We start from the raw sequence: 54,257 nt of genomic DNA, 5'->3' as shown, positions 1-54,257 counted from the left end.
CGAAAGAGGCCAAGACCATGACCCTGACTGCTACCTCCACCACCCTGACCGTGGGCGCCACTGCACAGCTGACCGCCAACGACGCATCCACCTACGCCTCCAGCGACAGCACCGTTCTGACCGTGGATGCCAGCGGCCTGGTTACCGCCATCGCTGCAGGCAGTGCAACCATCACCGCAACCTCGACTGCCGACGCCACCAGCACCTCGAGCCTGGACTTCACCGTAACCGCCGCCGCGGTCATCGAGCCGGTTGTTGTTCAGCCAACCGCCCTCGAGAAGTTGGAAGACCTCATCGAGAAGTTGGAGCTCGAAACCGTCAAGGAAGTGAAAGCGGCCATCGCCTTCATCAAGGCCCTGGCCTGATTTACCGCCCGGCTCCGCGCCGGGCGTTTCTTTTCTGCATAGGACTCAAGCAATGAAGGTCGGTGTAGGCGTCATCACCATGGGCGTAAGGCCCATCCGAGACTATCTGCTGGCCCCGAGCTCATTCCTGCACGTCTACACCGACATCGACCGCAAGGGCCCAGCCCATGCGCGTAATCAGGTGCTCAAGGCTCTGAGCGATGACGGGTGCGACGTTTTTTTTGTGTTCGACGATGACTGCTATCCCACCCGACCTGGCTGGGAGGCGTATTTCCTCGAGCAGCATCAGAGGACTGGAATCCACCTCTTCGGCCTGCCGGACATCTTCAACGCCGGCATGAATGGCGCTGACGGGGAAGTGATCTACTGGAACGGCATGCTGGTCCAGTTCGCCATGTACACCCGCAAGCTGCTGGAAGAGGTGGGCTTCTACAACACCCGCTACGCCCGGTACGGCCACGAGGACACCGGCTACACGTTCCGAGCGCTGCGCTCTGGCCTTGCCGGGAACAAGTCTGGGTTCCCCTCCCCGATCAGGACGCTGGGGTTCATCCACTCCCAGGACGTCTACGGGGAGAGCTCTCTGCAGAACCTGACCCAGGAAGAGAAGGGCACCTACATCAAGATCAATGAGCCAATCCTTCGGGCAGAGCTTGACGGTGAGCAGATTTACTACCCCTTTGATCAGGATGGCCAATGAACGCTTCGATCAACCCGGTGGCGCGCCGCGGCAACCTAATGCTGGACATCCGCCCGCACACCTCATGCGATTTTCACCGGATCATCATGCCCTACGGCCAGCTCAAGGCAGAGCCCAAGGCCCCCGTATTCGTGTTCAACCGCCAACCATCCCACGGCATCCACTCGCTGATGGCGATGAAGAACGCGGGGATCAAGATCATCTGCGACATCGATGACCACTTCGAGGTCGGCCCGAAGCACGTCATGTACGAGCTGTTCAAGCGACACAACGTAGCCGAGATCATCAAGCAGTCGTTGCAACTGGCCGACCTGGTCACCTGCACCAACGAAGTGCTGGCCAAGGCGGTAAAGCCGTATGCGAAGCGGGTAGAGATCCTCCCCAACGCGCTCCCATTCGACAGCGGCCAGTTCACGCTTTCCCAGGATACCACCAGCGACCGACCAATGGTGTATGTGGCCGGCACGACCCACCGGCACGACATGAAACTGTTCGCCGGCCGGGTGGATGAATCGGCCCTCACCATCGCCGGCCACAACCCGGAGCGCGAGGAGTGGCGCAAGATCGAGGCCTTATTCGGTCCGGAAGTGCGCTACAAGCCCGAGACCCCCATCGACAGCTACATGAGCCTGTACGACGGTCATTCCATCGCCCTGGCACCACTGGTGGATACCGAGTTCAACCGGTGCAAGTCCAACCTCAAGGTGCTTGAGGCCGGTGCCAAAGGCATCCCCATCGTGGTGTCGGATGTGCACCCGTACTTGAACCCCAAGGACTTCGGCGCCGTTGACTTCGCCGCTGATGGCTACGACTGGGCTGATTGTACCGCTCGCCTGATGGACGACGAGGGTTACCGCGCGGGCCGCGGGCAAGAACTGGCTGCACACGTGCGCGAGCATTACCACCTTGACAAAATCAACGAGGTCCGCCGGCAGATTGTCGAGGGGATCGTGTAGGAGGGTGTCATGCACAGGCCTATGCCTCCCAACCGGCTGGTTGATCTGGCTGAGCTGAGCACGCTAGGGACTCGCCTCCAACCCGCACCGGAAGTCTTGGAATGGGTTCAATCCCAAGTCCTAAGCGAGGGAGGTGAGCTCCACAACCCTGACCACGCGCACCTGGTCGATGGGCCTATCCGTTTCATGTGGGCATCCGCCTGTTTCGAGAAGCAGGGGCGCACCGTGCTTGGCCAAGCTGAGCAGGTCGCCTTCCGCGCCGGAGGGTGGCAGAAAGCCCGACAAGAGCAACAGATGCTCGACTGGTTCGGCGAGATACCGGACTTCCTGATTACCCTCGCTGCCGATTACTGCTCCCAGTGCACGGACGCTGAGTTCTGCGCCCTGGTCGAGCATGAGCTCTACCACATCGCGCAGAAGGTCGATCAGTACGGGCAACCCAAGTTCACCCAGGATGGCTTACCCAGTCTCACCCTGCGAGGCCACGACGTTGAAGAGTTCGTCGGCGTGGTACGACGCTATGGCGCTGGGGAGGGTGTGCAGCAGCTGATAGATGCTGCGAGCAAGAGGCCTGAGGTGGCACATATCAACATCGCGAGGGCCTGCGGCACCTGTTTGCTCAAGTCGGCCTGACATTGACTGCGCATTGACGCTGTGAGGCCCTATGGCTGTATTACGTGACGAGGTCAAAGCATTCATCGTGCAGGCGCTTGCCTGCTTCGACACGCCAAGCCAAGTTGTCTCGGCGGTCAAGGAGCAATTCGGCATCGAGACAACCCGCCAACAGTGCGAGCTGTACAACCCAACCAAGCACGCTGGTCGGTCGTTGGCCGCCAAATGGGTGACGCTGTTCGAGGATACCCGCAAGCGATTCCGCGAGGAGACGGCGGATATCCCGATAGCAAACCGTGCATACCGCCTGCGCATGCTAGACCGAATGGCTTCGCGCGCCGAGACCGTGAAGAACATGGCCCTTGCGGCCCAGTTGCTCGAGCAGGCCGCCAAGGAAGTTGGCAATGCCTACACCAACAAGCAGCAGCTTGAGCACACTGGCAAGGACGGCGCACCTATCCAGGTGGCTTACACCTCGGAAGACTACGCCGCAGCCCGGCAGGCCCTGCAGGAGCGAATGAACCAGAAGGCCTGAGCATGAGCGCGATCCTCGAATGGGAAGACCTTGAGTTCCCAGAGCGCGTGGCGATTGCCGATATGTCGCTCGATTCGTTTCTCTCGTTCACCCGCATCTGGTTCGAGCTGATCCAAGGCGACCGGCTGCTGGTCAACTGGCATCACGAGTACATGGCCCAGGCTATTGATGACTTGATTGCCGGAACGCTGCAGCCACGCAACCTGATCATCAACATCCCGCCTGGCGGCACTAAGACTGAGTTCTTCTCGGTTCACCTGCCTGTATACGTGAACACCCTTGTGCGGGATGGCAAGCTCAAGCGCTTCCGCAACCTGAACGTGTCCTATGCCGACACGTTGGTGAAGCGCAACTCCCGCCGGACCCGCGACATCATCGCCAGCGAGCCTTATCAGGCCCTGTGGCCCTGTTCGTTCGGGGTCAACCAGGCTGAAGAGTGGGAGATTGTCGACGACCGCGGCCGCTCAATAGGCCAGACCGTGTCGAAGTCGGCCGGCGGCCAGATCACCGGCGGCCGGGGTGGCTACTTCGGGCCGCTGTTCTCCGGCTGCATCCTGCTGGACGACTTCAACAAGCCAGTGGACATGTTCAGCGAGACGAAGCGCAACAGCGCCAATCTCATGCTGACCAACACCATACGCTCTCGGCGCGGCGACAAGTCCAAGGACAACGCTACGCCTGTGGTGAGCATCCAGCAGCGCCTGCACACTGATGACGCCACCGGCTTCATGATGTCCGGTGGGATGGGCCTCAGTTTCTCGCACATCTGGATTCCGGCCCTGGTTGATCAGTCCTATCTCGATAGCCTGCCGGAGCCTTGGCGGACCAAGTGCTGGGAAACGATCAAGGACACCGATTCGGTCGAGGTAGGCGGTGTGCGCTACTGGTCGTACTGGCCAGAGATGGAGCACGTCAGCGACCTGGTGGCGCTGTGGGAGCGTGACAACTACACGTTCACCTCCCAGTATCAGCAGAAGCCCGCTCTGCTCACCGGCGGCATCTTCAACACGGACTGGTTCGGCACCTACACCCGGGCTCCGCACCTGCAATACCGCGCGATCTACGTCGACACCAACAGTGGCAAGGTCAACGATTACAACGACTACACCGTGTTCACCCTGGTGGGTATGGGGGTGGACGGCAATCTGTACATCCTCGACGTCGAGCGTGGCAAGTGGGACCCTGAGGACCTTCTTCAGAAGGCAATCGAACTATGGGACCGCTGGAAGCCATACGACCGGCGGCGCCCGATGCCGATCAGGCACATGGGCATCGAGGACAAGCAGGCCGGCCAGGGTCTGATCACCACGCTCAAGAAGCGTAAGGAGATCCCTATCCAAGAGATCCCACGCGGCGAGGGCCAGAACAAGCTGGTCCGGGCGCTCAATGTGGTGCCGCAGATCAAGACTGGCAAAGTGTTCATCCCGGCAACCTACGACGAGGCAGGCGAGCGAATCTCTCACGCCCTGTACGCCGACGGGTCCATAGCCGGGCCAACCACCTGGGTGCCACCTCTGCTTGCCGAGTTCGCAGCCTTCAGCGCCGACGACAGCCACGACAACGACGACATCGTCGATACCTGCATGGACGCCATCAGTGATAACCTCATTGAGGGCGGAAATCTGGACTATCAATCATGGCTGTGAAACCGAAGAGCTTCAGGATCACCATCGAGCTGTACGAGGATGCGAACCCGGACGTGGCGCTGCATACCACGCAGTGGAGCTACCCGTGTCATGGCCTGTTCGGGTCTGACGACTTCCCGCGCAAGATGGCGGCAGATCGGATGGCCGAGTTCAAGCAAGAGTGCTTCCTCGGTGGTCACCTCGACGATTTCAACCGGCGCCCCAAGCCCGACTGGAAGCCAGATTCATAGCCCGAAAGGGCTTTTTTTTCGTCCGGAGGAAACATGACCAACGGCTGGGACTGGAAAGGCCAGGACAACTGGTACATCTACTGGGCACCCACTGAAGAGTTTCTGACCGGTAAGCGCCGCAGGCTATCGGCCGTGGCCACCACGCTTGAGGCGGCCATCAAGTCTTACGACGCCTTCAACATGTACGGTGAGGGCTACAAGATCCTCGTCGAGCAGATCCAGCCCACGATGGTCTCCGATATCACTGTGGTGTTCTGTGCCTCCGGCACCTGGGACGCCGCCTATGAAGAATTCCTGAGCGCCTCTGGCGTCACCCAGTAACCAGCAGGCAGCCCATGAAAGCTCAAAAACCCCGGTACAAGCTGGATAACTCCGGCGGTATCAGCATGGTCACGCGTGACGGCCTGGTGAATCTTTACACGGGACTGGGCACTGGCCGGGATAGTCGCACCGGTGCCAGCTTCCAGTTCGGTACCTACCAGGACTTCGTCCAGTACGAGGCGGCCTACTCGGAAAACTGGATAGCCCGCGACATCATCGATATCCCTGTGGATGACGCGACCCGCGAGTGGCGCGAGTTCCAGCACGAAGGTGCAGACCTGATCATGGCCGAGGAGAAGCGGCTGGGCATCCAGCAGCGTTTCCAAGAGGGCATGAAGTGGGCCCGCCTCTACGGCGGCGCCGTGATGGTGCTGATCACCGACCAGGACCTTGCCAAACCGCTCAACCTCAAGCGTATCAAGAAGGGCTCGCTCAAAGCTGTGCGCGTCATCGACCGCATGTACATCAGCGGGCAGGACTGGAACTACACGGACATCCTGGCCGAGAACTACATGCTGCCGAACTACTACCTGCTCTATGGTGGTGCGCAGCGTATTCACTACTCCCACGTCGTCCGTATGCCGGGTGCCATGCTGCCCATGCGGCTGCGTCAGCTCAACGGCATGTGGGATGACAGCGAGATGCGCCGCTGCCTTGAGGATCTCAAGGATGTCGTAGAGTCGAAGGGTGGCATCGCCAAGCTGATCCAAACGGCCAACGTCGACGTGGTAACCCGCAAGGGCCTGGCTGCGGCGCTGGGGGCTGGAGACACCGAAAGCGCCACCATCGACCGGTTCAAGCTTTTCAACCTGTTGAAGTCGGTCCATTCGTTGGCTCTGCTTGACGAATCAGAGACGTTCGACCGCAAGGGCGTCTCATTCAGCGGCCTTGGCGACATCCTCACCGTCCTGATGACCTGGATCTCCGGCGCTGCTCACATCCCAATGACCCGGCTGTGGGGTGTGCAGGCGAAAGGCCTGGGCGATTCCGGCGCCGGCGACATGAACAACTACTACAACGGCCTGCGTGGCAAGCAGGAAGGCCCGTACCGCCAGGTGATGGAAAAGGTCGACCAGGTGCTGGTCAGGTCCGCGCTCGGCGTATACCCCGACGACTACGAGTTTCAATGGAAGCCGCTCGACCAGCCTGACGGTCTGGAGCTGGCCCAGACTCGCAACACCAACGCCCAGGCCGACGATCTACGTATCCAGCAAGGCGTGCCTGCCTATCTGGTCATGCAGAAGCTCAACGCCTCGGGCGAGTTCGATATCCCGGACGGCGTGATCAACCAGATGAAGGCCAACCACGATGCCCAAGCAGCTGGCGAAGCAGCCGACCGAGAGCCCGTATCAATCGCGGGCGGTGATCCGGCCGACGAGAAAGGCTGAAGCGGCGTACCGGCGAAGCCTGCTTGATCTGGTCGATGCAATGGCCCTGGCCGTGCGTGACCGGATCGTGCCGAAGCTCAGGCTGACGTGGGAAGCCCACAGCCTTGAGCCGAAGCTGATCACTGAGGATGCGAGCTATTCCGATCTTCTGGTCGAATTGATTGCCTCGACGGCCAACATGTTCCTGACCATCGACCTGCGCGGCAGTGCGTACCGCCCCAAGAGCAAGCCGGCCCCCAGCAAGAAGCGCAGACAGCCCCGGGTGATCGACTCCCCCGCAGAGGAGATCGCCCTGCATGCCGTGCAGATGGCTGCCGATGAAGCCGACGAGCATGTGGTCAAGGAGTTGCGCCGCACGGTCAAGATCGACGCTGAGAAGCTGATGACCAGTGAGGGCGTCAACGACTACATCGACGCCATGGTCACCAGCAACGTGGCTCTGATCAAGACCATCCCTCAGGAGTTCTTCAGCGACGTCGAGCGCACCATCCTTGATGGATATGCCCAGGGCATCGCGCTGAAGCCGATGATGGAGCAGCTGCAGGAGAAAGTCGGCGTCAGCGCCCGCCGGGCCAAGCTCATCGCCGCGGACCAGATGAACAAGGTCAACAGCGACGTCGAGCGCCGGCGGATGCTGAATATCGGCATCACCAGGTTCAAGTGGTCCACATCCAAGGATGAACGTGTAAGCGGAAACCCGGCAGGCCTGTACCCCAATGCCAAGGTGAAGTGCTTCGGCATTGCCTTGCAGGATATCGGCATGGGCCCGGGCGTCTACCTGCTCAAGGATGGTGCGACCTGGGATGACGAAAAAGAGCTGTTCCCAGGCCGCGCCCACGTCAAGTGTCGATGCACCTTCACCCCTCAAATCGAGGGATTCGATTACTGAGCCCCGCTGACGCGGGGTTTTTTCTGCCTGGAATTCAAGCATGAAACTCAGGGTTCAAGACAAGAACGCCTCACTGGGCAGCCGCCGCGAGTTCACCGACAACGGCTATCTCAAGGTGCCCGGCCGTGTAGCCCGGGTCGGCGTGCAGGACTACCGCGCTGTTGAGTTCGACTACCAGGCCATCAACAAACAGTTCGGCCTGCAGCTTAAGCCCATGGACGTCATGCGCGTCTACCGCCCCCCCGAGTCGGTATTCGATCCGATATCGCTGGCCAGTTACGACAATGCCGACATCACGGTCGAGCATCCGGGCGACTTCGTCGGCGCCGAGAACTACATGGGCACCTCGGTTGGCCATGTGATGAGCGAAGGTCGCCAAGACCCTGATGACCCGTCCTGGGTAGCGGTTGATCTGCTGATCAAGGACGGCTTCGCCATCAAGGCGATCGACTCCGGCAAGGCCGAGCTCAGCGCTGGCTACGAAGCCGAGTACGACTACCAGCCCGGCACCACCCCCTCCGGCGAGGCCTACGACTTCATCCAGTCGGGCATCGGCGTGAACCACGTCGCGATCTGCGACAAAGCCCGCGCAGGCCATGGCGCCCGCATCTTTGACTCACAGAAGGAACACGAAATGCCGAAGGTAAAACTCTTCGACGGCGCCACGGTAGAGGTCCCGGACGAAAACACCCAGACCATCATCCAGAAGGCTATCGATTCGCTCGTTGGCACCCTGGACGCTGAAAAGACCCGTGCCGACAAGGCTGAAGCAACCCGCGACTCGCTCGACGGTGAGCTCACCACCCTGAAGGCCAAGGCCAGCGACTCTGCCCTGTCCGAGCGCGTGACCCTTGTGCTGGCGGCGCGCGACTCCGCAGTACGCCTGGCAGGCAAGGAGTTCACCACCGACAGCTGCGATCCGATCGCTATCAAGGCTCAGGCCTTGGAAGCGGCCGGCGTGAAGTGCCGTAAGGCCGAAAAATGGGCTGATGCCTCCCCTGCGTACATCGAGGCGTTCTTCGATGCCGAGATGGAGCGCAAGGAAGACGACGAGGACGAGGAAGACGCCAATAAGCAGAAGGCGAACGACTCGCTGAATGGTCTGGCCAAGGATCTTGCGGGCGCCAAGCCCAAAGGCGCGACCACCGCTCAGCAAACCCGTGACGCCGACTATCAGGCGTTCCTCGATAAGCGCTACGGCGTACAGGAGGCCAAGTAATGGCTATTGCACAAGACCAGTTCGACTACTACCGCGGCGATGCCTACGAAGGCCAGATCGGTACCATCGAGATCAACCGCGTCTCCAGCGGTGTGGCAGGCGCGGATATTGCGTTCGGCCGTGCCGTGGTGCGCGACCCAGCCACTGGCGACATCGTGCCATGGGCTACCGACTCCAATGCCTGGGACCTGCTGGGTATCTCGGTCCGCTCCCTGACCGGCAACAGCGTTCAAACCCCGCAGTACGGCAGCGTGTACCCAGTCACCACCGCCGGCTACCTGGCTGGCCAGAACCTGTCCTTCATGACCAATGGTGCTATTCGCGTCATGTGCGTGGACGGCGCGCTGGCTGGTGATGTCGTCAGTGTCGTGAGCGCGGCCGGCGACAACCTGGGCCGCTTCTCCACCGGTGACGGCGTCCAGATCCCATTCCTCCGCTGGAAGGACGACGTGACCGCCGGTGCTATCGGCTGGATCGAACTCAACGGCATCTTCAGCGCCTCTGGCGTGTAACAAGGACCCGAGCACATGAAAAACACCGCACGCATGAGCACCTTCGACACCGATCCGACCGCTGCTCTGTCGTTCCTGACTCAGCAAGCGGCCTACATCGAGGCCGAGGTGTACCGCCAGGAATACCCGCAGTACAAGTACACCCAGCTGGTGCCGCTGGATAACAGCGCTCCAGACTGGGCCCAGGTTGTCGGCTTCCGCTCGGTCAACAGCCGCGGCGAGATGAAGCTGTTCGGTCCAAAGTCCACTGACGTGCCCACCGTTGAAATCGCGGCCACCATGGGCTTCCACGAAATCCAAACCGGTGCCCTGGGTTACGAGTACAGCATCGAGGAACTGGGCTTTGCGCAGCTGAACGGCATCAACGTGGACAACGAGCGCGCCATCGCTGTGCGCGAGGGTGTCGAGAAAGGCCTGAACCAGATCTACCTGCAGGGTGGCCTGGTCGCCGGCGCGAACGGCAAGACCCAGGCGGTGGGCGAAGGCCTGTACACCGGCGGAAACGTGCCGCGCCTGGACACCACTGGCACCATCGCTTCGCTGGTAGCTGCAGGCAATGCCCAGGGCGTTCTGGACATCTTCTCCAACGCCTACAACCAGGTGTTCCTGACCAACACCAACACCGTGCATGTGCCGAACATGTTCGTAATGCCTGCAAGCATCTACCAGCTGCTGCAACGCACCCTGATCAACACCGGCAACGCCAGCAACTACACCTTCCTGATGTTCCTGCAGCAGAACTTCCCGAACATGATGTTCGACTGGGACGTGCTGCTCGAGAAGGCCGGCAAGAACGGTTCGAAGCGCCTGGTCGTATACAAGAAGGACATCCGCGTCGTGAAAGGTCACGACGTGATGCCTCTGCGCTTCCTGGCGCCGGCCACCGCCGACAACATCAACTTCAAGGTGCCAGCCATCTGCCGTACTGGTGGCGTGGAGTGGCGCATTCCCAAGGCCGCCGCGTACTTCGACGGCCTGTAATGCCCGGGGCTTCGGCCCCTTTCACGAGGATCCCTCATGGACATCACTTCTGATGTGATGGATGCCTTTCGCGCGGCCTATCCCGAATTCAGCGACGTCAGTGCCTGGTCAGCCGGCCAGGTGCTGATCGCCCTGCAGGACGCAGACAACGAGACCGGACCGCGCTGGGGCAGCTACAGCAAGCCGGTTCGGTCGATCAAGCAGCGCGGCATGTTTGCCTACGCAGCCCACGCGCTGGCCAAGCGCAGGATGCAGAGTCAGCAGATGCAGGCCGGCTCTATCCCCACTCCCGGCGCTCAAGTGGCCAGCAAGTCGGTTGGCGATGAGTCGACCAGCTACGCGGTCAGTGTCCCTGGCTACGACCAGGCGACTGCCGACGGCGATCTCTACCTGACCGCCTACGGCAAGGAATTCCTGCGCTTGCGTTCGCGCATCATCGGCCCAGCAATGGTGTAGCCATGGATATCAAGGTTGAGGTGAGCGGCCAGACCAAGGCCCAGTTGCGCGAGACCCTGAAGAAGATTCAGGCGCGCGTGCGCGACCGTGCTGTATTCATCGGCATCCCAGAAGGATCTGGCGAGCAGGACGGCATGACCATCGCCAGGCTGGGCGCCATTCACGAGTTCGGGGCGACCATCAATCACCCTGGCGGCACGCAGTACGGATACAACAGCGTGGATGACGCCCATGACGGTAAGGTGCGGTTCCAGCCTACAGGCAAGGGCGTCATGGCTCTTGGTGTGACTGGGCCGCACCAAATCATCATCCCTGAACGTTCTTTCCTGCGGGTGCCGTTGCGGGCGCACACGGAAGACATCAAGAAGGCCTGGCGGGCGATCATCCCAAAGGTGATTTCGGGCGAACTGACGCTACTCAACGGGCTACATCAACTCGGCAGCCGGGCCTCAGCCTTTTGCCGGGACGCAATCAAGGAAGGGATCAACCCGCCCAACGCCGAGTCGACGATCCGGCAGAAGGGGTCGAGCAAGCCTCTCATCGATCACGGGATTTTGGTCAGCAAGATTACCTATCGAGTGGAGGTGTAGTCATGCTCACGATGGAAGGGCATATCGACTCGGACTTCGTATCCACCCCAGATGGGGGTGTATGGCTCGTTCGCGCAGGCGCAGGCGACTACACCGGGCCAGGCGGGGTATGGCAGGACGCCGGAGAATCCACACGCACCCGGTTGACCCTGGTGAACATCCAGCAGGCCTCACCCAAGAGCGTGGAGGCCATGGTCGGCACTTCCGGTGCATTCAACCCCCAGGACTGGAAGATCGTGCACATCAACCAGGGCATTTACCTGTACCCGGACGACAGCGGCCAGTTTGCTGACCTGCTGGAGTTCTCGGACGGCCTGGCGATGCGCCAATGGCGGGTCAGGCAATGCGACAACCGGCCATGGCGCAGCTACTGCCGGGCGATGGTGGAGCGGTACCGAGGTGACGGATGAAGGACATCAACGACCTCAACCCGATCTGGCAGCAGATCATCTGCTCGCTGACCGGCGCGGCGGCCAACCGCGTCATTCTCGCCAATCAGGGTCGGCCAATGCCTGGTGGGACTGATCTTTCAGCCTCCTACTTGCTCGTGCCGCTGCGCGCCTATGGCTGGCCCACATTCGACTATGTCGACGTGCCCGCCGTGGAGCCGGCAGACCCGTCGCTGGGAACCTGGACGGACTGGGACGTCACCATGAAGACCACGATGGTGTTCCAGCTCTCGGTGAACCTGTTCAACGATGGCGCCGGCACTGCGGTGATGAACCTGCCCAATGGAAACTTCAGGCCCGATATCGCTTCGCTGCTGCGCCAGAACAAGGCCGGATGGTTCAAGTCGAGCCAGCCGCGGAACCTGACCGCATTGCAGAACGCCGGTATGCAACCCCGTTACCAATGCGACCTGACGCTTTATGCCGAGGTCGAGACCACCTATGCCGTCCTGCGCGCCGCCGGCTTCCGCTACGAAGTGACCGACGCCCTGACCCTCCGCAAACTTCAATCAGGACAATACAATGCCAGTTGACATCTCCAACATCGTTCCCATTTCGGTGTCGATCTCGTCGTCGGGCCTCGCAGATGCTGACTTCACCAGTTCGGTGGCGTTTGCGGACTTGACGGACCTGGTGACCGCCGGAACCTTCCCGATCAACACCTATCAGGATTTCACCAGTCTTGATGACATCATCGCCTTGTTCGGCACCACGTCCGAGATCTACTACCTGGCGTCAACCTATTTCTCCAACAAGACACGCTCGCCGACGTTCACCATCTTCATGAAAGAAAACTCCTCGGTCGACCCGACTGTGGCCGCCTCGCAGATTGCTGCGTCCGGCGTGTGGCGCTACAACCAATTTTTCAAAAATGGAGACGTGAAGGTCGGCAACGTGTCTGCCTTGGCTTCATGGGCGGATGCGTCGAATCGCGCGGTGTGGGTCAGCGTTAGCGATGCCGCGGCTGTCACTGCGGACTCGACCACCGATCTCGCATCGGTGATTGCTGGCTTGGGTGCCCGTCACGTGTTCCAGGGGTTCCGCGCCCCATCCACCCTGGCTGCCGATCCAACCCAGGGCTACCCGATGAATGCACTTGCCGGGAAGTTCACCAAATGGAACCCGGCCGGGGCAAATACCGCCATCACTGGTGAGTATCAAACCCTGACCAGCGTCACAGCGGACTCTCTGTCCTCGACCGCTATCGGGATCCTGAAGAACAAAAACTGCGCCTACTTCTCGAAGGTTATTTCGAGCGGCAGCACCACCGGCTGCATGTCGATGAACACCAAGTCGCCCTCTGCCAATGGCGAATGGATCGACGATGTGATCGGTGTGGACATGCTCGTGAACGCTCTGCAGGTGGGATTGTTCAACTGGCTTGTCCAGCCGCAGACCAAGCGTGGGCTGGATGCCAAAAACTTCGCTGGAGCTATCACTGAGGCCGGCAACGTCTGCAAATCGTACTTCGACAACGGCTTCCTGGGGGCTGGCTACATCACCGACCCGGACACCGGCAAGGACCTGTATCTGGCCAACGGGTACTACATCGACAACGACCCAACCGAAGTCGAAAGTCTGACCACTGCTGAGCGGCAACAGCGCCAATATCCAGTGCTCAACGTCTACGTGCTGCGCGACGGCGCCGCCCACTTCATCCCCGTCAGCCTCTACGTGGAGTGATAACACATGTCAATGACCAACTACGGGGCCGCGGGCGCCAACCTTTCCATCAACGGCATCACGATCAGCTCGTTCGGCGACACCGACCCTCCTATCGTGATCGAGGACATCGAACCGCGTGCGGCGCTCAAGCGCGGTACCGGCGGCGGCTCGGTGCGTCTCGACAACGTCACTCGGGCAAAGCGAGTGACGGTGCACTTGCTGCCCGGGTCTGATGAGGCGCGCCAGATCATCGCCCTGGACAAAACACGGGTCGATTTCTACGGCGCTTTCAGCCAGTCCGGATCGGGTGAGTCGCTGGTGTTCTACAGCGGGATCCTCGCAAACCGTGGGCAGCTCGGCCGCGGTGGCAAGACCAACGTCTCCGATGATCAGTTCATCTTCGAGTTCAACGACTCCGAAGAGGTATAACCAGCCAAATGGCCGCTTCGGCGGCCTTACACTCGAGGAATGACATGGCTCGTCAACTCAAGATTCAAATTGGTGGTGTTGAATACGGCGGCACTACTGCGCCGGCCAAGGCCCAAGAAGAGATGCTGCACCTGGCTGTGAATGTCGGTTTGATCTCGTTCCTCAGCGAGAAGAATCCATCAGGTGACGCTGAGCTGGTTATGGCGCTGCTGCGCGCCCCGTTCGATGCCGTGCAGCGTCTGACCGCGCTGGCTCTGCGCAACGGCGCAGGCGACCTGGTGCTGCGTGACGACGGTCAAGGCAATGTTGTGCTTCCTATCGGTCCCAACCTGTTCCAGGACAACATCCAGTTTTACTACCTACTGGTCGCCTACGTCCTACGGGAAAATCTGAAGGGTTTTTTCGCGCTGCTCCCTCAAAGCGCCGACGAGCAGGCGGGGGCAGCGTAAGCAAGACGAACTGGTTCCTTTGGCGCCCCTGTGTGGCTTCCACCGCGTGCCCGGCGCCATTGGCCCGTTATGAGCAAATGCTTGACGGGACTCTTGACCTGGGAGAGGTCATCGAGATGCACAATGTGCTTGATGAGATGGAGGCGATGTACGAGCGCGCTATGAGTGCCGCGCGCCGGCGGTGATGCTCAATGGGGGCTGATGAAAACGCAATGGTCAGCCATCAAATTCATCAGCATCTTGTCAATTGTGCACTCGACCGAGACTGTATCCCCTTTTGATAGGTTGCCTACTAGGCGCCTCTGATCCTCATCAAAAAGGCCCTGAAAGTCTGTCTTGGCCTCATGCGCACCGTCGTTTAATACCACGTATGGCTGGCCCATCAGGACACCGACGTTCTTGACGGCCCCCCAGGTCCTGACTCTCTCGCCGCCATATTGACCGTCTGCCGCGACCTCATTCGCGTCGTAGGCATTAATCAGTTCAATAATTGGAACAACTCGGCCTGGTGCAACTGCTTCCTTGCTTGTATCTGACCCCGGGGCGGCATAAATCGCAATTGCAGCTATCGCAATCCCGATAGCTATAAAAATTTGGCGCTTCTTCCTAAGGCTGGCTTCCAGCTTGTTCGCGCTTCCACAGTTCTGGCAGACGATGGCCGACGCTGAAAAGCTTGTCCCGCAATCTGGGCACACCTTGTTGTCCTTCATAGCTAGCCCTGCGCTCAAAAAATCGCAGCATAGCATTTCTCTTGGAGCTACCAATGTCAGAAGAAGTCATCGACGCGCTGCTGGTAAAGCTAGGCGTAACGGTAGACCAGGCCAGCTTCGAAGAAAGCACTCAGGCAGTGAACGGCCTGGACAATGCAATCAACAAAGCAGCGCGCGATCGGGGCAAGACTGGCCTCGATCGGATCGGAAAGAACATGGCCGACACTGGGGCTGGCGCGCGGGCAGTTGAACAGGGTATCGACAAGTTCGGAAAGGCCGTTGATCGCGTGCCTCGCTCGGTTAATGTGCTCCAGACGCGCCTGGGCTCAGCGACGCAGCAGATGGCAAGTTTCCGCAAGGAGACTCAGGCAGCAGTTGCTTTGCTATCGAGGGGGGCTGGCGCTGCTGGCCTTGGCCCTCTTTCTGGCAGCCTGTTCTCCATGTTGGCGGGAGGGGGGCCAATAGCCTTGGCGGCCGCCGGAATTGGCGGTCTAGCGGCAAACTCTTTTTCTTATGCAAATGGAGCATTGAGTACTGAGGTAAGTGCCAGTACCTATGGCGTGTCCAAGTCTGACTTTCAGAACTTCAACCGATTCGGGAAAAAGATCACGGGCGAGGACGATGTAGGTACACAGATATTACAGGCTGCCCAGCGAATAAAGGTTGGCTCACAGGTCGGCAATATCCCAATCGACATTGCACGCTATGGCGGCGTTCCAGCTGATTTCGCAGATGCGTTCAGGCGTCCAACTATGGATGTTGTCGACACGATCAAGCGGCAGCTTGGACGAGTCCAAGACCCAGTGCAGCGACAAGGAATAGCCAGTTCATTGGGTCTCAACCAACCAGCCATCATGACGCTGGAGCAAGATTACCGAACCGGCATCAAACAATCTGACAAGCCAGGATCAACCTATACCGATCAAGATGTGGCGAACGCCCGGGCTTTCGAAAACTCACTGGTAGACCTCACTGCCGATTTCGACAGGCTACGGAACAAACTCGGAGCAGACTTCCTTCCTTCGCTGGACAACTTCGTCAAGCGGGTAGATGGAATGTTTGCCCAGGGCGGTATTGCCGATCGCATCACCCAGTTTGCAGATCATGTTGGCAAGGGAGACATGAAGGGCGCCGTTGACGTCCTGAAAGACAAAAATGTCCAGAGCGCTGTATCAGGCTTTGTGCAGGGCCACGTGCCAATTTTGGATATCGCCAAGGGCGCGTACAAGGGGGGCGCTGAGGGCTGGGATAAGGGCGGCGCCGTCGGGGCCTACAAGGGTGCCGTCACAGGGTATTTTCGCGCGATAGGAGACCAGTTCCCTGCAGCACGCAACCTGGTCGCTCAAGGCTATGATTCCGCCCAGCGTGCCGTGTACGACAAAATGCCGAGCGCCCACGTAGATGACGACGTGAGCAAACCGCTCAGGCCTGAGTTCCAGGCCAGGCTCCAGCAGGCACCCGCTATGGATCAGCCGGCCCCGCTGGCGCAGGGCAGCCAAAGCGATGCTCAGCAACGCGCTTTGAAGTTTTTCATGGATAACGGCTACACCCGTGAACAGTCCTCTGGAATGGTGGCAAACCTTGTCGCAGAGAGCGGACTGAAGACAGATGCGGTCGGGGACAATGGGCAGGCGTACGGGTTGGCCCAGTGGCACCCAGAGAGACAAAAGGAATTCAAGGACTTCTTCGGCAAGGATATCAAGGGCTCTAGCGAGCAGGACCAGCTCAATTTCATCCTGTACGAACTGCAGAATAAGGAGAAGTCTGCTGGTGAAGCGCTGCTGAAAACCAAAAGTCCTTCCCAGTCGGCCAGCGTCATGCGGGAGATGTATGAGCGCCCTGCAGACAACCCTGCTGACGCAAACTTGCGCATGCAAATTGCCGAGCAGCTGAATAGCGGCCAGGTACCAAATGCCGAATCCAGCCCCAAGGGTCAGGTCCAAGCCATCGAAAGCAAGGTCCCGGCTCTCGCTGGATCTTCGAAGCGGCCAGTGATTTCCTACGAAATGCTTCCTCAGGATGATGCTCGGCTGCCATCTCCTCCCGCGTTGCCCGGCCAGCTAGGATCACCGCAATATCGGCCACGACAATTCCAGGGGCTTGGAAATGCACAGTTGCCTGGCGACATCCCTGACACCTACAACATGGTTGCCAACCCACCTGCGCCGCCGAGCATCGACCTTACCCAATCTCAACCGCAAGCGAGTGAGGGAAACACGGTGCACATCGACGCTCGCGGTTCGACAGACGTCCACAAGATCACCAGCGAGGCGTTGCGTGCGGCCAGCGATCACTTCCAGGGGCAGATGACCGTAGCTATGTCCCACTTGAGTACGGACCTTGACCAATGAGCCTTGCAGCGATCTTTCTAAACAAGGTGCCTACCCTCGGCGGGAATGGATTCACGCCGATCATCTTCGATGCCATTCTGTCCGAGATGCAGTACGTCTCTTCCAGGATGTCGCAATACCCGCTGGAGAGCGGAGCTATTGCCTCTGACCATGCAATCCAGCTGCCGAACGTCCTCACAGTGACGGTAGGGGTGAGCGACAACCCCTTCAAGGTGCTGACGGCCTCCAGCTCTAGCGCGGCATCAACCGTCGGGTCGAACCTGATCGGCGCGGCTGCTGGGGCGGTTGTATCAAAGCTCAGCCCAACAGTCTTGGCAGTTCTTGGTCTGGGTATGGGCGCAACCCTATCCAGCTCCTCTTCAACGCGGTCCACGACTGTGAAGAACGCCTTGCACTACCTGAAGGTGAGCGGCGCGCTAATCAACTTCGTGGGCACAAAGGAAACCTACAAGAATGTGGTGGTGGTTGGGGTGCGATCGGTAGTGGATAAGCGTTCCGAGTTGGGGGGCATCTTTCAGATCGATCTGGCCCAGCCCACCATCATATCCAACACCGGGACCGGTACAGTTACCACCGTCCTCGGCGGAGGTACTGAGTCGACTCAAGGGCAAAGCTCGGTGAATGCCGGCACGGTGGTTCCTTCATGACGACAAAAACGCTTTCGCTGCCCAGCAGCTATAGCTACTTCACCTTCCAGTCGTCGCTGAGCAACAGAGCCTACACGTTCAGCTTCACCTGGTTGACTCGATTCTCCTACTACACGGTGAGCATGTACGACTCGTCGGGCACTCCGGTATTCCAGGGGCGCGGACTCCATCCCAACATGGACCTGCTGGACGGCCTGCAGCTGGGCATCGGAAAGCTCTACCTCGCCGGCGATCCCGCCACTGTGGCAAATCTGGGTATCGACAACACCCTGACCTGGGAGTACTGACATGGGGGTGCTCTACGGGCGCTACTACGAACTGACGCTGTACTCGACCACCAGCACTGAGTATCTGCGAATGACGGCGCCGGTGCAGATTCAGTTCAGGGTCAGCTACTACCCAGGCATGGGGTCAATCAAAGGAACCGCGGAGATCACGATTTACGGGCTGAATGTCACGTCAATGGACCAGATCATCAGCAAATACGACCGGGTCAAGCTGGTGGCCGGCTATAACGACAGCTTCGACACCATATTCGACGGTAACGTGTTCACGCCCAGCAAGGGCAAGTTCGGGCCTGAGCAGTACCTGCTGCTGTACTGCTCGATGATCAGCGAGGCCGAAACCAGCGCGCGCATCAACAAAACCTGGGGAAACGGCACAAGGGTTTGCGACATCGTGCAGGAGGTGGCGGAAGAGCTTGGAGTGCCCGTAACGTTTGTTCCGCCGATAAATGACCCGCAGCAAACCTTCTGGCCCTCATTGGGCAGGGTTTCTAGGCTTTCCGCCGCTGCGCCTCCATATGCAGTTCTCGATGATCTTGGCCAGTCGTTCGGCTTCATTGTCTACAGGCTGGTAAACAAAATCTTGCTTTTGCCTGGCAGCGATATGGGTACTGGCGTCAGTCACGAGATCTCGGCAGACACCGGTATGGAGGGCTCGCCAGTGTTCACTGCCGGGCCCACGGTCAACGTTGTGACACGGATGAATACCAAGATCCTGCCAGGCGACGAAATCGTGGTGAAGAGCCGCTATAGCGTGGTGTCGGCGCAGGGTGCGAACCAAAGTGATCAGACCCAGTTCACGCAAACGAAGTCAGGAAAGTACTACGCCAGTTCGATCATCCATACCGGTGATTTCTATTCTGACTACTGGTCAACATCAATTCAGGGTTATTCCCGCGGAGTAGCCTGGAACCCCATCACCTCGGGAGACGACAATGGTTGATCGCCACTTGAATGTGAGCGACATGCTGGAGATGTCTTTCAAGCGCGGTATGGCCAAGATCTACACCAGCCTGCCGGCCACGCTGATTGCATTTGACCCCGGCACCCAGCGCGCGCAGATCCAGCTTGGAGTGAAGCGTCGACAGAAAGGCATCTGGAAGGACATCTCGGTCCTTGTTGACGTGCCCGTGGTGTTCCCAGGCTCACAATCGTGGGCCTTTTTTTATGCAATGAGCAAAGGCGACGAAGGCTGGGCGCACTTCTCCCAGCGTTGCATTGATGACTGGCTTACCGCCGGCGGCTCGGTGCAGCCTTCCAGCCTGCGGATGTTCGACGCTACCGATGCGATGTTCCAGCCCGGCGTGCGCTCCGCAGCAACCGCCTTTGCCCCAATGCCCAGTGCCGGCGCCGGCCTTGCCAACAAGAGCGGAACGGTATCCATCACGGCCACCGACACCTCTATCAGCCTGAAAATGGAAAGCACCACGATCGTTTCCACCGGAAGCTCGATAACGTTGACGGCCGGGGGGCAAACCCTGGTGCTGTCATCCTCTGGCCTCACCCACAACGGTGTGAACATTGGCCAGACGCACACTCACACCGGCGTCATGGCCGGAAATGCCACCTCCGGGCCGCCAAGCGCCTGACCTGATAGAGATCCCCATGATCAGAAACTTCGACGGAGACGATCTCGTGACGAGCGGCTCCAGCGTCTTCCTGTCCGATCAAGAGGAACTGGCCGCCAGCGTCGTTTACCTGCTGCGCCAGATCACCACAGAGGATTTCCTCAGTCAGACCAAGGGCACGCCATGGTTCGACGGCCTGCTTGGAAAGACGGATCCGGCGATGGTGGAAATCCTGCTCAAGCAATCGGTCTTGCAGTCGGCGAGCGTTACCCAGATCACCGACTTCAGCCTGGTTAACGACCGGGCCACGCGCACTTATACCGTGAACATGACTGTGACAAATCAAACCGGCACCGTCGCCACCGTCACTTATACGACTTCGGAGTAACCCATGGCGGCAGTTACCAGTAGCGGCGTTACTCTAACGACCACCCAGGAATACTTGGCCGCGCTCAAGGCGCAGTACCTGGATATCGATTCAGGCTGGGATCTTGATTCGTCCACCCCAGACGGCATGGCCCTGCAAGCCTGGTCCGAAACCCTTGGCAACCTTGATGAGCTAGTGACCTCGGTCTACAACACCCTGGACCCTAATAGCGCCGTGGGACTGCAGTTGGACCGAATCGGGGCTATCAGCAATATTCCGCGCGCCGTCGCCACGTACTCGACGTGCACGGCGACATTTAAGGGGAATGCGAACGCACCGGTCCCAGCGGGTACGACCATCCGCAACACCCTGACTGACACCCTCTGGGCTACCGATGGTGCTATCACGCTGGGAAGTGATGGAAATGGCACGGTTAGCGTGACCTGCACCACCTCCGGCGCGCAGACAGCCAACGTGGGTGAGCTCTCGTCCATCTACGGTTCGGTGCCGGCCGGCGTAACCAGCGTAACCAACCCGGTAGCAGCTTCGGTAGGTGACGCCCAGGAAGGCGATCCCGATTACCGATTCCGGCGCAACGTGGCAGTTGCTACACGATCAAGCAACGTCATCGACGCCCTTTACTCGGCTGTCTACCTGATCACTGGCGTCAAGCAGGTGAAGATCTACGAGAACACCCGAACGGTCGTCGATGCGAACGGCTTGATGCCAAAGTCGATCATGCTCATCGTGGATGGCGGATCCGATGCGGACATTCTTGCAGCATTCGCCTCGGTTAAATCGCCAGGCTGCGGCGACAACTCGGACCGCACGGACCTGGACGCTTACATGGTCACCGGCTTGACGGCCACTCCCAGCGGGAATCCGGTCACGCTCAGCTTCTTCCGGCCAGAGCTCGTTACCGTCTACGAGGATATGTCGATCACCAGCACCACGCTTTCGGACAGCGACAAGACGACGATCAAGATTCAGACGGTGTCCTACTCACTGGAGGGATTCACCCAGACCAGCGGTTTCATCAAGCGAGGATTCCAGATCGGCGAAAGCGTCACGGCTGGACGGCTCTATACCCCGGCGAACTACGTGGTCGCGGGCGCCGGCATGATCAACTCGCTTTACATCGGCACTAATCCGGACGCGGTCACGGCCCTTACCGTATCCATTGCCTACAACCAGTTGGCGGTGATCAACGCCGAGAACATCGACATAACCTACGAGTAACCCCTCAATGCCTGACGCCAATTTCGATTATGTGTCGAAGGCTGAGTCGCGCATATACGGGTGGTACCAGAAGGGGCCAAAGTTGGTCCGCTGGATCGATACTATCCCGTCTCTCGTTGCATCAAGCCTCGAAAATCCGCTGCAGATACTCAACTACATCCTCGATTACCAAAACGTTTCTGGCGTGATGCTCGATATCGTCGGCCGCATCGTTGGCATAACCGAGCGCCCCCGTATTTCCATGGCTGCACTCGAGTACTTCGGATACCTGGGCGATCTACTCGCCAAGGGATACAACCAGGCGCCGTATTACGACGCTTCTGCCGCCACCCAGACCATCCCGATTCCCGACTACGCATTCAGGTCGGTGATCAAAGGGAAGATCTACAAGAACTCCATCCTCTGCACTATCGACTCAGTGAAGGAGGCGGTGGACGACATTTTCGGCATCTCTTGCACGGTCATCGACAACAAGGACATGACCATGACCATCAACCTGAATACGACCAGTTACAGCAGCGTGCTCTATTACCTGGCCGTCAATTACGACCTCATCCCGAAACCGATGGGTGTTGAAATCACTTCGATCAATGGGGGCAGCTAATGACTCGTCCTGCAAGTTATAACCTCGTATGGGCAGAGGATGCCGCTGCCGACCAAATGGGTGGCGAAACCTCGACGGCTGACCAGGGCGTTATTGAGCAAGGATGGGTTGGGAGTGCAACCGCTGAACCTCCCACTGCGCGGATGCAGAACTACTGGCAGATCCGCGTGGATCTCGGCCTGCAGGAGATAGAGAGGCAGGGTTGCCTTTCGTGGCGCAGCGATGTGAACTACCAGGCCGGCGCCTTCGTCTTCTACGCCAGCAACTTGTTCCAGGCCGTCTCAAGCAACATCGCTATCACTCCGCAAGGGTCGGGCGATGTTGGCATCTGGAGTCTATTGCTCCCCGGTCAATGGCCAACCACAGTCGACAATATCACCGGCACGCTCCCGATTTCGAAGGGCGGAACGGGTGCGACCACTGCAGCTGGTGCGCTTACGAACCTTGGCGCAGCCCCAATTACCTCGCCAACCTTCCTCGGAAGCCCGCGCGCGCCCACCCAGGCGCCAGGAGATAGCTCTACGCTTCTGGCTACTGATGGGTTCGTTCAGGCGGCCGTCAATGGTGCGGTCAGCTTGTCGATAGCTGGCGGTACGACTACCACACTGACCCAGGCCCAGTATGGCGTGGCGATTCTGATCCTGACTGGCGCAGTGACCGCCAACAAAGCCGTTGTCTTCCCCGCTCAGGCTGGCCACTGGCAGGTAGTAAATAACACCACGGGCGCCTTCACCATTACCCTGAAAACGGCTTCAGGTACGGGAGTTGTAGTAACCAGCGGCACAACAACTAATATCTATTGCGATGGCACTAACATCGGACTGCAACAGACTGATTTCATCAGTCCAGCTTTGACCGGCACTCCAACTTCTCCAACTGCCGCTGCTGGTACAAGTTCGAATCAGATCGCGACCATGCTTGCGTTGTTGCAGGGCATGGCGGCTTTCGGGATTGGTACGCCAAATGCCCCCAATATTGCCGACCTCAATACAGTTAGTGCGGGCGGCTTCTATTACGCATCTTCAACTGCATCAAATCAGCCCATCACTTCCAACGGCAGTTTTGTCCATATTCCTTTTGCTGATGGCAGCGCGGCCCTGCAAATATTTAGCACGCTGTCGTCACCATCTCGCATCTTTTATCGGACTAAGGCTTCCAATTCGTGGCTGGCATGGAAAGAGTTTTCGATGCTGGACTCTCCAGCCTTTACCGGAACTCCTACGGCCCCTACTGCCGCAAGTGGTACCGCCACCACCCAACTTGCGACCACAGCCTTTGCCGACGCAATACGAGCAGCGCTTCAGACTTCGATTGACCTGAAGGCACCGCTCGCTTCCCCTGCGCTTACCGGCACCCCCACAGTGCCCACTGCGGCGGCCGGCACGAGCACCACGCAGGCTGCATCGACCGCTTTCGTAGCGGCAGTGCAGACATTGCTGCAGACCGCGATCAACCTCAAGGCGCCGCTCGCTTCACCGGCTTTGACTGGCACTCCAACGGTGCCAACTGCAACGTCAGGGACCAGCACTACCCAGGCAGCCAGTACCGCTTTCGTACAGAGTGCGGTATCTCTGGCTACTGGCCGGTTGATAGGCATACAGATTCTCACCGCGACCGGCGTCTACACCGCAACCTCGGGGACAACGAGAGTTCGCGTGACAGTGATTGGGGGCGGCGCGGCGGGCGGTACAGCAGGCGCTACCACTTCCGGAACGGTGGCGGGGGCAGGCGGCGGCGGTGCTGGCGGTGTCGCGCAGAGTCTGTTGCCGATCGGTAGCCTGTCTGGCACCACGGCAACAATCGGGAGCGCAGGCGCCCCAAGCTCGTCCACAGCTGGCGGCGCAGGGGGAGCCACAACCTTCGCCGGGCTCACGGCGAACGGTGGCACGGGCGGCGCGCTTGTGGGGCCGCTAGCTCCTCCACAAGGCGGTCTTGGTGGGTCAGGCGGCACGGCATCGGGTGGCAACGTGTTCAACATGCGTGGCGGGAACGGTATGCATGGCGCTGCGTCCGGCACCGGTTACGTGCTGTCTGGCAGCGGCGGCAGCAACCCGTTCGGCGGTGGCGGCCCTGGCAATCTGCTGTCCACTGCTACTTCTGTGGCGGGAACTGTTGGTCTCGGTTATGGAGCTGGCGGCGGTGGCGGTGCAAGCAACTCTGGCGCCGTACTTGCCGCTGGCGCAAATGGCACGACTGGCGCAGTCATCATCGAGGAATACACGTGATGGAAGAAACCTACGCAAGCGTCGAGAACGGCGCAGTCACCAACATCATCGTCTGGGACGGCGTGCCATTCACGGCCGCCGTCGAACCAGACGAGGACGGTAACGGAGGATCTCCGGCCCAGGGCTACACCCCGCCAACCGGCGTCACCCTGGTGGCGATTGGGGATACGGGGGCGGGTATCGGCTGGACCTATGACGGCAAGGCGTTCGCGCCCCCGGCAGCCGTGGTACCAACCGCCGCAGAGATCCTGTCGGCCAATACCCAGATGCGCGACAGCCTGCTGTCCGTGGCAGCTCTGGCCATCGCGCCTTTGCAGGACGCCGTAGATCTGAACACGGCCACGGCCGCGGAAACCGCCGCGCTGAAGACCTGGAAGCAGTACCGGGTCGCCGTGAATCGGGTCGACCTGACGGCCGCCGGCCCTGCCTGGCCAGCTCAGCCAACCTGATCAGCCCGCCAAGCGCGGGCTTTTTTTCGCCTGGAGAAAGCCGCATGCCCATCACCCAGCAGCAGCTGCTGCAGATCCTCCCGAACGCCGGCCCAGTTGCCGGCGTTTTTGTGCCCGTGCTCAACACCGCCATGGGCAAGTACTCGATCATCACCCCGGCGCGCATCGCCGCGTTCCTGGCGCAGGTGGGGCATGAGTCGGGCCAGCTCACCGCTTTGGTGGAGAACCTGAACTACAGCGCCCAGGCCTTGCTGTCGTGCTGGCCGGCCCGATTCACCGCGGCACTGGCCAACCAGGTCGCCCGGCAGCCGGAGAAGATCGCCAACATCGTCTACGCGGACCGCATGGGAAATGGCTCGACGGCCTCGGGGGACGGCTGGGCCTACCGCGGCCGGGGCCTTATCCAGGTGACGGGCCGGGCGAACTACGCCAAATGCGGGGAGGCCCTGGGCCTGGACCTGATCGGCAACCCCGACCTTCTCGCGCAGCCGGCCAATGCCGCGCTGTCCGCCGGGTGGTTCTGGTCCATCAACGGCCTGAACACCCTGGCCGATGCCGGCAACTTCACCCAGATCACCCAGCGCGTGAACGGCGGCCAGAACGGCGCCGCCGACCGCCTGACCATCTACCAACGCGCGCTGAAGGTGCTGGTATGACGAAAATCTACGCCAACATCGGCCTGGGCCTGCTGGTATTCCTGTTGTTCGCCGTCTCGGTCTATGGCATCTACCACCACGGCCTGACCGTTTCCGACGCGAAGTGGCAGGCCAAATGGGACAAGCGAGACGCCGACGACGCCACCGCCCGGGCCGCTGCCGAGCAGGCCGCCCGGAAAACCGAAGAGGCCAACCAGGCCGCCATCACGAAGGTGCAAACCGATGCCACGCAAAAACTGGAACAAGCCCGCACTGATGCTGCTTCTGCCAATGCTTCTGCTGACGGGCTGCGCAAGCGAGTCCAGCAGCTACTCACCGCCAGTCGCGCCCGCGCAAATACCCCCGCTGCCAGCGGAAGCGCGCCAGGAGCCGACGCTGGCGATCTGCTTGCCAACGTGCTCGAGCAATCTGTCGAGCGCAATCGAGACCTGGCAAAAGTCGCTGATTCTGCCGTAGCGCGGGGGAACGCCTGCGCGGCGGCCTACGATAGTTTGCGCGCCAACCAACATTGACCGGGCAAACCGGCTTTCGGATACTGTTCGCATATACAGTATTTGATGCGGTCATGAGCTTTCTATTCCGCGGACCGGCAAGGGTCGAGTTGTTCAGCGACACCGAGTGCGTCGAGCTGTCTATCCCTGTCTCCATCGCCGAGGTCATGCCCGAGACGTTCAGCATGATGATCCCCCTGGACTGCAACGGCTGGCAGGAAGCGTCAGCCGTCAGGGTCGCCGCGGATGGTGGCTGGGCCAGGTGCGGAATGATCACCTGGAAGAAGGCGGGCACGGTGATATTTCGGGCCGACCTGCCCGGGATGGATGCAGCTATATAAAGGAAGGGGGATTTTGTTCGGCAGGACGCCGGGGGAGGGAAAAAGCGTGCGTGACTTTTGCGTGACTTTCTCACGCCGCTATGGGATCTCCTGGGCTGTCGGGTGCAGCGAGCGCCGAGGATAAAGGCCCAAACGTTGGTCGTTCCAGCACCATCCGTGCATGGGGTGCTAGGGGTCGAGTGTTCGAATCACTCCGTCCCGACCATATTCTTCAACAGAGCCACCTTCGGGTGGCTTTGTTGTTTCTGCTGTTTGGGTTTTCAAGCGGCCTGCGCGAAACCTGTAGCAGCGGCCACGGGCCGCGTCCTGGCCAGCGCGGTGCCTGAGACGCGGCCTGCGGCCGCTGCTACGGGTGCGGTGTGCGCAGGATTTCGCGTAGCCGCTGCCGCCAGGCTGCGCTGGCCCCTGCGTGCACTGAAGATCTCCAGCGTGGAAAAAGGGCTGGCGCAGCCCTGTAGCAGCGGCCATGGGCCGCGTCCTGGCCCGCGCAGTGCTTGGGACGCGGCCTGCGGCCGCTGCTACGGGTGCGGTGTGCGCAGGATTTCGCGTAGCCGCTGCCGCCAGGCTGCGCTGGCCCCTGCGTGCACTGAAGATCTCCAGCGTGGAAAAAGGGCCGGCGCAGCCCTGTAGCAGCGGCCATGGGCCGCGTCCTGGCCCGCGCAGTGCTTGGGACGCGGCCTGCGGCCGCTGCTACGGGTGCGGCTGCGGATTATCGCTGACCGCCGCATCAGGCGTCGCAAGAAGTCAGTCCAGAACGGCTCGGCTTCCGAGGGCCCGCCCATCATGCCCAGTATTTCACGGCCGCCGTTGGTATTCACGGTTACGGCGATCCGTCAGGGGCAGTTCAATACGTCACCCGCATCATTGAAGTAGCAATATTGGCCGGTTTCCTTGTTCAGTCCGTATTTTTGGCCAACTGGGAAAGCGGCTCTATCACGAAGGAAATCGTTCAGCTTTTGACACGATGGCGTTCCATTATTTTCCTTGAATAATGATTTTTGTTCCTTGTCGCATTTTTTCCTGAGTTCTTTGCTCGCAGTGATCGTCCTGGTTTCGAAGTCAGCATAAATTTTTGCCAGTTTGTCACAGCTCGGCGTTCCCTCATTGTCCTTGAACATAGAGGTCTTTTCTTTTTCGCACTTCTTAGTCAGGTCGTCGAGCGGGCCAGGGTCCGCTCGAACCATAGCCGGTGTCAGTAGAAGTGCGAGTAGGAGTATTTTTTTCATGGTGTCATTCCGTTGAATGGTATCCCTCATCGCGCGAGCCATGCAGGGCTTCTCAGCAGTTTACTGCGCGGCGCTTGGAGGTCATGGGGCAGCACAGACGCCTTTGACTATCCAGTTGGCAGTCCTCGACTCGAGGATGTACCGAGTGCCTCGCTTATTGATATCGGCGCTCCCGAGCAGATTGCAGTCGCGCACCACGTTTGCTGCGTCTGTGTTGATTCCATAGGCGATATCTCCAGCCTTGGAGAAAGGATCTCCTTCGGCATCTTCCTTGGCCACATGCTGGATCGTGATGGACTGAATCTGTATTCCGAGGGATGCGGCCCTTGTCGCAAAAGTGCCGCCAATTGCAGGAATGGCTTCGGTTATTTTTTAATTTGCTTTTCGTCAACGATCGTTTCATACGTACCTGCGTACGATGCCATAGTCACCGCTGCGCAACCGGCTGCCAAAATTCCCTTCATTGCTTCACCGTCATTCGAAGATTTTGATCTTAGATTCTCACGCGCACGAGAATAACGGGGTCGCGGGCGATTATCTGTGTTAGGGGTCACAACGTGCTTGCGGTTCACCGAGGTAGGTCTTTGCCTATTCAACTTCTCGCTCTGAATAATCGCCCGCCCGCATTTCTTGCAAAGTGACCAAGCCAAACCTACGCGGGTTGCCACACATCCAGCATGAGCAGAGCTTCCCATGGTTGGCAAACATGCCCGCATCCCGCGGGCTTGCCTCAACATCCCATAGGCGGGCGCGCGCCTGCCGATAATATTTTGCCTTGATTCGACGCGTATCGTGTCGTCGTTGCGCTCTAGACATATTTGCCTCCAATAGCCAAAGACGACAAAGCCCCGGCAAATGGCTTTGGCGAGGCTGGCTTGAATGGAGGCGTGGTGCAGTCGTTGGATACTGACCGAGGCTGGCTCGATGCGTCAAGCGACGCAAACCTGTAGCAGCGGCCGGAAGGCCGCGTTGCAGACACCGCGGTGAGCCGCCGACGCGGCCTTGCGGCCACTGCTACAAGGGTTAGGCGATGAACTTTGCTGCGGTGAAGGCGATGACGGCCAAGGCCACGGCCGTGCTGATGGCCCATTTGGTTTGTGCCGTGAAACCTTCGGCGATGGCTGTTCTCAAGTCGGCCAAGTCTGTCTTGCTGGCCATGGTCGCCTCTATGCCTTCGAGCTTGGTTTCCACGCGTACCAACTTCTCCCTGATCTCCAGGGTCGACTTTTCCAGTGCCACGATTCTTCCGTCCATTTCATAACCCGTCCTGAAGTCCTGTATTCGGCTGTCAGCGTATGGGGGGAAAGGTAGGCATTCAACAGGGTTGGGGAAAAACAGAACCGTCCTACCCGGTTTCCTACAGACAAAAAACGTGTCTGCGATGGCTGTCTGGCGATCACCCACAAAAAAGCCCCGAAACACAAGTGCCCGGGGCTCAGTGACGCAAAACGGACTAGGAAAAGCGTCGGATCCAAATTACTACGTCACGATCCGAGATGGTAGTGATCTTTTGTCCATGCTGGATGTGCGTACACGCAGGCACGGCGCGGATCACTTGGGCAACGCCTTGAGAATCGGCGCCAGATACTGTTGGATGATCCACCACCCACCGCCAAACACCGCCAGCGTTGCCACCATGGCGTAGATCGACAGTTGCCCCCTGGTCACCATGTTCTGCTCGATATGCTCCAGGCGAGTTTCGATTTTCTCCAGCAACACCTTTACCTCAGGGTCGCCGTCTCGCCCGTATTGCATTCACGCCGCCTCCACCTGATCCACCATCACCAACGGCCGCGCCGTCACATCCTCCGGCATCGTATACATCGCCCCCGTCAGCGGATCGACAATTAGCATGCCGACCAGCCCACCCAACAACCGGTTTCCCAGCCGGCTTCATCAAGGCTGGAGGGCCGCTGGGAGAGGGCAGGTTAGGCGCGGTGGAAGCCGGCTACAAGGTGTCGGGAGAGAATCAGAAGCGTCCGACGGACGCTTCCTACAAGGCTCAGGAATGTTCCGACACGGCGGACACGCTGCCGTGATGGGGTGCCGCGGCGTGGTGGGTGGAGGCGTCGCCCAGCAGCGGGATTTCGTTGTGCTCGGCGTCGTACAGCTTGCCGCCGCTGAAGTAGTCGCCGTCGCGCAGGGCGGCGACGTCGCGGTACTGCAGGCTGCGCTCGGTGCCGGCGACGAACACCGATTGCTGGTCGGAGTTGCCTGCGGTGAAGTGGTTGTACGTCAGGTTGAGGACGATGGCCATGATCGCCGACGAGCTGATGCCGGAGTGGAAGATGGTGGCGAACCAGGTGGGGAAGTGGTCGTAGAAGTTGGGCGCGGCGATGGGGATCATGCCGAAGCCGATGGAGGTGGCGACGATGATCAGGTTCATGTTGTTGCGGTAGTTGACCTTCGACAGGGTGCGGATGCCGCTGGCGGCCACGGTGCCGAACAGCACGATGCCGGCGCCGCCGAGCACCGAGGTGGGCACGGCGGCGATGATCCGGCCCATGATGGGCAGTAGGCCGAGGATCACCAGGAATACACCGCCGGTGGCCACCACGTAGCGGCTTTTAACCCCGGTGACGGCCACCAGGCCGACGTTCTGGGCGAAGGCGCTTTGGGTGAACGAGCCGAAGATCGGTGCCAGCAGGCTGGACAGCATGTCGGCGCGCAGGCCGTTGCCCAGGCGCTTGGCGTCGACCTTGGTGTTGATGATTTCGCCCACGGCGAGGATGTCGGCGGAGGTTTCCACCAGGGTTACCATGATGACGATGCACATGGAGATGATCGCCGCCAGGTGAAAGGTCGGCAGGCCGAAGTGGAAAGGGCTGGGCAGGCCGAAGATCGGGCCCTGACTGACCCCGGAAAAGTCCGCCATGCCGAGGAGGCTGGCGATCACCGTGCCGATGACCATGGCCAGCAGGATCGACAGGCGTGAGATGGTGGCGCTGCCAACCTTGCTCAGGCACAGCACCAGCACCAGGGTCATGGCGGCGAGGCCGATGTTGGCCATGCTGCCGAAGTTTTCCGCGCGGCTGTTGCCGCCCATGGCCCAGCGCGCCGCCACCGGCATCAGGGTCAGGCCGATGGTGGTGATGACGATGCCGGTGACCAGCGGCGGGAAGAAGCGGGTGATGCGCGAGAACACCGGGGTGATCAGCAGGCCGATCAAGGAGGCCGCCATCACCGCGCCGAGAATCGAGGCCACGCCACCGCCTTCCTGGCTGCCAACGATGGCCACCATGGTGGCCACGCCGGAGAACGACACGCCCTGCACCAGCGGCAGCTGGCAGCCGAAGAAGGGGATGCCCAGGGTTTGCAGCAGCGTGGCCAGGCCACCGGCGAACAGCGAGGCGGCCACCAGCAGGCCGATCTCCGCCGGCGACAGGCCGGCGGCCTGGCCGATGATCAATGGCACGGCAACGATACCGCCATACATGGTCAACACGTGTTGCAGGCCATACGCCGCGTTGGCGAACGGGCCGAGGTTCTCATCTTCAGGACGCACAGCGGCAGGCGGGGACTCGATCATGATGGTGGTTCCCTGGTTTTTGTTGTTTTTATACTGTATTCAATGTTTCGTCATTGTGTCCATAAAGTTGTATACAATATTTGGGTCGGTCGATGGCTGGCACGATTCATTCCTTGCAGGCATCGATGCGTGAAAATTCGCAAATGGATTCGAACTATCACCGGCGGCAATACTCAGGACAAACAATAAGCCGGAGAAATGCCCATGCCCTTCAGCAAGCCCCTGCTATTTACCCTCGCCCTGACCTGCCCGTGGTTGGCGACTGCCGCCGACGCGCTGCCACCCACGCTGCCCACCCAGCAGGACAGCCGCCTGATCGAGGTGGCGACCTCGCCGCATATCTGGAACGGCGCGGCGGTGACCGCCGATGGCCGCACCTTTGTGTCGCTGACCCAGTCCGAAGGCCCTGGCATGTCGTTGGCCGAGATCGGCAAGGACGGCCAACTACAGCCTTTCCCCGATGCCCAGTGGAACCGCTGGAACGCGGCCGAGCCGGGCAAGCATTTCCTCCACGTCAACGCCCTGCGCGTGGGGCCCGATGGCAAGCTGTGGGCCGTGGACGCCGGCAACACCGGCATCAACACCGGCGCCCATGCGGTGCCGGGCGCCGGCAAGCTGGTGCGCATCGACCTTGCCACCAACCAGGTTGACAAGGTGTACAGCTTCGACAGCGCCATCCAGAAGGACAACAGCTATTTCGATGACGTGCGCTTCCGCTCGCGCTTGGCCTACCTGACCGACCCCGGTGCCGAGCGCCTGGTGGTGCTGGACCTGGACAGCGGCAAGGCGCGTACGCTACTGGAGGGCCACGCCTGGTCCGTCGACCATCTGCCGATGTATGCCGATGGCCAGAAGCTGTTCATTCCCAACGGCCAGGAGAAGCGGGTAGGGCTGGACCAGCTCGAGGTCTCTCCGGACGGCCAGTACCTGTACTACCAGGCCATTCCGGGGCCGCTGGCGCGCATCGCCACCCAATACCTGGATGATCCGAAAATCCCCGCCAAGACTGTCGAGGCCCATGCCGAGCACTGGCTGGACACGTGGAGCACCGGGGGCACGGCCATCGACGCGGCGGGAAACATCTACGCTTCGGACGTGAACACCCGCAGCATCAAGCGCATCGCCCCGGACAAGACCGTGACCACGGTGGTAGCCGACCCGCGCCTGGTGTGGGTGGATGCGTTATGGATTCAGGACGGCTACCTGTACCTGCCGGCCGCGCAGATCAACCGTACCCCGGCCACCACCGGCGGCAAGCCGTCGACGGTGGAATACCCGGTGCACCTGTACAAGATACGCATCGACGCCCAGCCGTCACCGCTTGATCACGCCTGACCTGTGGGAGCTGGCTTGCGAGCGAGTTTTTGCGCTCGAAAAGCTCGCCGGCAAGCCGGCTCCCACACGGTAGCGCCTGTGCTCAAGGCTCCAGCCCGATCCCGCGCAATATCACCGTGGTAATGGTCTGCACCGCCTCGGCAAACTGTGCATCCGACAGCGGCTGGTGGCCGTTGAGCGCCGCCACCTGGTGGTCGAAGTCGGCGTAGTGCTGGGTGGACGCCCAGATCATGTACAGCAGCGCCGAGGGACTCACCGGGCGGATGCGCTTTTCCTCGACCCACTGGCGAATCTTGGCTTCCTTGAGCTTGGCGTCGATGGCCAGGTGCTCGTCGAGCTTGTCCCGGAAGATCGGCGCGCCGTGCATCATCTCGTTGGTCCACAACTTCGAACCGTACGGGCGCAGGCGCGAGTGGGTCATCTTTTCCAGGATGTAGCTGGTGAGCACCACGCGCGGGTCGTCGAAGTGCTCGAAGCAGGCGCCTTCCTGCTGCCAGCTGCCCAGCAGGTTGATCAGCACCTCGCGGTACAGGTCTTCCTTGGTGGAAAAGTAATAGTTGAGGTTGGTGCGCGGCAGGTCGGCTTCCTGGGCGATGTCGGCCATGGCGGTGCCGGCATAGCCTTTTTGCGCGAAGACCTTTTCAGCAGCGAGGAGGATTTTCTCGACGTTTTTTTGGCGAATCTTGATTTTCGGGTTGGTCATCGCTTGCCTGATTGAAAACGCGGTGGTTTTTTATTCTAGCGGGTAATACACCGCGCCGCGTAGCCGCTGCCGCAGGCTGCGCTGGCCATTGCGTACGCTGAAAATGCTCAGTGCACACGAGGGCCAGCGCAGCCTGGCGGCAGCGGCTACGGGAAGGTGAACTCAGCGGATACGCTGAATGCGCGGCGGGGCCTCGGCACCGGCGGGGGTGCCGGCGCGGTCCTGGGCTTGCAGGTAGGCGATCAGCGCGTCCAGGTCGTTGAGGCCGGTGTCCAGGCGTTTTTCGGCGTGGGCCAGCACGCTGAAGTTGTCGCCGCCCTCGGCCATGAACGAGTTCACGGTGACGCGGTAGGCCTGGCTGGCCTGCACCGGCTGGCCGTCCACAGTCAGGCTGCCGGGCACCACGCGCTGGCCAGCGGGGCGGGTGGCATCCCAGCGGTAGCGCAAGGTCGCGGAGGGCTGCAGCGGCCGGAAGGCCTTGTCGCCGTCCTGCCATTGTTGTTCCAGCAGGGCCTGCAGCTGGGTGCCGGTGAGCGTGAGCACGTTCAGGGTGTTGTTGAACGGCTGCGCGCTGGCCACCTGGCCGAAGTTCAGCGCGCTCTGCCCAGGCTCCAGGATCAGGTCGCTGCGCATGCCGCCGGGGTTGGTGAACGCCACCTGCGCGCCAAGGCCGCGGGTGGCGGCCAGTTGGCCGTCGGCGATCACGTCGCCCAGGCTGGATTCACCAGCCGGGCTCAGGTTGCGCGTCAGCTCGTTGCCGGCGATACGCGCCACCGGTTTGCCCAGCAGCGCCTGGCTGCGTTGCTCGACGCGGGCTTCCAGCGCGGCGATTTCCGGCGTGGCGGTGTAGCGCTTGGGGTCGACGACGATGTTGCGCGCGCTGGCATTGAGCAGCTGGTGCTTGTCGGGGTCGATGGTCAGGGTCAGGTAGGTCAGCAGGCGGCCGTAGGAGGCGCCCTGGGTCACCAGCTTGTCGCCCACCCGGCACAGGTAGCCCTGGTGGGTGTGGGCGGTCAGCACCACCTTGATCTCCGGGGCCAGGCGCTTGGCCACCTCGACGATGTCGCCCTGCAGGTGGCTGCAGTCGGCCTGGTCGAAGTGTTCGGACGTCTCGCCGCCCTGATGGATCACCGCCACCACCGCGTCCACGCCCTGCTGGTGCAGGGCCGGCAGCTGCGCGTTGATGGCGTCGGCCTCATCCACGGTGCCCAGGCCTTGCATGCCCTTGGCGGTGACCACCGAGGCCACGTCGCGCAGCACCGCGCCGACGAAGGCGACCTTGACGCCGTTCACCTGCTCGATCTGGTACGGCGCGAACAGCGGCTTGCCGCTGGCCTGGTCGATCAGGTTGGCGGCGATGTAGGGGAAGCGCGCGCCACGGTAGGCCTTGTCGAACTGGCAGGCCTTGTCCGGGCGCGGCGAGTCACAGCCGCCGTGCACCTGGCGCAGCAGCTCGGCGCTGCCCTGGTCGAGTTCGTGGTTGCCCACCACGCTGAGGTCCAGGCCCAGCAGGTTGAGGGCGTCCAGGGTCGGCTCGTCGGCCCACATCGACGAAATCGGCGGGCTGCCGCCGATCATGTCGCCACCGCCAATCAGCAGCAGGTGCGGGTCTTGCTGGCGCAACTGGGCAACCACGCCGCTGAGGGCGTTGATGCCGCCGGCCTTCATCGTCACCTTGCCGCCCGGCGCGCTGGGCATGGGGTAGCTCAGGGGCGTGGGCAGCAGGTTGCCGTGGAAATCATTGACCGCGGCGATGTTGACCGTGACCGGCTTGGTCGGGCTGGCGGCCTGGGTGCAGGCACCCAGCAGCAGTGCGGCGGCCAGCAGGCTGGCGCGGCGCGGGGCGAACGGTAGGGCGGGCATGGGCACTCCTTGTCCAGGTCAGGCGGTACGGTGCTGGGCGGCAGTGGCGGTAGCGTCGGTGCTGGGCGCATAGCGGGTGCCCAGGCCTGCACGCAACAGTAGCATTTTCAGGTGGTCGGCGATCTGCTCCTGGCGGTCCTGCAGGTGGCTGTTGAACACCAGGCCCACCAGCGCGATGGAGATGCCCAGGGCAGTGGCGTACAGCGCGGTGCCGATGCCGCGCGACACTTCGCCCGGGTCCGACACGCCGGCCTCGGCCAGCGCCTTGAAGGTGTCGATGATGCCCATGATGGTCCCCAGCAGGCCCAGCAGCGGCGCGCCGGCCACTACCGCTTCCAGAATCCACAGGCTGCGAGAGAGCTTGCCGCGCAGTTCGATGTAGATGGCCTGGCCCAGGTCTTCCAGCTCCTGGTGCGAATGCAGGTGGCGGCGGCCTTCATACAGTTGCTCCAGCAACTGCAAGGGCAGGCTGTCGCGGCCGGTCAGCTCGGCCGGCAGGTCGGCGACGGCGCGCACGCGCGGGTTCAGCGCCGGCACCAGTTTGCGCGCGCGGCCCAGGGAGTAGCTGAAGAAAATGCAGCGTTCCACCACCACGAAGGCGGCCAGGGCGGCGGCGCCGTACATCACGTAGAACGTCAGGTCGTGCAGCAGGTTCATGTTCATCGATACGCATCCTTATCTAAATGGCCGGCGCCCGGGCGCCGGCCGCGGGGGTCAGAAGCCGACTTCCAGGGACACCATGGCGGTGCGCTCTTCGCCGACGTTGTAGTACGGCGTGCTGGCGCTCAGGCCGTTGTGGGCCTGGGCGTTGAAGGCCACGGTGCTGGCCGAGGCCAGGTAGTGCTTGTCGAACACGTTCAGCACCGAGAAGCGCAGGGTGGCCGACTTGACCACCTTCTTGTCCACGGGCAGGTACACGCCGGCGTTGAGGTCGAACACGGTGCGGCCGCTGATCTTCTGGTCGTCGGTCAGGTCGCCGTAGTAGCTGCCTACGTACTTGCCGGCGACGTTGCCGTAGTAGTGCTTGTCGTCGTAGCCGATGCTGGCGTTGAACATGTTCTTCGGCACGTTCGCCAGCTGCTTGCCGGTGGTGGGCAGGTCGACGCCCTTGTACGTCACGTCGTCCTTCTGGGTTGAGTCGGTGTAGGTGTACGAGGTGTAGTAGTTGAAGTTGTGCGGCAGCAGGCCGCTCCACTCCAGCTCCAGGCCCTGGTTGACCACGGTGCCGACGTTGAGCATCTCGTATTCGCCGTCGGCGTTGGTGGTGGACACCTCGCGGTCCTTGTAGGCGATGTGGAACAAGGTGGCGCTCAGGGCGGTGTCCTTGGTGGTGTAGCGCCAGCCCAGCTCCTGGTTCCAGCTCAGCTCGGGGGCCAGGTACATGGAGTCGGCGGTGTCGTAGAGCACGTAGTTGGGCGGCGTGCGCATGTTGCGGGTGATGTTGTAGAACGCCTGGTTGCGGTCGTTGATCTGGTAGCGAAGGCTGAAGTTGGGCAGGAACTCGTGGTAGGTGCGGTCACGTTTTTCCGGCACGTCGGTGAGGCTGGCCATCAGGTTGCCCTTGCGCTCCACGTACTGGTAGGCCAGGCCGCCGGTCACGGTCCAGTCCGGGGCCAGCGACCAGGTGTCCTGGGCCCACAGCTTCTGCGCCGGGGTTTCGGTGTAGTAGTGGCGGCCCTGCACGGTGACGCCGTTGTTGTCGGTTACCTGGTTGGCGCCGTTGTAGTCGGCCCACACGCTGGACGGGGTGCCGTCGGCATTGATGCTGATGAACGGCTGGGTCTGGCGCTGGCGAGCCAGTTCGTACCAGTAGCCGAAGTCGACGCTGTGTTCGTCGTTGATGTCCCACTTGAGCTTGCTGGTCACGCCCGAGCGCCAGGTCTCGGTCCACGACGGCCGGTAGTAGGTGTTGGAGGCCAGGCCCGCGAGGTTGTAGTTGCCGGCGGTGGACGAGGTGCTCGACAGGGTCGAGGCGCTGCCCGAGAAACTGCCGCCCGCGCCCCAGGAGTAATACGGCGCCACCGACAGCGAGAGGTTGTCGCGCAGCTGGAAGCGTTGGGTCAGCGAGGCGTTGAAGTTCTCGAAGTTGTTGCGGTTGAGTTTGTAGTAGCTCGACAGCTTGCCGTTCTTGTACACCGGCGAGGTCGGGTAGTCGGCCCGTGGGTCGGCCTCGAACTGGGCCTTGCTCAGGGTGTTGTAGTTGTAGCCTTCCTGGCGGTTGTACTTGACGATCAGGTTGGTGGAGTTGCCGCTGCCGTCGTCGAACAGGGTGTTCCATTCCACCTTGTCGGCGCGCACGCCGCCACCGCCGCGCCACTTGTCACCCTCGGTGTGCGAGGCCGACACCCAGGTGCGGAAGCCGTTGAGGTCGCCGGTGTTGAGCCGCGCAAAACTCTTGCGCAGGTTGTTGGTGCCCACCGATTGCTTGACGAACACGCCGAAGTCTTTCTCCGGACGCAGGGTCACCAGGCCAATGTTGCCGCCGCTGGAGCCGATGTGCGGGCCGTCGGCCTCGGACGAACCCTGGGTGGCGAATACTTCGCCGATGTTTTCCGGGTCGCCCAGCAGGTTGGGGTAGATGGCGTAGCTGCCCGAGTCGTTGATGGGAATGCCGTCGGCGGAGATACCAATCTGGTCGGCGTTCATCCCGCGCATGGTCAGGCTGGTCCCCACCAGGCCCGTGGCGTCAGTGCTGGAAACGTTGATGCCGGGGGTGTACTTGAGCTTGTCCAGGGCGTTGGCGGTGCTGGACATCTGGTCCATGGCTTCCTTGGTCACGGTGGAACGCGCCTTGGCGCTGTCCTCCTGCACCATGTGGCCGCCACCCAGGCTTTGCCCGGTCACGGTCACGTCACCAATGTTCATCGAGTCGTCCGCCAGGGCGGCGAGCGTCCAGCCGCCAGCCCCCACGGCCAGTAGCGTCATGAATAACTGATTGAGTTTCAAGGTGTTCCCCTAAGGAGGTCAGTGTTGCAGTCGAGGTTTTTTTAGTTGTCCAGGTTGTAAACAAGCGTTGCGCTGAAGCGGTATTTGTCCTTGCCCGAGAACGCCGTGTCCGGGAACGGCACCACCTGTTCCAGGCGGCGCAGGCTGGTTTGCGCGGCGCGGTTGAGCAGCATGTTGGTGGCGCGTTTCTCGATGCCCGAGTCCAGCACCTTGCCGCTGCGGTCCACCTCCAGCCACACCACCACATTGCCCTGGGGGCGCTGCAGCGACGCTTCGCGGCCGGTGGGGTATTGCTTGTACTTTTCCAGCTCCGCCAGCAGCCGGGCGATGTAGCGGTTCTCCGCGTCCGCAGGGTTGGGCGGCGGCGGTGGCGAGGCGGGCCGGGCGGCGACCACCGGGGCCACCGGCGCAGGCGCTGCGGCCGGCGCGGGCGGGGTAGGCGTTGCCGGCGCCGGTTTCGCCGGGGCCACCTTGGCCACCTGCGGCCGTGGCTTGGGTGGCTGCGGTTTCACCACCGGCGGCTTGGGCTTGGGCGGTGGCGCCTGTTCGATGGCCTCGGGGGCTTCTTCCACCGGCGGCGGTGGCGGCTCGGCCTGGGCCACGGGCTCGGGTGGCGGTGGCGGCGCTTCGGGCTCCACCAGCGCCAACTCCACGGTGCTGTCGTCGTATTTGGGGGTGATCTTCAGCTCGCTGTGCAACGCGCTGTGGATCGCCGCCGCCAGCAGGCACAGGGCTGGCAGGCAGGCCAGGGCCTTGCGCGACTTGAATAGCATCCACATGGCTCAGTGCTTCCGGGTAGCGATGGACACGGAGGCGAAGCCGTTGCTTTTCAGCAGGTCCATCACCGCCACCAGCCGGGCCACTTCCACGCCCTGGTCGCTGTTGAGGATGATCACCAGCTTGTCGCTGGACTGCTGCAGCGGCTTGAGCTGGCTGACCAGGGCCTCTTCGCCGATGTCCTTGCCGTCCAGTTGCAGGCGCTGGTCCAGGCCCAGGGTGATGATCGCCTTGTTCTGCGGCTTGAGTTGCTGGGCGTGGCTGGCGCCGGGCAGCTGGGTCTTGATGCCCAGCGCCGGGATCACGTTGAGGCTGATCAGCACGAAGAACACCAGCAGGAACATCATCACGTCGATCATCGGCACGATTTCGATGTGCAGGCGTTTTTTCTTTGGTTCTTCCCAGGTACGCATGGCTCTACACCCTTTTCACAGTGGTCCTTTGAAACCTGGGCAGTCGCTCAGGTTCTGTGGTGGCGCGGCGTCTGGGCAGGGGTTGTTTGGAACCTGACGCCAGCGGCAGGATGCAAGATAGGGAGGGGATGTTTAAGTTTCATTGCAGCGTGAACGATTTTTTCACGAAATATTTTGAAAACACGATGGATGCAGACTGTTGTGTATTGGCTGCTTGATCGGCATTTATTGTGGTTTTATGGGACGATGGTGCGCTTTTTGGCGGGGTTGCTGGGAAGTTGGTCGCAGGTGTCAGGATGGGTGAACCGTTTCTGCTTCGTTGGGTGCCTGATGTACTGCGGGGGCGGGACGCGGCCTGGGGCCGCTGCTACGGGGGCGGTGTTGCTGGGCTTCTGCCGGGCATTTCGATGCCGTGCTGGTGCACCCTGCGGTACAGGGTGGCGCGAGAGATGCCTAGGGCCTGGGCAGCGGGCGCCGGTTTCCAGCGGTGGCGCACCAGGGCGTCGAGCAGGGCCTGGCGTTCCGGGCAGCCGGCGGGCTCGTCCGGCGCGGCAGCCCTGGCGTCGCCTTGCAGGCCGTCGGGCAAATGCGCCAGCTGGATCACCGCGCCGTCGCACACCGCGCAGGCGTAGCGCAGCACATGCCGCAGCTGGCGCACGTTGCCCGGCCAGCGGTAGCCCAGCAGCAGTTCCAGCGCTGCGTCGCTGAGCTGCAGCGGGGCGTCGCCGCCTGCGGCCTCTTCCTTGAGCAGGCGGTTGATCAGCGTCAGCCGGTCGCTGCGCTCGCGCAGCGGCGGCAGCTGGAAGCGCGCGCCACCGAGGCGGAAATACAGGTCCTCGCGGAACGCGCCGGCTGCCACCATGGCCTCCAGGTCGCGGTGGCTGGCGCACACCACCTGGATGTCCACGGCCTGGCGCCGCGCCGCGCCCAGGGGCGCCACTTCGCCTTCGGCCAGCACCCGCAACAGGCGCGTTTGCAGGGCCAGGGGCATGTCGCCGATCTCGTCGAGGAACAGCGTGCCGCCGTCGGCCTGTTGCAGCAGGCCCTGCATGCCCTTGCTGGAGGCGCCGGTGAAGGCGCCGGCGCTGTAGCCGAACAGCTCGCTCTCGATCAGGCTTTCAGGAATGGCCGCGCAGTTCAGCGCCACGAACGGCCGCGCCCGGCGCTGGCTGGCCTGGTGCAGCTGGCGGGCGAACACCTCCTTGCCCGAGCCGGTCTCGCCCTGGATCAGCACCGGCAGGTTGCGGTCCTTCACCCGCACCGCCAGGCGCAGGCTTTCCTCGATGCGGGGGTCCAGTTCGGCAGGCGCCAGGGCAGGGCGGCGGGCAGGTGTGGCGGGGCGGCGCGGGCCGCTGAGGCGGCCGTGCAGGTCATGCAGCTGGCACAGCGCCTGGTCGCGGGCGCCGTGCAGCAGGTCCTGGTCGAACACCTGGCTGATGTGCCCCGGTACCTGGCCGTGGCGTTGCAGCAGGTAGTGACGGGCCGCCGGGTTCAGCGCCTGCAGGCAACCGTCGTCGTCCCAGGCGAACAGGTAGTCGGGCTGGCTGTCGACGTAGCCGGGGCTGCGGTGGGCGCGCAGCACCCAGTAGCCCTGGGCGCTGTTCATGAAAAATGCCTGTTCGATCTCGCGGGCGCTCTGCACCACCATCTGCCGGATCAGGTGCTGGGAACGGCGCTCGTCGGGGGAGCGCACGGCCGACACGTCCAGCACCCCCAGCAGTTGGCCTTGTGGGTCGAACACCGGGGCGGCGGAGCAGGTCAGGCCGATGAAGGCGGCGCGAAAATGGTCGCGCTTGTGCACCGTCACCGGCGCGCCGCTGGTGAGCACGGCGGCCACCCCGCAGGTGCCTTCCTCGCCCTCCGACCAGCAGGTGCCCAGGTACAGCCCGGCCTTGCGGCAGTCGTTGCGGATGGCGCTTTCCACCCGGTAGTCGATGGTCTGGCCCTGGGCGTCGGTCAGCAGCACGCAATAGTCGGCGTCGCGCACCCGGCCATGCAGGCGCGCCACTTCTTCGCTGGCGATGCGCAGGAACAGTTCGGCGCGCTCGCGGCATTCGCGCAGCACGTTGTGCGACAGGATGCGCGGCCCCTGCAGGGAGCCGGGGTCCAGATGGTGCTGGTCCATCGAACGCCGCCACGAGTCCAGGATCAGGTCGGGCACGGGCAGCTGCGGCAGGTGCGCGGCGTGCTTGAGCACGCGGCTGACGCACTCCACGTGCGCCTTCGAATGTGCGGAAAGCATCAGGGCCTCCGGGTAGAGCTTCTTGTAGTTGTTTGGGCATTAAGCCCCTATCCGCAGGCGTCGACAAGGGGCAGGCCGTCGCCACGGGCGGTGAGACGCCACGTCTCAGCGTCTCCCCGGGGCACCGTGCAGGTTGCGACCGCGCGTCTCAAACGGGCCCTTGAATAGTAGCTTGCCAAGCAGGCGCAGAGGCCCTGGAACGGGCATTTCAGCCATGCAGCCGACACCTGGCACCGGCCTTGCTCTGGCCTTGGCAAACCACAATAACAACGAGGTCACCCATGAGCCGTCGGCCCCTGACCGTAGGCATCATCGCCAACCCTGCCTCGGGCCGCGACGTGCGCCGCCTGACGGCCAACGCCGGGCTGTTCTCCAGCACCGACAAGGTCTCGGTGATCCAGCGCCTGCTGGCCGCCTTCGGGGCCACCGGCATCGAGCGGGTGCTGATGCCCACCGACATGACCGGCATCGCCGCCGCCGTGCAGAAAAATAGCCACGGCCGCCAGGCCCGTGAAGGCCACTGGCCGACCCTGGAATTCCTCGACCGGCCCCTGCGCCAGAGCGTCGACGACACCCGCCAGGCCGCGCGCTGGATGGCCGAGCGCGAAGTCGCGTTGGTCGCCGTGCTGGGCGGCGACGGCACCCACAAGGCGGTGGCCGCCGAGGTCGGCGACATCCCGCTGCTGGCGCTGTCCACTGGCACCAACAACGCCTTCCCCGAACTGCGCGAAGCCACCAGCGCCGGCCTGGCGGGTGGCCTGTTCGCCAGCGGTCGGGTGCCAGCCGCCGTGGCGCTGCGGCGCAACAAGCGCCTGCTGGTGCGCGAGCCGGCGCGCGGCCTGTGCGAGACCGCACTGGTGGACGTGGCCGTGTCGGGCCTGCCGTTCATCGGCGCCCGCGCCATCAGCCGCGCCGAAGACCTTGCCGAGGTCTTCGTCACCTTCGCCGAGCCCCAGGCCATTGGCCTTTCGGCGCTGTGCGGGCTGTGGCTGCCAGTCAGCCGCCAGGCCGCCCACGGCGCCTGGATGCGCCTGGGCCCGCAGGCGGCCGAGACGCTGCTGGCGCCCCTGGCCCCCGGCCTGCTGCAGGGCTGCGGGGTGCTGGACGCCGGCTACCTGCAACCTGGGGTGCCGCAGCCGCTGTGCCTGGCCAGCGGCACCCTGGCCCTGGACGGCGAGCGCGAAATCGAATTCAACGCCCACGACCGGCCCACGGTCACCCTCGATGCCGGCGGCCCGCTGAGCATCGACGTCCCCGCGGTCCTGGCCTGCGCGGCGCAGCAGCGCCTGCTGGCCATCGACCGCAGCCACCCGCTGCACCCGCTGAACCTCACGCACCCAGACACCCTTGGAGAATAAAAAATGTCGACACCGCTGAGCGCTGACCAATTGCTGCACGCCTACCGGGTGATGCGCACCATCCGCGTGTTCGAAGAGCGCCTGCACGTGGAGTTCGCCACCGGCGAAATCCCCGGCTTCGTGCACCTGTACGCCGGCGAAGAAGCCTCTGCTGCTGGCGTCATGGCCCACCTGGGCGACACCGACTTCATCGCCTCCACCCACCGCGGCCACGGCCACTGCATCGCCAAGGGCGTGGAGGTGTACGGCATGATGGCCGAGATCTACGGCAAGAAGACCGGGGTGTGCCAGGGCAAGGGCGGCTCCATGCACATCGCCGACATGGAGAAAGGCATGCTCGGCGCCAACGGCATCGTCGGTGCCGGCGCACCCCTGGCCGTGGGCGCGGCCCTGGCGGCCAAGCTCAAGGGCACCGACGGCGTCGGCGTGGCCTTCTTCGGCGACGGCGGCTCCAACGAAGGCGCGGTGTTCGAGGCCATGAACATGGCCTCGGTGTGGAACCTGCCGTGCATTTTCGTCGCCGAGAACAACGGCTACGCCGAGGCCACCGCGTCGAACTGGTCGGTGGCCTGCGACCACATCGCCGACCGCGCTGCCGGCTTCGGCATGCCCGGCGTCACCGTCGACGGCTTCGATTTCTTCGCCGTGCACGAAGCCGCCGGCGCCGCCATCGAGCGTGCCCGCGCCGGCGAAGGGCCGTCGCTGATCGAGGTCAAGCTGACCCGCTACTACGGTCATTTCGAGGGCGACGCCCAGACCTATCGCGCGCCCGACGAGGTGAAAAACTTCCGTGAACGCAGCGACTGCCTGATGCAGTTCCGCGAGCGCACCACCCGCGCCGGCCAGTTGCAGGCCAGCCAGTTGGAGCAGATCGACCGCGAGGTCGACCAACTGATCGACAACGCCGTGCGCAAGGCCAAGGCCGATCCCAAGCCAACCGCCGCCGACCTGTTGACCGACGTCTACGTCGCCTACCCCTAAGAACAAGAGAGATCACCATCATGGCGAGAAAAATCAGTTACCAGCAGGCCATCAACGAAGCCCTGGCCCAGGAAATGCGCCGCGACCCCAGCGTGTTCATCATGGGCGAAGACGTCGCCGGCGGCGCCGGTGCGCCGGGCGCCAACGACGCCTGGGGCGGCGTGCTCGGCGTCACCAAGGGCCTCTACGACCAGTTCCCCGGGCGGGTGCTGGACACGCCGCTGTCGGAAATCGGCTACGTCGGCGCGGCGGTGGGCGCGGCCACCTGCGGCGTGCGCCCGGTGTGCGAATTGATGTTCGTCGACTTCGCCGGCTGTTGCCTGGACCAGCTGCTGAACCAGGCGGCCAAGTTCCGCTACATGTTCGGCGGCAAGGCCAGCACGCCGCTGGTGATCCGCACCATGGTCGGCGCCGGCCTGCGCGCGGCGGCCCAGCACTCGCAGATGCTCACCTCGCTGTGGACCCACATCCCTGGCCTGAAAGTGGTGTGCCCCTCGTCGCCCTACGAGGCCAAGGGCCTGCTGATACAGGCGATCCGCGACAACGACCCGGTGATCTTCTGCGAGCACAAGTTGCTCTACAGCCTGCAGGGCGACGTGCCCGAAGAGCTGTACACCATCCCCTTCGGCGAGGCCAATTTCCTGCGCGACGGCAAGGACGTCACCCTGGTGTCCTACGGCCGCACGGTGAATACCGCGCTAGACGCGGCGCGCAGCCTGGCCGGGCGCGGCATCGACTGCGAGGTGCTCGACCTGCGCACCACCAGCCCGCTGGACGAGGACAGCATTCTCGAAAGCGTGGCAAAGACCGGACGGCTGGTGGTGATCGACGAGGCCAACCCGCGCTGCTCGGTGGCCACCGACATCGCCGCGCTGGTGGCGCAGCAAGCTTTCGGCGCGCTGAAGGCACCGATTGAAATGGTCACCGCGCCGCACACCCCCGTGCCGTTCTCCGATGCCCTGGAAGACCTGTACATTCCCGACGCGGCGAAGATCGAGACCGCCGTGCTCAAGCTGATCGAGTGGAGCAAGCGCTGATGACCCAGATCCATACCCTGACCATGCCCAAGTGGGGCCTGTCGATGACCGAGGGCCGGGTGGACGCCTGGCTCAAGGAGGAGGGCCAGCCGATCAGCAAGGGCGACGAGGTGCTGGACGTGGAGACCGACAAGATCTCCAGCAGCGTCGAGGCGCCGTTCGCCGGCGTGCTGCGCCGCTGCATCGCCCGCCAGGACGAAACCCTGGCCGTGGGCGCGCTGCTGGCCATCGTCGTCGACGGCGAGGCCAGCGACGCCGAGATCGACGCGGTGATCGCGCAGTTCCAGGCCAGCTTCGTGCCCGGCGCCGGCGGCGACGAAGACAGCGGCCCGGCGCCGCGGAAGGTCGAGCTCGATGGCCGAATAATTCGCTATTTCGAGCGCGGCGAGGGCGGCGTGCCGCTGGTGCTGGTGCACGGTTTTGGCGGCGACCTCAACAACTGGCTGTTCAACCACGAGGCGCTGGCGGCGGGGCGCCGGGTGATAGCCCTGGACCTGCCGGGCCACGGCGAGTCCGGCAAGCAGCTGGCCGGTGGCGGCCTCGATGAGTTGAGCGCGGCGCTGCTGGCCTTGCTCGACCACCTGGCCATCCCGGCCGCGCACCTGGTGGGCCACTCCATGGGCGGCGCCGTGGCCCTGAATACCGCCCGCCTGGCGCCCCAGCGGGTGCGCTCGCTGGCGCTGATCGGCAGCGCCGGGCTGGGCGCCGAAATCAACGGCAGCTACCTGCAAGGCTTCGTCGACGCCAGCAACCGCAATGCCCTCAAGCCGCAGCTGGTGCAACTGTTCGCCAACGCCGAACTGGTGAACCGGCAGATGCTTGAAGACATGCTCAAGTACAAGCGCCTGGAAGGCGTGGAGGCAGCCTTGCGCAGCCTGCTCGGCCAGCTGTTCGCCGACGGCCGCCAGGGCCATGACTTGCGTGCGGTGCTGCAGGAGGGCGAGGTACCGGCGCTGGTGATCTGGGGCAGTGACGACGCGATCATCCCGGCGGCCCACGCCGAGGGCCTGAAGGCGCAGGTAGAGGTGTTGCCAGGGCAGGGGCACATGGTGCAGATGGAGGCGGCCGAGCAGGTCAACCGCTTGATCGAGGGGTTTGTCGCTGGCCGCCAATAGCAAGCCCGGTGCAATCGCGTAGCCGCTGCCGCCAGGCTGCGCTGGCCCTGATGGCCACTGGAGATTTTCAGTGAGCTCAGGGGCCAGCGCAGCCTGACGGCAGCGGCTACAGGTGCTCTACGCGCCCAACAAGCCGCTGCTCACCGCCACAATCAGGAACACCCCCAACACCGCCCGGTAGATGATGAACGGCCAGGTGCTGAAGCGCTCCAGGAACTTCATCAACCCCCAGATGGCAAAGAACGCCGAGATGCTGGCAATCACCAGCCCGAACACCAGGTGCCCCCAGGCTTCGGTGCCAATGCCCGCATGCAGCAGCACCCACAATTCCTTCAACCCCGCCAGGGCAATGGCCGGCAGGCCCAGCAGGAACGAAAAGCGCGCAGCTTCCTCACGCTTGAAGTTGAGAAACAAGGCCGCAGTCAAGGTCGAGCCCGAGCGCGAAACGCCCGGAATCAACGCGCCCACCTGGGCCAGGCCAACGATCAGGGCGTCGCGCAGGCGCATCTGGTCCATGTCGCGGCGGTGCCGGCAGCTCAATTCGGCGCCGGCCAGCAGCACCGCCATCACCAGGCACGACACGCCAATCACCATCAGCCCACGCAGCGGCGAGTTGCAGGTGTTGAGCAGCGGCGACAGCGCCACGCCGAAAATCACGATGGGGATAGTCGCCAGGATGATCGCCACCGCCAGCTTGAACCACGGGTCGTCGTAGTCGTCCCGGCGCACCGCGCCAATGCTGCCGCTGACCACCTGCTGCACGTCACGCCAGAAGTAGCTGACCACGGCTGCCAGGGCCGCCAGCTGCATGGCCGCCGAGAACGCCGAGCCGGGGTCGGGCCAGCCCAGCAGGGCGGGGACGATGCGCATGTGCGCGGTGGAGGAGATGGGCAGCAGTTCGGAAATGCCCTGGATCACGCCCAGAATGCCGATTTGCAGGTAGTCGAGTGAAGCGAAGCCGGTGTCGAGGCCGCTGGAACATAGAGTTGCCAAGGCGAGGTCCTTGCAGAAAAGTGAGTCTTGAGCAAAGAGCGTAGCTGGGAAGTGTGACGCGTAAACCGCGCTATTCAGGCTGCTGCACAATTTCATCCAGTGGCCCGTGGTTGATCACCCCGAACGGGATGTGCACCGAGGGCACCACGGTGCTGGCCGAACGTAGGTGGGCCGGCTGGTCGTCGAAGAAAATATGCGGGCGCAGCACCCCCAGTACCTTGCCTTTCTCGATGCCGCCGAGGAAAAACGCGTCGTTGGCCATCACCCCCCAGCTTTTCAGGGTGTTCAGCGCGCGTTCGTGGGACGGCGCGTTGCGCGCGGTGACGATGGACACGCGAAAACGGTTCTCGTAAGTGGGGTCGAGCTGCTTGCGCTGTTCCTCGGCGGTCTGGATGCGGCCCATGCGCACCAGGAACTCCTTCAGCGGCCCCGGGTTGTGGGGCCGCATCACGTTCTTCACCTCGTGGTCATGGAACCGGCCCAGGCCCTCGCGCTGCATCACCTGTTCCGACTCGTCGCCGGCCAGCACGCCGTCGAAGTCGAAGGCAATGCGCAGGGAATTGTCCTGTTCGTCGTCCACCAGGGTCGAATCCAGCACCTGGCCGGCGGGGAAGTTGGCCTTGATGGCGGCCTCAACGTCCTGCTGGTTGGCAGACAGGAACAGGGCGATGTTCAGCGCCGGGATGAACTCGTAGGGCGAGCGGCCCTGCATGAAGATGGCCCGGGTGATGCCCAGGCCGTAGTGCTCGATGCTGCGCATCACCCGCAGGCCGGTGTCGGGGTCGTTGCGCGACAGCAGCACCACTTCCACCAGCGGGTCATTCTGTGGGTCGTCGCTGAGGTCGTTGAGTGACAGCAGGCGGCGGATGAACGAGAAGGCGATGCCCTTGGGCAGTGGCGTGTCCAGGTGTTCTTCCTGGAACCTGCGGTACTGCTGCTCGCCCTGGCGCTTGAACACCGCATCGGATTCGGACAGGTCGAACACCGCGCTCGAAGCGACGCCGATGACGAGGCGGTGGTCCAGGGCGTAGGGCATGGGGGGCATCCATTCGATGAAAAACCACAGTGTATCCTGCTTGCGCCCTGTAGCCGCTGCCGCAGGCTGCGCTGGCCCTTGTTGCCACTGGATATTTTCAGCGCACTCCAGGCCCAGCGCAGCCTTCGGCAGCGGCTACGCGACTTGCGGCGCCGCCGAATGCGCATTCACTGCGCGGAATCGATACGCCACCGCCAGCACCGCCAGCCACACCGGCATCAAATACACCGACAGGCGCATGCCCGGGGTCAGCCACATCACCACCACCACGCCGGCCAGGAACGCCAGGGTCAGGCAGTTGCTCAGTGGGTAGCCCCAGCTGGGGTACAGGCTGGCCAGGCCCTCGCGCAGGCGCTGGCGCTTGAATTTCAGGTGGGTGACGCTGATCACCACCCAGTTCAGCACCAGCGCCGACACCACCAGGGCCATCAGCAGGCCGAATGCGTCACCCGGCATCAGGTAGTTGATCACCACGCAGGCGCCGGTGGCCAGCGCCGACACCCCCAGCGCCACCACCGGCACGCCCCGGCGGTTGGTGCGCAGCACCGCGGCCGGGGCATTGCCCTGGCGCGCCAGGCCGAACAGCATGCGGCTGTTGCTGAACACGCAGCTGTTGTACACCGACAGCGCGGCGGTGAGCACCACGGCGTTGAGCACCGAGGCGATGACGTTGCTGTCCAGCGCATGGAAAATCAGCACGAAGGGGCTGCCGCCAGTCACCACGTGCTGCCACGGGTACAGCGACAGCAGCACCGCCAGGGCACCGATGTAGAACAGCAGGATGCGCCAGATCACCTGGTTGGTGGCCTTGGGAATGCTGCGCTGCGGGTCGTCGGCCTCGGCGGCGGTGATGCCCACCAGCTCCAGGCCGCCGAAGGAAAACATGATCACCGCCATGGCCATGGCCAGCCCCGTCCAGCCGTGGGGCAGGAAGCCGCCCTGGGCCCACAGGTTGCTGACCCCGGCCTGCGGGCCGCCGGTGCCAGTGGCCAGCAGCCAGCCGCCGAAGGCGATCATGCTGACCACCGCCACCACCTTGATCAGCGCGAACCAGAACTCCACCTCGCCGTAGCATTTCACGTGGGTGAGGTTGACCAGGTTGATCAGCACGAAGCAAACCGCCGCCGATGCCCAGGTGGGAATCGCCGGCCACCAGTACTGCACGTACAGGCCCACGGCGGTCAGCTCGGCCATGCCCACCAGCACGTACAGCACCCAGTAGTTCCAGCCCGACATGAAGCCGGCGAACGGGCTCCAGTAGCGGTGGGCGAAGTGGCTGAAGGTGCCACTGACCGGTTCCTCCACCACCATCTCGCCCAGCTGGCGCATGATCATGAAGGCCACCACGCCGGCGATGGCATAGCCCAGGATGGCGGCGGGGCCGGCCATGTTGATGGTCTGGGCGATGCCCAGGAACAGCCCGGTGCCGATCGAGCCGCCCAGGGCGATCAGCTGGATGTGGCGGTTTTTCAAACCCCGGTGCAACGCAGGGGTGGGTGCTTGACTCATGGCGATGTCCTGATCAATGGGAGGCGGGCATTGGCCGATGCCCTGCGTGACGTCTTGGCAAGGCTCGTTTGCAAATCAGGTGCCAGTTGCTGGTAACCTGCCCGGCCACCCCATGCGCAACGGAGCCCGGCATGTCCGCCATCGACGATTTCGACCTGAAGATCCTGACCCTTCTGCAAGGCAATGGCCGCCTGACCAACCAGGACCTCAGCGAGCTGGTGGGGCTGTCGGCGTCCCAGTGTTCGCGCAGGCGCATCAGCCTGGAACAGGCCGGGTTGATCCTGGGCTACCACGCGCGGCTGGCGCCCCAGGCCATGAACACGCAGATGGTGGCCATGGTCGAGGTGCGCCTGGTCAGCCACAGCCCGGCGCAGTCCCAGGCGTTCGAAGCGTTCGTGCAGGATGAAAGCGCGATCATCGACACCTACAAGACCACGGGCGACGCCGACTACACGCTGAAGGTGGCAGTGGCCGACCTGGGTGAATTGAACGCGTTGATGGGGCGCCTGGCCGACAGCGGCAGCATCGGCCACATGAAGACGGCGGTGGTGTTGCAGCGCATCAAGGAAGCGGGGATAGCGGCGCTGTAAAGCGCACCGCAAATGGGCTTCAGGGCGTTTTTCTGCACCTATCCAGTGCATTTAATTCGATAAATATGCGTGATGTGTGCATGCATTGATTTTTAAATACACATTAATTTTGTTTTTTGCTAATTTCGCGCTCGATTCAGGCATGGCGTCCATAGCGGCCCGCCATGCCCCCATGAATTTTCTACAGTCGAGTGCAGCATGAATACAGCCACCGCCCCTGCGTGCCCCCATAGCCGAGTCGAGGATTGCCTGGCCTTGCTGGTGGGCACGGTAATGATCTCCTTCGGCCTGTTGCTGTTGCGCACGGGCGGCATCATGACCGGCGGCATGGCCGGTGTGGCACTGCTGCTGCATTACGCGTTCGGCTATGCGTTCGGCCTGAGCTACTTCCTGCTCAACCTGCCGTTTTTCTATCTGGCCGTGCGGCGCATGGGCTGGGCGTTCAGCCTCAAGACCTTCCTGTGCATCGGCCTGGTGTCGGTGTTCTCCGACCACCTGCACGGGCTGATCGCCCTGGCGCAGATCCAACCGCTGTACGCGGCAGTGATGGGTAACATCATTCTCGGCACGGGCTTCTTGATCCTGTTCCGCCACCGTGCCAGCCTTGGCGGTTTCAACATTCTGGCGCTGTACCTGCAACAGCGCCTGGGCTGGCGTGCCGGCTGGCTGCAGATGGGCACCGACGTGCTGGTGCTGTCGCTATCGCTGACCACGGTGTCGCCGGTGGTGCTGGCGGTGTCGGTGGTGGGCGTGGTGGTGCTCAACCTCATCGTCGCCCTCAACCATCGCGCCGGTCGCTACCTGGCCTGACCTGTCATTTCCTGTCTGGAGCTCAACATGCTTGAACACGTCCGTCCCTACGCGGGTGACCCTATCCTGTCGCTGATGGAGGCCTACCAGGCCGACCCGCGTGCCAACAAGGTCAACCTCAGCATCGGCCTGTACTACGATGCCCAGGGCCGCATCCCGCAGCTGCCGTCGGTGGCCGAGGCCCAGCGCCGGTGGCTGGCCAGCGAGCAGGGGCCGTCGCTGTACCTGCCCATGGACGGCCTGGCCGACTACTGCCAGCAGGTGCAGCACCTGCTGTTCGGCGAACAGGCCGCGGTGCTGGCCGAGGGTCGCGTGGCGACCATCCAGACCGTGGGCGGCTCAGGTGCGCTGAAGGTCGGTGCCGACTTCCTGCGCCAGTGGTTCCCGGACGCCCAGGTGTGGGTGAGCAACCCCACCTGGGAAAACCACCACGCGCTGTTCGGCGGCGCGGGTTTCACCGTCAACACCTACCCGTACTTCGACGCCGCCACCGGTGGCGTCGATTTCGCCGCCATGTGTGCAACCCTGGCCGAGCTGCCGGCGCGCAGCATCGTGCTGCTGCACCCATGCTGCCACAACCCCACGGGCGCCGACCTGACCCCGGGGCAGTGGGATGAAGTGGTGAAGATTCTTGCCGAGCGCCAGTTGATCGCCTTCCTCGACACCGCCTACCAGGGCCTGGGCGAGGGCATGCAGCAGGACGCCTACGCCATTCGTGCCATGGCCGACGCCGGCCTGACGCTGGTGGTGAGCAACTCGTTCTCGAAGATTTTCTCGCTGTACGGCGAGCGCGTCGGCGGGCTGTCGGTGGTGTGCGCCGATGCTGCCACCGCCGCCAACGTCCAGGGCCAGTTGAAGGCCACGGTGCGCCGCAACTATTCCAGCCCGCCCAGCCATGGCGCGCGCCTGGTGGCCGGCGTGCTGGGCGACGCGCAACTGCGCGCCCAGTGGTTGACCGAAGTTGAGCAGATGCGCGTGCGCATCAAGGCCATGCGCAGCCAGCTGGCCTCGCTGCTGCGCGACGAGTGTCCGGACGGCCGCCATGACTACCTGCTGCGCCAGCAGGGCATGTTCAGCTACACCGGCCTGAGCGCCGAACAGGTACGCCGCCTGCGTGAAGATTCGGGCATCTACCTGGTGGACAGCGGCCGCCTGTGCCTGGCCGGCCTGAACGAGCACAACGTCGCCGCCGTGGCCCAGGCCATCGCCCGCCTGGCCTGACCGGACGCGGCCTGTGGGAGCTGGCTTGCCAGCGAGCTGTTGGGGCCATAAAAGCTCGCTGGCAAGCCAGCTCCCACAACACAGTTGCTGCTACAGGTTTTCGCGGGTAATGATCTGCAACGGCACGAACACCCGCTGGGTGGCCGCATCGAACGCCGGTTGCGCCTGCAAGCCCAGCAGCACCTCGATCAAGGCCCCGGCGATGGCCTGCACCTGGGAGTCGATCACCAGGCTCAGCACGCCATCCGCCAGGGCCTGGCGCGACAGCGCGGTGGACTCCGGGACAATGCTGCACAACCCCGGCCCCGGCGGCCGCAGGCGCAGCGCGCTGATCACGCCGTCGCCACCGCCGCCCACCACGCACAGCCCGCGCAGGTCCGGGTGGCGAGCCAGCAACTCCAGGCTCGCCTCCTCGGTCAAGCGGTCGTCATCCAGGTTGATTACCGCGTCCAACAGGCGCAGCCCTGGCGCGTGCTCGTTCAGGTAGGCACGCAGGGCGTCGACCCGCGCCTGGTGCCCCAGGAACCGATAACCCCCCAACAGCACCGCCACGCTGCCTTGCGCCGCGCCGCACAGGTGCGCCAGCAGCCAACCCATGGTGCGGCCCACCTGGCGGTTGTCCTGGCCCACGTACGGCATCTGCCCCTGGATATCGACGTCCGACAGCAAGGCCACCACCGGCACCCCGGCCGCACGTATCTGTTCGATGCAGGCGTTGATGCGCGGGTCGGTGAAGCTCACCACCGCCAGGGCATCGCACTGCACCGCCAACTGCTCGATCTGCTCGATGATGGCCGCCGGGCTGCGGTCCACCACGTACTCGAACTGGCAGCTGAGGTTAGCGCTGGCGTGGCGGCGGGCGCTGTGTTCGATGGCCGCCGCCAGTTGCCCGTAGAACGCCTGGGCGGTGGCCAGCAGCAGGATGCCGAAGCGGTAGGTGGGGCGGCGCTCGTGCAGGCGCTGGCCAATCAGCCGGGCAGCGAAGTAACCCACCGCCTCGGCGGCGTGGAACACCCGCTCGGCGGTGTCGCGGGTGACCGGCGCGCGGGCGTTCAGCACCCGGTCGACGGTGGCCACGCTGAGCCCGGCCTGGGCGGCGACGGTGGCGATGGTGGGGCGTTTGTTATTGGTCATGACGGCCCTTGTGCATGCCTTGAGAGAAAACTATCAAGCGTCCATGCCTTGCGATGATAGCTTGAGAGTGAATGTCTTCAAGGCATTGAGGGGGCAGGGGGGCCTCCCTATATTTTCCGCAAGCGCGCCATTCGGGCCGCCCACTCATACGCCTGCGGAGAACAACAAGATGAGCGACCCCAGTGCAGCCTATGCCCGCCGTGCGCCTGCCGCGCGCCGCGATTACCGTTTGACCGGCCATGACGCCCAACGCGCGGTGGACCTGGGCCTGGCCTCGGCCACCTGGTACCAGTCACCCATTGCGCGCAAACAGCTCAAGGCGCTTATGCAGCGCCGCAACGGCCCGGCCCTGCGCGACACCGGCCTGTGGCTGCTGGCGCTGCTGGTGACCGGCGCCGCTGGCTGCTGGTTGTGGGGCAGCTGGGCCTGCGTGCCGTTTTTCTTCGCCTACGGCGTGCTCTACGGCAGCGCCGCCAACGCCCGCTGGCACGAGGCCGGGCACGGCACGGCGTTCCGCACCCGCTGGCTGAACGACACGGTCTACCACCTGGCCAGCTTCATGATCCTGTTCGAACCCCAGGTGTGGCGCTGGAGCCATGCCCGGCACCACACCGACACCATCATCGTCGGCCGCGACCCGGAGATCGTCGAGCCGCGCCCGCCCAGCTTCTTCAAGATGGCCCTGAGCCTGTTCAGCCTGCCCCACGTCTACAAGACCCTAGGCGCCATGCTGCGCCATGCCGGTGGCAGCCTGGACGCCGAGGAACAGACCTTCATTCCAGCCTCCGAATGGCCGAAGGTGGTGTGGACCGCGCGCATCTGGCTGGCGATCCTGGCCTGCACCCTGGCCGCTGCGCTGCTGTGGCACAGCTGGCTGCCGCTGATGCTCATCGGCCTGCCGACGCTGTACGGCGGCTGGCTCAACTATGTGTTCGGCGTGTCCCAGCACGTGGGCCTGGCCGAGGATGTGCTGGACCATCGCTACAACTGCCGCACCATCTACATGGGCCCGCTGCTGCGCTTCCTGTACCTGAACATGAACTACCACCTGGAACACCACATGTTCCCGATGGTGCCGTACCACGCGCTGCCGCAGCTGCATGAAGCCATCCGCC

The 54,257-nt window shown here is 62.8% G+C and carries 58 protein-coding genes and 1 pseudogene (2 of these 59 running past the window's edge); 42 read left to right on the top strand and 17 right to left on the bottom strand.

From position 1 onward, the window contains the following. The 20 genes in view from RAM80_RS07560 to RAM80_RS07465 are tightly spaced (at most 52 nt apart) and all read left to right on the top strand, a layout consistent with a single transcriptional unit that may run on beyond the window. Positions 1-365 carry the 3' portion of an Ig-like domain-containing protein gene (locus RAM80_RS07560; protein ID WP_416425603.1) on the top strand. Its footprint begins 55 nt before the window's first position, so 365 of the gene's 420 nt are visible here — the last part of the coding sequence; its start codon lies off the left edge, out of view; it ends in the stop codon at positions 363-365. A gap of 52 nt (positions 366-417) precedes the next feature. Then, complete coding sequence (locus tag RAM80_RS07555) at positions 418-1,065, top strand: hypothetical protein (protein WP_416425602.1); 648 nt, start codon at positions 418-420, stop codon at positions 1,063-1,065. Continuing rightward, on the top strand, positions 1,062-2,021 hold the full coding sequence (locus RAM80_RS07550) for a glycosyltransferase (protein ID WP_416425601.1): 960 nt from the start codon (positions 1,062-1,064) through the stop codon (positions 2,019-2,021). Before RAM80_RS07555 ends, RAM80_RS07550 begins: the two co-directional genes overlap by 4 nt. Before the next feature lie 9 nt (positions 2,022-2,030). Continuing rightward, entirely contained in the window at positions 2,031-2,654 is a 624-nt protein-coding gene (locus tag RAM80_RS07545; RefSeq protein ID WP_416425600.1) for a putative metallopeptidase, read from the top strand. Positions 2,655-2,685: 31 nt separating this feature from the next. Next, positions 2,686-3,168, top strand: coding sequence for a DUF2280 domain-containing protein (locus tag RAM80_RS07540; RefSeq protein ID WP_416425599.1), 483 nt, complete (start codon positions 2,686-2,688; stop codon positions 3,166-3,168). Positions 3,169-3,170: 2 nt separating this feature from the next. Next, positions 3,171-4,814, top strand: coding sequence for a phage terminase large subunit (terL, locus tag RAM80_RS07535; RefSeq protein WP_416425598.1), 1,644 nt, complete (start codon positions 3,171-3,173; stop codon positions 4,812-4,814). After that, complete coding sequence (locus RAM80_RS07530; protein ID WP_416425597.1) at positions 4,805-5,044, top strand: hypothetical protein; 240 nt, start codon at positions 4,805-4,807, stop codon at positions 5,042-5,044. The genes terL and RAM80_RS07530 overlap by 10 nt, the downstream gene beginning before the upstream one ends. Positions 5,045-5,077: 33 nt before the next feature. Then, the gene (locus RAM80_RS07525; protein WP_416425596.1) at positions 5,078-5,365 is read left to right on the top strand and encodes a hypothetical protein; all 288 of its coding nucleotides are present in this window, start codon (positions 5,078-5,080) and stop codon (positions 5,363-5,365) included. A gap of 14 nt (positions 5,366-5,379) precedes the next feature. Next, positions 5,380-6,753, top strand: a complete 1,374-nt coding sequence (locus RAM80_RS07520) for a DUF1073 domain-containing protein (RefSeq protein WP_416425595.1) — start codon at positions 5,380-5,382, stop codon at positions 6,751-6,753. Then, positions 6,674-7,642, top strand: a complete 969-nt coding sequence (locus RAM80_RS07515) for a hypothetical protein (protein ID WP_416425594.1) — start codon at positions 6,674-6,676, stop codon at positions 7,640-7,642. Before RAM80_RS07520 ends, RAM80_RS07515 begins: the two co-directional genes overlap by 80 nt. Positions 7,643-7,682: 40 nt before the next feature. Then, positions 7,683-8,861, top strand: a complete 1,179-nt coding sequence (locus tag RAM80_RS07510) for a DUF2213 domain-containing protein (RefSeq protein ID WP_416425593.1) — start codon at positions 7,683-7,685, stop codon at positions 8,859-8,861. Beyond that, entirely contained in the window at positions 8,861-9,373 is a 513-nt protein-coding gene (locus tag RAM80_RS07505; RefSeq protein ID WP_416425592.1) for a hypothetical protein, read from the top strand. The genes RAM80_RS07510 and RAM80_RS07505 overlap by 1 nt, the downstream gene beginning before the upstream one ends. 15 nt (positions 9,374-9,388) lie before the next feature. Further along, complete coding sequence (locus RAM80_RS07500; RefSeq protein WP_416425591.1) at positions 9,389-10,354, top strand: major capsid family protein; 966 nt, start codon at positions 9,389-9,391, stop codon at positions 10,352-10,354. 36 nt (positions 10,355-10,390) lie between these two features. Further along, a complete protein-coding gene (locus RAM80_RS07495; RefSeq protein WP_416425590.1) occupies positions 10,391-10,810 on the top strand; it encodes a DUF4054 domain-containing protein in 420 nt (139 codons plus the stop codon). A 2-nt stretch (positions 10,811-10,812) separates the two neighbouring features. Continuing rightward, on the top strand, positions 10,813-11,400 hold the full coding sequence (locus RAM80_RS07490) for a hypothetical protein (RefSeq protein WP_416425589.1): 588 nt from the start codon (positions 10,813-10,815) through the stop codon (positions 11,398-11,400). 2 nt (positions 11,401-11,402) lie between these two features. After that, positions 11,403-11,810 (top strand): hypothetical protein, encoded by a 408-nt coding sequence (locus RAM80_RS07485; protein ID WP_416425588.1) that lies wholly within the window; start codon positions 11,403-11,405, stop codon positions 11,808-11,810. Next, positions 11,807-12,382 carry an LIC_12616 family protein gene (locus RAM80_RS07480; protein ID WP_416425587.1) on the top strand — a complete coding sequence of 192 codons (576 nt, stop codon included), beginning with the start codon at positions 11,807-11,809 and terminating at the stop codon, positions 12,380-12,382. Before RAM80_RS07485 ends, RAM80_RS07480 begins: the two co-directional genes overlap by 4 nt. Beyond that, on the top strand, positions 12,372-13,532 hold the full coding sequence (locus RAM80_RS07475; protein WP_416425586.1) for a DUF3383 family protein: 1,161 nt from the start codon (positions 12,372-12,374) through the stop codon (positions 13,530-13,532). The genes RAM80_RS07480 and RAM80_RS07475 overlap by 11 nt, the downstream gene beginning before the upstream one ends. Positions 13,533-13,538: 6 nt before the next feature. Further along, positions 13,539-13,943, top strand: a complete 405-nt coding sequence (locus RAM80_RS07470; protein WP_416425585.1) for a hypothetical protein — start codon at positions 13,539-13,541, stop codon at positions 13,941-13,943. Positions 13,944-13,987: 44 nt separating this feature from the next. After that, complete coding sequence (locus tag RAM80_RS07465; protein WP_416425584.1) at positions 13,988-14,392, top strand: hypothetical protein; 405 nt, start codon at positions 13,988-13,990, stop codon at positions 14,390-14,392. A gap of 188 nt (positions 14,393-14,580) precedes the next feature. Here the strand turns inward: RAM80_RS07465 and RAM80_RS07460 are convergent, their stop codons facing one another. Then, complete coding sequence (locus tag RAM80_RS07460; RefSeq protein ID WP_416425583.1) at positions 14,581-15,102, bottom strand: OB-fold protein; 522 nt, start codon at positions 15,100-15,102, stop codon at positions 14,581-14,583. A 53-nt stretch (positions 15,103-15,155) separates the two neighbouring features. On the opposite strand from RAM80_RS07460, the gene RAM80_RS07455 reads away from it, so the two are divergent. The 13 genes from RAM80_RS07455 to RAM80_RS07395 are packed head-to-tail and all read left to right on the top strand — an operon-like array spanning position 15,156 to position 26,324. Next, complete coding sequence (locus RAM80_RS07455) at positions 15,156-17,453, top strand: phage tail tip lysozyme (RefSeq protein ID WP_416425582.1); 2,298 nt, start codon at positions 15,156-15,158, stop codon at positions 17,451-17,453. Further along, positions 17,450-18,100, top strand: a complete 651-nt coding sequence (locus tag RAM80_RS07450; protein WP_416425581.1) for a phage baseplate protein — start codon at positions 17,450-17,452, stop codon at positions 18,098-18,100. Before RAM80_RS07455 ends, RAM80_RS07450 begins: the two co-directional genes overlap by 4 nt. Then, positions 18,097-18,387: a phage baseplate plug family protein gene (locus RAM80_RS07445; RefSeq protein ID WP_416425580.1), complete on the top strand. Its 291-nt coding sequence runs from the start codon at positions 18,097-18,099 to the stop codon at positions 18,385-18,387. The genes RAM80_RS07450 and RAM80_RS07445 overlap by 4 nt, the downstream gene beginning before the upstream one ends. 1 nt (position 18,388) lies before the next feature. Further along, positions 18,389-19,327, top strand: coding sequence for a hypothetical protein (locus RAM80_RS07440; RefSeq protein WP_416425579.1), 939 nt, complete (start codon positions 18,389-18,391; stop codon positions 19,325-19,327). After that, complete coding sequence (locus tag RAM80_RS07435) at positions 19,320-19,973, top strand: Gp138 family membrane-puncturing spike protein (RefSeq protein ID WP_416425578.1); 654 nt, start codon at positions 19,320-19,322, stop codon at positions 19,971-19,973. Before RAM80_RS07440 ends, RAM80_RS07435 begins: the two co-directional genes overlap by 8 nt. A gap of 16 nt (positions 19,974-19,989) precedes the next feature. Next, positions 19,990-20,340: a hypothetical protein gene (locus tag RAM80_RS07430; protein WP_416425577.1), complete on the top strand. Its 351-nt coding sequence runs from the start codon at positions 19,990-19,992 to the stop codon at positions 20,338-20,340. Between the two features lie 3 nt (positions 20,341-20,343). Further along, entirely contained in the window at positions 20,344-21,558 is a 1,215-nt protein-coding gene (locus RAM80_RS07425; RefSeq protein WP_416425576.1) for a baseplate J/gp47 family protein, read from the top strand. A 7-nt stretch (positions 21,559-21,565) separates the two neighbouring features. After that, positions 21,566-22,162 (top strand): DUF2612 domain-containing protein, encoded by a 597-nt coding sequence (locus tag RAM80_RS07420; protein WP_416425575.1) that lies wholly within the window; start codon positions 21,566-21,568, stop codon positions 22,160-22,162. Further along, positions 22,162-24,387: a hypothetical protein gene (locus RAM80_RS07415; protein WP_416425574.1), complete on the top strand. Its 2,226-nt coding sequence runs from the start codon at positions 22,162-22,164 to the stop codon at positions 24,385-24,387. The genes RAM80_RS07420 and RAM80_RS07415 overlap by 1 nt, the downstream gene beginning before the upstream one ends. After that, entirely contained in the window at positions 24,387-24,836 is a 450-nt protein-coding gene (locus tag RAM80_RS07410; RefSeq protein WP_416425573.1) for a tail fiber assembly protein, read from the top strand. Before RAM80_RS07415 ends, RAM80_RS07410 begins: the two co-directional genes overlap by 1 nt. A gap of 44 nt (positions 24,837-24,880) precedes the next feature. Next, positions 24,881-25,492: a glycoside hydrolase family 19 protein gene (locus tag RAM80_RS07405; RefSeq protein ID WP_416425572.1), complete on the top strand. Its 612-nt coding sequence runs from the start codon at positions 24,881-24,883 to the stop codon at positions 25,490-25,492. Then, positions 25,489-26,004 (top strand): DUF2514 family protein, encoded by a 516-nt coding sequence (locus tag RAM80_RS07400; RefSeq protein ID WP_416425571.1) that lies wholly within the window; start codon positions 25,489-25,491, stop codon positions 26,002-26,004. The genes RAM80_RS07405 and RAM80_RS07400 overlap by 4 nt, the downstream gene beginning before the upstream one ends. A 53-nt stretch (positions 26,005-26,057) precedes the next feature. Continuing rightward, the gene (locus RAM80_RS07395; protein ID WP_416425570.1) at positions 26,058-26,324 is read left to right on the top strand and encodes a hypothetical protein; all 267 of its coding nucleotides are present in this window, start codon (positions 26,058-26,060) and stop codon (positions 26,322-26,324) included. Between the two features lie 719 nt (positions 26,325-27,043). Here the strand turns inward: RAM80_RS07395 and RAM80_RS07390 are convergent. From RAM80_RS07390 to RAM80_RS07370, 5 genes and pseudogenes are all read right to left on the bottom strand, one after another. Next, a pseudogene (locus tag RAM80_RS07390) lies at positions 27,044-27,154 on the bottom strand (transposase); the annotation flags it as partial. 3 nt (positions 27,155-27,157) lie between these two features. After that, positions 27,158-27,550: a hypothetical protein gene (locus RAM80_RS07385; RefSeq protein ID WP_416425569.1), complete on the bottom strand. Its 393-nt coding sequence runs from the start codon at positions 27,548-27,550 to the stop codon at positions 27,158-27,160. A 1,023-nt stretch (positions 27,551-28,573) separates the two neighbouring features. Further along, complete coding sequence (locus tag RAM80_RS07380) at positions 28,574-28,789, bottom strand: hypothetical protein (RefSeq protein WP_416425568.1); 216 nt, start codon at positions 28,787-28,789, stop codon at positions 28,574-28,576. Positions 28,790-29,101: 312 nt separating this feature from the next. Beyond that, positions 29,102-29,305: a hypothetical protein gene (locus RAM80_RS07375; RefSeq protein ID WP_416425567.1), complete on the bottom strand. Its 204-nt coding sequence runs from the start codon at positions 29,303-29,305 to the stop codon at positions 29,102-29,104. A 247-nt stretch (positions 29,306-29,552) separates the two neighbouring features. Next, positions 29,553-31,079, bottom strand: a complete 1,527-nt coding sequence (locus tag RAM80_RS07370; protein ID WP_416425566.1) for a nucleobase:cation symporter-2 family protein — start codon at positions 31,077-31,079, stop codon at positions 29,553-29,555. Positions 31,080-31,283: 204 nt separating this feature from the next. Between RAM80_RS07370 and RAM80_RS07365 the strand changes: the two genes are divergently transcribed. Next, complete coding sequence (locus RAM80_RS07365) at positions 31,284-32,414, top strand: SMP-30/gluconolactonase/LRE family protein (protein WP_416425565.1); 1,131 nt, start codon at positions 31,284-31,286, stop codon at positions 32,412-32,414. An 82-nt stretch (positions 32,415-32,496) separates the two neighbouring features. Here RAM80_RS07365 and RAM80_RS07360 read toward each other — a convergent pair whose 3' ends face one another. The 7 genes from RAM80_RS07360 to RAM80_RS07330 all read right to left on the bottom strand — a co-directional run bounded on the left by RAM80_RS07360 (position 32,497) and on the right by RAM80_RS07330 (position 41,358). Beyond that, positions 32,497-33,117 (bottom strand): TetR/AcrR family transcriptional regulator, encoded by a 621-nt coding sequence (locus RAM80_RS07360; RefSeq protein ID WP_416425564.1) that lies wholly within the window; start codon positions 33,115-33,117, stop codon positions 32,497-32,499. 162 nt (positions 33,118-33,279) lie between these two features. After that, positions 33,280-34,980, bottom strand: coding sequence for a bifunctional metallophosphatase/5'-nucleotidase (locus tag RAM80_RS07355; protein WP_416425563.1), 1,701 nt, complete (start codon positions 34,978-34,980; stop codon positions 33,280-33,282). 18 nt (positions 34,981-34,998) lie between these two features. Continuing rightward, positions 34,999-35,643, bottom strand: a complete 645-nt coding sequence (locus RAM80_RS07350; protein WP_416425562.1) for a MotA/TolQ/ExbB proton channel family protein — start codon at positions 35,641-35,643, stop codon at positions 34,999-35,001. Positions 35,644-35,694: 51 nt separating this feature from the next. Further along, positions 35,695-37,926 carry a TonB-dependent receptor family protein gene (locus tag RAM80_RS07345; RefSeq protein WP_416425561.1) on the bottom strand — a complete coding sequence of 744 codons (2,232 nt, stop codon included), beginning with the start codon at positions 37,924-37,926 and terminating at the stop codon, positions 35,695-35,697. Between the two features lie 41 nt (positions 37,927-37,967). Continuing rightward, positions 37,968-38,705, bottom strand: coding sequence for an energy transducer TonB family protein (locus RAM80_RS07340; RefSeq protein ID WP_416425560.1), 738 nt, complete (start codon positions 38,703-38,705; stop codon positions 37,968-37,970). Between the two features lie 3 nt (positions 38,706-38,708). Further along, the gene (locus RAM80_RS07335) at positions 38,709-39,116 is read right to left on the bottom strand and encodes an ExbD/TolR family protein (RefSeq protein WP_416425559.1); all 408 of its coding nucleotides are present in this window, start codon (positions 39,114-39,116) and stop codon (positions 38,709-38,711) included. A gap of 367 nt (positions 39,117-39,483) precedes the next feature. Continuing rightward, on the bottom strand, positions 39,484-41,358 hold the full coding sequence (locus tag RAM80_RS07330; protein WP_416425558.1) for a sigma-54-dependent Fis family transcriptional regulator: 1,875 nt from the start codon (positions 41,356-41,358) through the stop codon (positions 39,484-39,486). 281 nt (positions 41,359-41,639) lie between these two features. On the opposite strand from RAM80_RS07330, the gene RAM80_RS07325 reads away from it, so the two are divergent. The 4 genes from RAM80_RS07325 to RAM80_RS07310 are packed head-to-tail and all read left to right on the top strand — an operon-like array spanning position 41,640 to position 45,849. Beyond that, positions 41,640-42,716, top strand: a complete 1,077-nt coding sequence (locus RAM80_RS07325) for an ATP-NAD kinase family protein (RefSeq protein ID WP_416425557.1) — start codon at positions 41,640-41,642, stop codon at positions 42,714-42,716. Positions 42,717-42,719: 3 nt separating this feature from the next. Next, entirely contained in the window at positions 42,720-43,697 is a 978-nt protein-coding gene (locus RAM80_RS07320) for a thiamine pyrophosphate-dependent dehydrogenase E1 component subunit alpha (RefSeq protein ID WP_416425556.1), read from the top strand. Between the two features lie 20 nt (positions 43,698-43,717). Beyond that, the gene (locus RAM80_RS07315; RefSeq protein WP_416425555.1) at positions 43,718-44,734 is read left to right on the top strand and encodes an alpha-ketoacid dehydrogenase subunit beta; all 1,017 of its coding nucleotides are present in this window, start codon (positions 43,718-43,720) and stop codon (positions 44,732-44,734) included. Beyond that, positions 44,734-45,849, top strand: a complete 1,116-nt coding sequence (locus RAM80_RS07310) for an acetoin dehydrogenase dihydrolipoyllysine-residue acetyltransferase subunit (protein ID WP_416425554.1) — start codon at positions 44,734-44,736, stop codon at positions 45,847-45,849. The genes RAM80_RS07315 and RAM80_RS07310 overlap by 1 nt, the downstream gene beginning before the upstream one ends. Before the next feature lie 117 nt (positions 45,850-45,966). Here RAM80_RS07310 and RAM80_RS07305 read toward each other — a convergent pair whose 3' ends face one another. The 3 genes from RAM80_RS07305 to RAM80_RS07295 form a co-directional block, all read right to left on the bottom strand. Then, positions 45,967-46,842, bottom strand: a complete 876-nt coding sequence (locus tag RAM80_RS07305) for an undecaprenyl-diphosphate phosphatase (protein ID WP_416425553.1) — start codon at positions 46,840-46,842, stop codon at positions 45,967-45,969. 70 nt (positions 46,843-46,912) lie between these two features. Beyond that, positions 46,913-47,878, bottom strand: a complete 966-nt coding sequence (locus RAM80_RS07300; protein ID WP_416425552.1) for a 5'-nucleotidase — start codon at positions 47,876-47,878, stop codon at positions 46,913-46,915. A 135-nt stretch (positions 47,879-48,013) separates the two neighbouring features. Then, positions 48,014-49,387 carry an amino acid permease gene (locus RAM80_RS07295; protein WP_416425551.1) on the bottom strand — a complete coding sequence of 458 codons (1,374 nt, stop codon included), beginning with the start codon at positions 49,385-49,387 and terminating at the stop codon, positions 48,014-48,016. Between the two features lie 131 nt (positions 49,388-49,518). Between RAM80_RS07295 and RAM80_RS07290 the strand changes: the two genes are divergently transcribed. From RAM80_RS07290 to RAM80_RS07280, 3 genes are all read left to right on the top strand, one after another. After that, positions 49,519-49,977, top strand: a complete 459-nt coding sequence (locus tag RAM80_RS07290; protein ID WP_416425550.1) for an Lrp/AsnC family transcriptional regulator — start codon at positions 49,519-49,521, stop codon at positions 49,975-49,977. Positions 49,978-50,175: 198 nt separating this feature from the next. Beyond that, complete coding sequence (locus RAM80_RS07285; RefSeq protein WP_416425549.1) at positions 50,176-50,787, top strand: YitT family protein; 612 nt, start codon at positions 50,176-50,178, stop codon at positions 50,785-50,787. Positions 50,788-50,814: 27 nt separating this feature from the next. Next, positions 50,815-52,008, top strand: coding sequence for an aromatic amino acid transaminase (locus RAM80_RS07280; protein ID WP_416425548.1), 1,194 nt, complete (start codon positions 50,815-50,817; stop codon positions 52,006-52,008). A gap of 90 nt (positions 52,009-52,098) precedes the next feature. Here the strand turns inward: RAM80_RS07280 and RAM80_RS07275 are convergent, their stop codons facing one another. Beyond that, positions 52,099-53,142 (bottom strand): LacI family DNA-binding transcriptional regulator, encoded by a 1,044-nt coding sequence (locus RAM80_RS07275; RefSeq protein ID WP_416425547.1) that lies wholly within the window; start codon positions 53,140-53,142, stop codon positions 52,099-52,101. A gap of 169 nt (positions 53,143-53,311) precedes the next feature. On the opposite strand from RAM80_RS07275, the gene RAM80_RS07270 reads away from it, so the two are divergent. Next, positions 53,312-54,257, top strand: partial view of a fatty acid desaturase family protein gene (locus RAM80_RS07270; protein ID WP_416425546.1) — the 5' portion only. The gene runs 146 nt beyond the window's last position; only the first 946 of its 1,092 coding nucleotides appear in the window; its start codon is at positions 53,312-53,314; its stop codon lies beyond the right edge, outside the window.

The sequence above is a fragment of the Pseudomonas sp. App30 genome (assembly GCF_047947025.1).
Classification (GTDB): Bacteria; Pseudomonadota; Gammaproteobacteria; order Pseudomonadales; family Pseudomonadaceae; genus Aquipseudomonas.
Note: the sequence above shows the minus strand (reverse complement) of the source record. Positions and strands in the feature narration are given on the sequence as shown.

What these genes read in the sequence shown, in the direction of transcription:
- RAM80_RS07555 (WP_416425602.1), top strand. Translation starts at nt 418, where the DNA reads ATGAAGGTCGGTGTAGGCGTCATCACCATGGGCGTAAGGCCCATCCGA.
- RAM80_RS07550 (WP_416425601.1), top strand. Translation starts at nt 1,062, where the DNA reads ATGAACGCTTCGATCAACCCGGTGGCGCGCCGCGGCAACCTAATGCTG.
- RAM80_RS07545 (WP_416425600.1), top strand. Translation starts at nt 2,031, where the DNA reads ATGCACAGGCCTATGCCTCCCAACCGGCTGGTTGATCTGGCTGAGCTG.
- RAM80_RS07540 (WP_416425599.1), top strand. Translation starts at nt 2,686, where the DNA reads ATGGCTGTATTACGTGACGAGGTCAAAGCATTCATCGTGCAGGCGCTT.
- terL (WP_416425598.1), top strand. Translation starts at nt 3,171, where the DNA reads ATGAGCGCGATCCTCGAATGGGAAGACCTTGAGTTCCCAGAGCGCGTG.
- RAM80_RS07530 (WP_416425597.1), top strand. Translation starts at nt 4,805, where the DNA reads ATGGCTGTGAAACCGAAGAGCTTCAGGATCACCATCGAGCTGTACGAG.
- RAM80_RS07525 (WP_416425596.1), top strand. Translation starts at nt 5,078, where the DNA reads ATGACCAACGGCTGGGACTGGAAAGGCCAGGACAACTGGTACATCTAC.
- RAM80_RS07520 (WP_416425595.1), top strand. Translation starts at nt 5,380, where the DNA reads ATGAAAGCTCAAAAACCCCGGTACAAGCTGGATAACTCCGGCGGTATC.
- RAM80_RS07515 (WP_416425594.1), top strand. Translation starts at nt 6,674, where the DNA reads ATGCCCAAGCAGCTGGCGAAGCAGCCGACCGAGAGCCCGTATCAATCG.
- RAM80_RS07510 (WP_416425593.1), top strand. Translation starts at nt 7,683, where the DNA reads ATGAAACTCAGGGTTCAAGACAAGAACGCCTCACTGGGCAGCCGCCGC.
- RAM80_RS07505 (WP_416425592.1), top strand. Translation starts at nt 8,861, where the DNA reads ATGGCTATTGCACAAGACCAGTTCGACTACTACCGCGGCGATGCCTAC.
- RAM80_RS07500 (WP_416425591.1), top strand. Translation starts at nt 9,389, where the DNA reads ATGAAAAACACCGCACGCATGAGCACCTTCGACACCGATCCGACCGCT.
- RAM80_RS07495 (WP_416425590.1), top strand. Translation starts at nt 10,391, where the DNA reads ATGGACATCACTTCTGATGTGATGGATGCCTTTCGCGCGGCCTATCCC.
- RAM80_RS07490 (WP_416425589.1), top strand. Translation starts at nt 10,813, where the DNA reads ATGGATATCAAGGTTGAGGTGAGCGGCCAGACCAAGGCCCAGTTGCGC.
- RAM80_RS07485 (WP_416425588.1), top strand. Translation starts at nt 11,403, where the DNA reads ATGCTCACGATGGAAGGGCATATCGACTCGGACTTCGTATCCACCCCA.
- RAM80_RS07480 (WP_416425587.1), top strand. Translation starts at nt 11,807, where the DNA reads ATGAAGGACATCAACGACCTCAACCCGATCTGGCAGCAGATCATCTGC.
- RAM80_RS07475 (WP_416425586.1), top strand. Translation starts at nt 12,372, where the DNA reads ATGCCAGTTGACATCTCCAACATCGTTCCCATTTCGGTGTCGATCTCG.
- RAM80_RS07470 (WP_416425585.1), top strand. Translation starts at nt 13,539, where the DNA reads ATGTCAATGACCAACTACGGGGCCGCGGGCGCCAACCTTTCCATCAAC.
- RAM80_RS07465 (WP_416425584.1), top strand. Translation starts at nt 13,988, where the DNA reads ATGGCTCGTCAACTCAAGATTCAAATTGGTGGTGTTGAATACGGCGGC.
- RAM80_RS07460 (WP_416425583.1), bottom strand. Translation starts at nt 15,102, where the DNA reads ATGAAGGACAACAAGGTGTGCCCAGATTGCGGGACAAGCTTTTCAGCG.
- RAM80_RS07455 (WP_416425582.1), top strand. Translation starts at nt 15,156, where the DNA reads ATGTCAGAAGAAGTCATCGACGCGCTGCTGGTAAAGCTAGGCGTAACG.
- RAM80_RS07450 (WP_416425581.1), top strand. Translation starts at nt 17,450, where the DNA reads ATGAGCCTTGCAGCGATCTTTCTAAACAAGGTGCCTACCCTCGGCGGG.
- RAM80_RS07445 (WP_416425580.1), top strand. Translation starts at nt 18,097, where the DNA reads ATGACGACAAAAACGCTTTCGCTGCCCAGCAGCTATAGCTACTTCACC.
- RAM80_RS07440 (WP_416425579.1), top strand. Translation starts at nt 18,389, where the DNA reads ATGGGGGTGCTCTACGGGCGCTACTACGAACTGACGCTGTACTCGACC.
- RAM80_RS07435 (WP_416425578.1), top strand. Translation starts at nt 19,320, where the DNA reads ATGGTTGATCGCCACTTGAATGTGAGCGACATGCTGGAGATGTCTTTC.
- RAM80_RS07430 (WP_416425577.1), top strand. Translation starts at nt 19,990, where the DNA reads ATGATCAGAAACTTCGACGGAGACGATCTCGTGACGAGCGGCTCCAGC.
- RAM80_RS07425 (WP_416425576.1), top strand. Translation starts at nt 20,344, where the DNA reads ATGGCGGCAGTTACCAGTAGCGGCGTTACTCTAACGACCACCCAGGAA.
- RAM80_RS07420 (WP_416425575.1), top strand. Translation starts at nt 21,566, where the DNA reads ATGCCTGACGCCAATTTCGATTATGTGTCGAAGGCTGAGTCGCGCATA.
- RAM80_RS07415 (WP_416425574.1), top strand. Translation starts at nt 22,162, where the DNA reads ATGACTCGTCCTGCAAGTTATAACCTCGTATGGGCAGAGGATGCCGCT.
- RAM80_RS07410 (WP_416425573.1), top strand. Translation starts at nt 24,387, where the DNA reads ATGGAAGAAACCTACGCAAGCGTCGAGAACGGCGCAGTCACCAACATC.
- RAM80_RS07405 (WP_416425572.1), top strand. Translation starts at nt 24,881, where the DNA reads ATGCCCATCACCCAGCAGCAGCTGCTGCAGATCCTCCCGAACGCCGGC.
- RAM80_RS07400 (WP_416425571.1), top strand. Translation starts at nt 25,489, where the DNA reads ATGACGAAAATCTACGCCAACATCGGCCTGGGCCTGCTGGTATTCCTG.
- RAM80_RS07395 (WP_416425570.1), top strand. Translation starts at nt 26,058, where the DNA reads ATGAGCTTTCTATTCCGCGGACCGGCAAGGGTCGAGTTGTTCAGCGAC.
- RAM80_RS07385 (WP_416425569.1), bottom strand. Translation starts at nt 27,550, where the DNA reads ATGAAAAAAATACTCCTACTCGCACTTCTACTGACACCGGCTATGGTT.
- RAM80_RS07375 (WP_416425567.1), bottom strand. Translation starts at nt 29,305, where the DNA reads ATGCAATACGGGCGAGACGGCGACCCTGAGGTAAAGGTGTTGCTGGAG.
- RAM80_RS07370 (WP_416425566.1), bottom strand. Translation starts at nt 31,079, where the DNA reads ATGATCGAGTCCCCGCCTGCCGCTGTGCGTCCTGAAGATGAGAACCTC.
- RAM80_RS07365 (WP_416425565.1), top strand. Translation starts at nt 31,284, where the DNA reads ATGCCCTTCAGCAAGCCCCTGCTATTTACCCTCGCCCTGACCTGCCCG.
- RAM80_RS07360 (WP_416425564.1), bottom strand. Translation starts at nt 33,117, where the DNA reads ATGACCAACCCGAAAATCAAGATTCGCCAAAAAAACGTCGAGAAAATC.
- RAM80_RS07355 (WP_416425563.1), bottom strand. Translation starts at nt 34,980, where the DNA reads ATGCCCGCCCTACCGTTCGCCCCGCGCCGCGCCAGCCTGCTGGCCGCC.
- RAM80_RS07350 (WP_416425562.1), bottom strand. Translation starts at nt 35,643, where the DNA reads ATGAACATGAACCTGCTGCACGACCTGACGTTCTACGTGATGTACGGC.
- RAM80_RS07340 (WP_416425560.1), bottom strand. Translation starts at nt 38,705, where the DNA reads ATGTGGATGCTATTCAAGTCGCGCAAGGCCCTGGCCTGCCTGCCAGCC.
- RAM80_RS07335 (WP_416425559.1), bottom strand. Translation starts at nt 39,116, where the DNA reads ATGCGTACCTGGGAAGAACCAAAGAAAAAACGCCTGCACATCGAAATC.
- RAM80_RS07330 (WP_416425558.1), bottom strand. Translation starts at nt 41,358, where the DNA reads ATGCTTTCCGCACATTCGAAGGCGCACGTGGAGTGCGTCAGCCGCGTG.
- RAM80_RS07325 (WP_416425557.1), top strand. Translation starts at nt 41,640, where the DNA reads ATGAGCCGTCGGCCCCTGACCGTAGGCATCATCGCCAACCCTGCCTCG.
- RAM80_RS07320 (WP_416425556.1), top strand. Translation starts at nt 42,720, where the DNA reads ATGTCGACACCGCTGAGCGCTGACCAATTGCTGCACGCCTACCGGGTG.
- RAM80_RS07315 (WP_416425555.1), top strand. Translation starts at nt 43,718, where the DNA reads ATGGCGAGAAAAATCAGTTACCAGCAGGCCATCAACGAAGCCCTGGCC.
- RAM80_RS07310 (WP_416425554.1), top strand. Translation starts at nt 44,734, where the DNA reads ATGACCCAGATCCATACCCTGACCATGCCCAAGTGGGGCCTGTCGATG.
- RAM80_RS07300 (WP_416425552.1), bottom strand. Translation starts at nt 47,878, where the DNA reads ATGCCCTACGCCCTGGACCACCGCCTCGTCATCGGCGTCGCTTCGAGC.
- RAM80_RS07295 (WP_416425551.1), bottom strand. Translation starts at nt 49,387, where the DNA reads ATGAGTCAAGCACCCACCCCTGCGTTGCACCGGGGTTTGAAAAACCGC.
- RAM80_RS07290 (WP_416425550.1), top strand. Translation starts at nt 49,519, where the DNA reads ATGTCCGCCATCGACGATTTCGACCTGAAGATCCTGACCCTTCTGCAA.
- RAM80_RS07285 (WP_416425549.1), top strand. Translation starts at nt 50,176, where the DNA reads ATGAATACAGCCACCGCCCCTGCGTGCCCCCATAGCCGAGTCGAGGAT.
- RAM80_RS07280 (WP_416425548.1), top strand. Translation starts at nt 50,815, where the DNA reads ATGCTTGAACACGTCCGTCCCTACGCGGGTGACCCTATCCTGTCGCTG.
- RAM80_RS07275 (WP_416425547.1), bottom strand. Translation starts at nt 53,142, where the DNA reads ATGACCAATAACAAACGCCCCACCATCGCCACCGTCGCCGCCCAGGCC.